This is a genomic window from Bacillus sp. 0909A (assembly GCF_036765115.1).
GTDB lineage: Bacteria > Bacillota > Bacilli > Bacillales > Bacillaceae > Bacillus > Bacillus mojavensis.
In genome coordinates, this window is record NZ_JBAIZU010000009.1 from 1 (window position 1) to 55,125 (window position 55,125).

Here is a 55,125-nt window from a genome sequence, read left to right on the forward strand (position 1 = left end):
TATAATAAAACTTGAATTAACAGGTACGTTTTGTCTTGTTTAGTTTTCAAAGATCATTTTGTCACTTCGTTTAAGCGACTTTATTATTATAACTCTTTGTCTTATTGAAGTCAATAACTTTTTTGAAGTTATTTTTTTGTCATCGCCTTGTTTAGCGGCAACGAATAATAATATACCACCTTGTAAATAATAGTGCAATAGTTTTTTTGAAGAAAAACCAAAGGAATTATAAAAGAGCGTCATCCTTCTATTAGAAAGGTTGACGCTCTTTAACATTAGCGCTGTCTCATTTGCGGGAATAACAGTACATCTCGGATCGAAGGTGCATTCGTAAGCAGCATGACGAGGCGATCGATTCCGATGCCTAAGCCTCCTGTTGGCGGCATGCCATACTCCAGGGCTTCAACGAAGTCTTCATCCATTAAATGAGCTTCATCATTACCCTCTTCTCGTTCTTTTAATTGGGCTTCAAAACGCTCTCTTTGATCTATAGGGTCATTTAGCTCTGTGAATGCATTTGCATGCTCACGGCCTACGATAAACAGTTCAAAACGGTCTGTGAAGCGCGAGTCCTCTGGATTTTTCTTAGCAAGAGGAGAAATTTCTACTGGATGCCCATATATAAACGTCGGCTGGATAAGCGTTTCCTCGATTTTTTGTTCGAAGAATTCGTTTATAATATGGCCCACTGTCATAGAGTCTTTAATCTCTACACCATGCTCTTTTGCATATTCACGGGCCTGCTCAACAGTTACCTCTTCCCAGAAGTCAACGCCTGTCGCTTCTTTGACTGCGTCAACCATATGGATTCTTTTCCACTCAGGTTTCAGTTCGATTTGCTCTTCTCCGTATTGGATTGTCGTCGTGCCAAGCACTTCTTGTGCGATATGCGCGACAAGGTTTTCAGTTAAGCTCATGATATCTTTATAGTCAGCATACGCTTCATATAATTCAATCATTGTGAATTCTGGGTTATGGCGTGTAGAGACGCCTTCATTACGGAAAACACGGCCGATTTCATATACTTTTTCTAAACCTCCGACAATCAAGCGTTTCAGATGCAGTTCAATCGCAATACGCATGTAGAGCGGAATATCTAAAGCATTATGATGGGTAATGAATGGACGCGCGGAGGCTCCCCCTGGAATGCTGTGCATAGTTGGTGTTTCTACTTCTAAGTATCCGTGATCATCAAGGTATCTTCTCATTGCTTGAATGATCTTGCTTCGTGTGATGAACGTATGTTTGCTGTCCGGATTTACGATAAGATCCAGGTAGCGTTGACGGTAGCGCTGCTCAACGTCTTTTAAACCATGATATTTATCCGGCAGCGGACGAAGCGCTTTTGTCAGCAAATCAAATGATGTTGCTTTTACAGACAGTTCGCCTACATTTGTTTTGAACACTTTTCCTGTTACGCCGATAAGGTCACCAAGGTCGGAAGATTTAAAGATTTCATATTGATCGTCACCGACACTGTCTTTTCTAACGTAGATTTGAATTTGACCTTCTAAATCCTGAAGGTGCGCGAAGCCGGCTTTTCCTTTACCGCGCTTTGTCATCATACGGCCTGCGATTGTGACTTCAATCGCTTTTTCTTCTAACTCTTCTTTCGTTAGATTTTGATATGCCGCAATAATTTGCTCAGATTGATGAGTTCTTTCAAAACGTGCGCCGAATGGATCGATGCCGTTTTCTCTCATCTGATTCATTTTGTCGCGTCTGACTTGCAGCTGGTCGTTTAATTCTTCATGATTATGCTCTTCTTGACTCATTGTTATCACTCCATTACAGATATTGTCTCATGAAAAAAGCAGAAAAACTGCCAGCATAAAACTGGCAGTGAGCAGCAAATAGAGGTGAGTATTATCCTACTTTTGCGTCTTGAAGCCCTTTTGCCTCAATTTCAACAGTAAATGCATCTAAAAGCTGTACAAACTCTTCTCTTGTCTCGCAATGATTGATTCCATTACGAACCTCCGCATTGCCTCTTACGCCTTTCAGATACCACGCAGCATGTTTTCTCATTTCTCTTACCGCTACATTTTCACCTTTTAAGTTAATCAAGCGGTCAAGATGCAGTTTGCATACCGCCATTTTCTCACGTACTTGCGGCTCTTCTTTTAATTCACCTGTTTCAAGGTATTGAACTGTACGGTAAATCATCCACGGATTGCCCAGTGCGGCGCGACCGATCATGACACCGTCCACTCCTGTCTCATCAAGCATACGCTTAGCATCCTGCGGCGTCTTGACATCGCCGTTTCCAATGACCGGAATCGATACAGACTGTTTTACTTCTTTGATAATATCCCAGTTTGCAGTTCCTTCGTACATCTGCACTCTCGTACGGCCATGAAGCGCAACTGCTTTTCCGCCCGCACGCTCAACAGCCTGTGCGTTTTTCACGGCGAAAATGTGGTCTTCATCCCAGCCCATTCTCATTTTCACTGTAACTGGTTTATCAACGGCATCTACTACTGCAGCAACCATTTCGTAAATCTTATCAGGATCCAGAAGCCATTTCGCTCCCGCATCGCATTTTGTAATCTTGGGTACCGGGCATCCCATGTTAATATCAATGATATCAGCAGTTGTGTTCTGGTCTACAAACTTCGCCGCTTCCACAAGGGTTTCCTTTTTTCCTCCGAAGATTTGAAGGCTGAGCGGTTTTTCACGTTCATCAATATAAAGCATACCCATTGTTTTGGCATTGTTGTAAAGGATCGCTTTGTCGCTGACCATTTCAGCGCATACCAATCCGGCTCCGAATTCCTTTACAGTCAATCTGAATGCTGAGTTGCAGACACCAGCCATAGGGGCCAGCACAACCGGATTTTTCAATTGAATATCACCGATTTTAAACATTTTTCCCCTCCTTTCATTTGTTATTATTTTCTGGCGGTGCTAATTCGTCCGCGCTTATATTTAAAACATCTGCTGCACTGTGAATGATGGCAGCTGACGGCAATCGGTTTCCGCGTTCAATTTCGCCGAGAATAGAAACTGATATACCTAATGCTTTTGCAAATCCTTCTTGAGTATAACCTTTCAGCTTTCTGAATGCACGAATTCGTCTACCCCAGATTTCTGCTTCCATACTCTTACACCTTCTTGGTCGGTTTCCGCGCTTTTTGCCTCTTTTTCAACCCGCTTGCATATTTCCGCAAGCGGCGCAAGGACAAATAAACGCTCATACATTCTCGGATGCGGAACAATTAGTTGCTCTGTTTCAATATTTTCACTATTAAACAGTAAAATGTCAAGGTCTGCCGTCCGCGGGCCCCATCTGACTTCTCTCGTCCTGCCCAATTCATTTTCTATATGCTGAGTTAGCTCAAGGAGCTGAAACGGATTCAGCGACGTCTCGATTTCAACTGCCATATTTAAAAATTCATCTTGAGCTTCGTATCCGACTGGGTCTGTTTCGTAAATAGAAGACACTTTTGTGACTGTTACTGCCTCATGGTGATGGAGCATCTCCACCGCTCGCCGTAAATACGTTTCTCTATCTCCAATATTAGATCCAAGTGCAATATAAGCGATATTGTTCATGATTTTTTTCTCGTGATTTCTATTGCTACTGATTTATAGTGGCCGGGAATGGGCGGATCTGGCTTAATCACTTTTACAGTACATTGCTGTACCTGATGAAATTTCTTCAGGACAGTGTCCGCAATACGTTCTGCCAGTGTTTCCACCAGTTTCACAGGCTCACCTTCGACGATATCTTTACATACATGGTAAAGCTCGGCATAGTTAATGGTTTGCTCAAGGTCGTCTGTTTGTCCCGCCTTGCTTAAATCCAATTCTGCAGTTAAATCGACTTTAAAACGCTGTCCGAGCTTGTTCTCCTCTTTAAACACACCGTGATAGCCATAAAACTCCATGCCTTCTACGTAGACTTTATCCATGATGCATCCCTCCCTTATTCAGCATTGCATCCATCATTTTTGCCATTCTTGCTATTTGTTTTACATCATGGACTCTCACAATGTCACAGCCCTTTTGAATGCCTAGACACACAGTTGCACCTGTGCCCTCAGTCCGCTCCTCAGGAGGAAGATCCAGCACGCGGCCGATAAATCTTTTTCGGGAGGTTGCAAGGAGAACCGGATAGCCAAGTCCGCTGAAAACCTCTAGCTTGTTCATGACTGCCAGATTATCGTGATAGTCCTTCGCAAAACCAATACCGGGATCGAGGATAATGTTCTTCTCCTCTACACCTGCTTCAACAGCAATCTTTACACTTTCCATTAAATCTGACAGCATATCCGGTATTAAGTCGTTGTAGTTTCTTTCTTTGCGGTTATGCATGAGAACGATTGGAACATTGTGTTCAGCTGCGACAGAAGCCATTTTGGGATCATACTTCGCTCCCCAAATATCATTGATAATCGAAGCGCCGGCTTTAACAGCTTCATCGGCGACAGAAGCCTTGTACGTATCTACAGAGATCGGCACTGCCAGCTCTTTTGTAATCCGCTCAATCACAGGAATTACTCTGGCCATTTCTTCGTCCTCGGACACATATTCGGCGCCGGGTCTTGTCGATTCGCCTCCGATATCAATGATATGCGCCCCGTTATCAATCATCTCTTTCGCGTGCAACAGGGCCTTGTCCAGGCTGTCATATTTTCCGCCATCCGAGAAAGAGTCAGGCGTTACGTTTAAAATACCCATCACCAGCGTCTTTTCTTGATATGATAATGCGCTGGGTTTGGTATGGATTACTTGTGTTTGGTCTATCGTTTGCTGCGCCATTCTCTTCCTCCCTGTCATGAATTCATGTTCTTTATTTCTTGGTGGTATAGCGTTTGTAAAGCGGAAGTTATTTCTCCGTTTCTGCCCGGATAGGTCACTTCTTCTATTTGAGAGAACGGAATAATCTCAAGAACCGAGTTGGTCATCCATGCTTCATCTGCCGTCAAAAGGGCTTCAAGCTGGTAGCGGCCGGTTTTGACATCCATTCCTATTCTCTTAGCGTTCTCCATGACAAAACGTCTCGTGACGCCGTCAAGAATTCCGGTATCAAGTGATGGTGTATAGATACAGCTGCCTTTTCTCCAGAAGACATTCGAAATGATGCCCTCTGCTACAGCGCAATCCTCCGTTAAAAAGATCCCTTCAAACCGCGGATCATTTCCGATCTCCCGTTTCGCATACATATTATTTAGATAGTGATGAGATTTTAACCGGAACGGCCCCTCCGGTGTGTTTCTCCGTATCGACAAAACCTTCCCTTCCTTTTGCAAAGGAAGACTTTCTGGTTTTAGCTGGTTAACAAAACATAAGACAGTCGGCTTATCGTAAGTTTGAGCAGCGAAGCCTTTATCACTGATGCCGGCTGATATGTTCAGCCTGACGCGGGCATTGCCGTCTTTGATATCATTCAGCCCGAGCAGCTTGTCCAGCATCTCAATAACCTCTTGTTTTGTCACAGTGTACTCGATCTGCAGATCCTTAAGTGCGCGTTCAAGCCGTTCTAAATGCCAATCAAGCAGGAACGGTCGCCCTTCATAAAGCCTGAAAGTCTCAAAAACACCGATCCCATATAAAAAACCATGGTCAAAAGGAGAAAGAACTGCATCTTTCTCCTCTATAAATCGGCCGTTTACATATATCATCACGCAATGACTTCCTTGCGGTACGTTTCAATAAAATTTCTGAGCATTTCTTTTCCAAAGGAAGTCATAATAGACTCTGGATGAAATTGAACGCCTTCTATCGGAAGGTCATTGTGCCGTATAGCCATGATTTCCCCCTCTTTCGTTTGTGCCGTTACTGTGAAACAGCTTGGCAGCGTTTCAGACTTTACGATCAGTGAGTGGTATCGTGTCGCTACAAGCGGGTTTTGCAAACCTTTAAAGATCGTCTTGCCGTCATGCTCGATTTCTGAGGTTTTTCCGTGCATCAGCCGCTCTGCTCTGACCACGTCTCCGCCAAACACCTGTGCGATAGACTGATGTCCGAGACATACGCCAAAAACGGGAATTTTGCCTGCGAAGTGTTTAATTGCTTCAAGGCTGATCCCAGCTTCATCAGGACTGCACGGTCCGGGTGAAATCATTAAGAAATCAGGTGAAAGCTCTTCAATTTGCTCGATTGTGATATCGTCATTGCGTTTTACAATCAGCTCTTCTCCAAGCTCGCCCAAATACTGCACTAAGTTGTACGTGAAAGAATCATAGTTATCAATCATTAAAATCATTTCTCTGCTCACCTCATCTAATTTTTGTCTCTACTTCGCTCAGCTCTAACGCCTTTTGCATCGCAAAAGCTTTTTTGAATGATTCTCTGTATTCATGCTTAGGGACAGAATCAATCACAACTCCTGCGCCGGATTGCATAAACGCCTGCCCTCCGGTTGCATAAATGGTTCGGATCACGATATTAAATTGAAGATCCTGATTATACCCAAACCACCCTATAGATCCAGTATAAAGCCCACGGCGTGTCGGCTCAAGTTCTTCTATAATTTCCATTGTCCTTACTTTAGGCGCACCTGTAATCGTCCCTCCAGGAAATACAGCATGAATAATATCGACAGCGTCGTATCCACCCTGAAGTTCACCTTGGACATTAGACACAATGTGCATGACGTGGGAGTATTTTTCAATTGCCATGAATTCATTGACCCGCACTGATCCGTAACGGGAAACTCTGCCCAGATCATTTCGTTCTAGATCAACCAGCATGACGTGCTCAGCGCGTTCTTTTTCATTATGGATCAATTCGTTTGCGAGCGCTTCATCTTCCTCATCCGTTTTCCCTCTGGAACGAGTGCCTGCAATCGGTCTTGTCTCTAACAGTTTGCCCTTTTTACTGACAAGAAGTTCAGGAGATCCGCAAATAATTTGGAAATCTGGTGTTTCTAAATATGCCATATACGGAGAAGGATTCACTTCTCTCAGCTTTTTGTAGATTTCATACGGGTGAGCAGACAGTGTCTGCGACTGCCTGATCGATAGGTTAACTTGAAAAACATCTCCGCTGGCAATGTATTGCTTGATTTTATCTACAGCTTGAGAAAAGCCTTCTTCAGTAAATGGCGCTGCAAAGGAACCGTCAGCTGTATATGTCATCTCTTGTAACGGCTCACCGGGATGCTCAGTCAGCCACATATGTTCGAGCTGGGACAGCTTTTCGTCCGCTGATTCGTTCTCGTCATTTACATGGGTGACCAGCCAAAGAGATTGTTCTTCATGGTCATAGACGGCTATATCATCAAAGACAAGAAAATAGATATCAGGTGTCTCCAGGTCATCTAATGAGAGCATTTTAAAGTTTTCAATGTAGCGGGCGTAATCATAGCTAAGAAACCCGATTGCCCCGCCTTGAAAATCTGGGAGCTCGTGATCTGTTTCTGTTTCCAGCGTTTTAAACCAGCTGTGGAAGGCGCGTAATGGATCACCTTCTTCAAACAGCATCTCATCCCCATGCTTAATGGTTGTAATTCCGTCTTTTCCCTTTACAGTCGCAATTGGATCAAGACCGGCTATACTGTATCTGCCGCCTCTCGCACTTTCAAGAAGCACGTGCTGTTTTCTGGATTGTGAAAGTTTCTCATATTGCTGCAAGAATGAATCTTTTTGAAAAGGTACTTTTCTGCCTGCCGGTCTGCGTTGTGCCATTTATATCATTCCTCTGTTTTCTTTTTCTGCTTTTTTTATTGTAAAGCAATATCATGAGTGAAAAAAGTGAATTTCTCTTCCAAGAATAAGATTCGTCGCGGACACGGCATATTTGATGCACAAATAAAAAAACTCCCGGGCACCGGGAGTTTGTCGGATTTTTTAATCGAATTGATACAGCGGCGTACTCAAATAACGTTCGCCGTTACTCGGAATGATAGCTAATACTTTTTTGCCCTTTCCGAGTTTTTTCGCTACTTGAATAGCAGCATAAATGGCCGCACCTGATGAGATGCCTCCGAGAATTCCTTCTTCACGTGCAGCTCTGCGCGCATATTCAAATGCTTCTTCATTCTTCACAGGGAAGATTTCATCGTATACTTCAGTGTTTAAGATGTCAGGCACAAAGCCAGCTCCGATTCCCTGAATCTTGTGGGGGCCTGGTTTTCCTCCTGAAAGCACTGGGGAATCTGACGGTTCAACAGCGTAGATTTTGACGGAAGGATATGCTTCCTTCAGGACTTCACCCGCTCCTGTAATCGTTCCGCCTGTTCCGATTCCTGCTACAAATGCATCAAGCTGGTCATCACCGAATTGCTCAACAATTTCTTTACCTGTTGTTTGGCGATGGATTTCAGGGTTTGATGGATTGTTAAACTGCTGCGGCACGAAGTATCCGTGTTTTTCTGCAAGCTCTTCCGCTTTCTTAATGGCACCTTTCATGCCTTCCGCACCCGGCGTCAGCACAAGCTCAGCACCATACGCGCGAAGAAGGTTGCGGCGCTCCATGCTCATTGTGTCAGGCATAACCAAAATCGCTTTTAAACCTTTAGCTGCAGCAACCATTGCCAGCCCAATTCCTGTATTACCGCTTGTCGGTTCAATGATTGTATCGCCAGCTTTTAAAGTCCCTTCTTTTTCAGCGGCTTCAATCATCGCTAAACCGATACGGTCTTTTACACTGCTTCCAGGGTTCATGTATTCAAGCTTCAAATATACATCCGCACTGTTTTCATCAACAAGGCGATTTAATTTAACGATTGGCGTATTCCCTATTAATTCAGTAATGGAGTTTGCTACACGTACCATTCTCGACACCTCAATTTCCGACTATTTGTATTGGTATTATGTATATAATCTATCAATTTCAAAATTTTTTGTCAATCATTTAGTTCTTTTTTCCCCATAGAACCAAGACACGTCAGCTTCTTTCCAAAGCGATTTTACAGTGGCTTTATCACCTAACTGATCCATGGCGATCTGCCGTTTAATCTGATTCTTCACTTCTTCGTATGAGAACGTTCTCGCATTTAACTTTTCTTTCAGTTGAATAATCGCATAGCCGTTGTTTACCTTGATCGGTTCGTCTGACCATTCATCTTGTTTTAGTGTCTTTGCTTCTTCAATGTATGATGACGGAATGTTGTCTGATGCTTCAGTGACAAACCCTAAATCTCCGCCGTATGGTGACGTATATCTGTCTGTGGATCGTTCCGCCGCAACAGCTTCAAAGCTTGAGCCGCCTTCAAGCTCTTTTAAAACTTGTCTGGCTTCCTCTTCATCCTTTACAACAATATGCCGAATACGATACGAATCATCAAACTGATACAGCTCTTTATTTTGATTATAAAATGATTTCATTTCTGTCTTTGAAATATCAATATCCCTTGTTAATAATTCTTCAAGAAGAATATTATAGCGAATTTGGTCTTTCCACTCTTTTTCAGTTGTATGCTCGTCTTCGTAAAATGAATTGTTTACCGCCTTAATCAGCAGAAATTCCCGATCAATTTCGTTCTTAGACACTTTGAGATCGTTCTTTTCTGCAAGCTGCTCAACCACGCGGACATTGATCATATCTTCAAGTGTTGATTTTCCGTATTCATCTTCCATTTCCTTCAGCCATTCTTCTCTTGTGACGCTTTTGCCTCCAATAGTAGCAATGGACTCGTTGGACGGGGAAGCGCTGGCTTGAGATTTCGTCAGTGTGTATGCTACCGCGATACAGCATACCAGCAGCGCGCCCCAAATGATTGTCCAGATTGTTCTTGATTTCAAATTTACTGTCAGCCCCTTTTCTTAAATTCAAAAAACCCGCTAAAGAGCTTAGCGGGTCGTTTGGTCTCGAAGCTCTTCCAGCTCTTCTTTTGTAAATAAGTACTTTTCATTACAAAAATGGCATACTGCTTCGGCTTGACCATCTTCTTCTATCATATCTTGAATTTCTTTTTTGCCTAGTCCTAAAACGGCTGTTTCAAAACGCTCTTTTGAACAAGGGCAATGGAATTTAACAGGCATGTTCTCCAAAATCTCAGGCTTTTCTCCTAAGACTTCTTCCAAAATTTCTTCCGGTGTAAGCCCTTTTTGAATCAGTTTAGAAATAGGTTCTACTACAGATAGACGCTGTTCAATTTTTGTGATGGTTTCATCATCTGTTCCCGGAAGAAGCTGAAGAATAAAACCTCCTGCCGCCAAAATGGTATTGTCAGGGTTAACAAGCACGCCGACACCTACAGATGAAGGAACCTGCTCCGATGATACTAGATAGTACGTGAAATCTTCTCCCAGTTCTCCGGAAACAATTTCTACTTGCCCTGTGAAGAATTCGCGCAGGCCTAAATCTTTTACAACACTTAATGTTCCATCTGTTCCGACAGCTCGTCTGACATCCAGCTTGCCGTGTTCATTCAAATCAAAATGAACATGCGGGTTTGAGACATATGCCCTGACTTCCCCTTTAGCATTCGCATCAGCAACAATCGCGCCGATTGGCCCGCCGCCTTCCACTTTCACTGTCAGCTTATCATCACCTTTCAGCATAGAACCAAGCATTAGTGAAGCTGTCATTGTACGGCCCAGTGCAGCGGATGCTGTCGGCCATGTATCATGCCGTCTCTGTCCTTCATTCACCATATCAGTTGTCCTTGCAGCATACGCGCGAACTTTTCCGTCATATGCCAGTGCTTTTACTAAATAATCCATTACAAAACCTCCTATACACTTCCCACGCGGTTTCGTTCATAAATCAATTCCAGCCCTTTTAGGGTTAAGAATGGGTCAACGATGTCTATACAATCTGATTCGTTTGCGATTAATGGAGCAAGGCCGCCTGTCGCAATGACTTTCGGTTCTTGTTTTGCCTGCCATTTCATTCGTTTTACGATTCCTTCCACTTGGCCGACATAGCCAAATAAAATTCCTGATTGCATCGCGCTTACAGTGCTTTTTCCGATAATATTGTCAGGCCGGGCGATTTCAATACGCGGAAGCTTTGCGGCACGTGAGTACAGCGCCTCTGTCGAAATTGTAATTCCTGGCGCAATCGCTCCGCCCATATATTGTTTGTTTTCATCGATATAACAGTACGTTGTGGCTGTACCAAAATCAACAACAATCAAAGGATTGCCGTATAAGTGAATTGCCGCAACAGCATTAACGATTCTGTCAGCTCCGACTTCTTTCGGATTGTCGTACTTTATATTTAAACCGGTTTTCATACCAGGACCGACAATTTGCGGTTCGATATGAAAGTATTTTGTGCACATTCTCTCTAACGAAAACATGATTGGCGGCACAACTGAAGAAATGATAATGCCTTCTATTTGTTCAAACATGAGACCGGAGTGATCAAATAAAGAGCGCAGAACCATCCCAAACTCATCTTCTGTTTTATGCCTGCTTGTTTCTATACGCCAGTGATATTCTAATTCACCATCATGATATACACCAAGTACAGTATTGGTGTTCCCCACATCAATAACAAGTAACAACCTCTATCACCACTTTTGAATAGTTTCTCTATCATTACTTTTACAAACATTCTACAATACCATACACGATCGGCGGCTCATTTGTAAACAAATCGGTACTATAATTGGCTGATTGAAAAGGGGCAGCAGAGGCGTGATTCACATAAAAAAACTGCCAGCATCAGCCGGCAGTTTTTATCAGAAAGCGTTACTCTTTTGTATCGTCTTTCTTTTCTTCTGTTTTTGACAGAATGTTTACTTTCACATCATCGTTCTTCTCATCATCTGAGAACTTACGCTCAGGCAATGTTCCGTGATCGACAAGGTGTTTGATTTGTTCGGCATCCAGTGTTTCAACTTCCAGAAGCGTCTGAGCAATCAATTCAAGCTTGTCACGATTTTCTGTCAGGATTGTTTTCGCACGCTCGTAACACTCTTTGATAATGCGCTGAATTTCCTGATCAATTTCGTATGCAATTTGATCACTGTAGTTTTGTTCGTTGTTGAAATCACGGCCTAGGAATACCTGGCCACCCTGAGACTGTCCAAATTGCAGCGGTCCCAGTTTTTCTGACATACCGAATTCTGTAACCATTCGTCTTGCAATATTCGTTGCACGCTGGAAGTCATTGTGTGCTCCTGTGCTGACTTCGCCAAAGATAATTTCTTCAGCAACACGTCCGCCCAAGAGACCGACAATTTTATCAAGCAGCTCCGGCTTTGTCTGGAAGTAACGGTCTTCTCTTGGAAGCATAACTGCATAACCGCCAGCCTGACCCCGAGGAACTATCGTTACTTTATGAACCATGTCAGCCTCATCTAAAACGAGTCCGATAACGGTGTGTCCGCCCTCGTGATATGCCACGATATTGCGTTCTTTCTTCGAAATGACGCGGCTTTTCTTAGCTGGTCCGGCAATAACACGGTCCGTAGCTTCATCAATGTCGCGAGCATCGATTTTTTTCTTGTTTTGACGAGCCGCCACAAGAGCAGCTTCATTCAATAGATTTTCTAAGTCAGCGCCTGAGAAACCAGGTGTTCTCATGGCAATCGATTTCAGGTTTACCGTTTCATCCAGCGGTTTGTTTCTCGCATGGACTTTCAATACAGCTTCACGTCCAATTACATCTGGGCGGTCCACTGTGATTTGACGGTCAAAACGTCCCGGACGGAGTAAGGCTGGGTCCAAGATGTCCGCACGGTTCGTTGCGGCAATGATGATAATTCCTTCATTGGCACTGAATCCGTCCATTTCTACAAGCAATTGGTTGAGCGTCTGTTCACGTTCATCGTGTCCGCCGCCGAGACCCGCTCCACGCTGGCGTCCGACTGCGTCAATTTCATCAATGAAGATCAAACAAGGCGCATTCTTTTTTGCGTTTTCGAACAAGTCACGCACACGGGAAGCACCGACACCTACAAACATTTCAACGAAATCAGATCCGCTGATGCTGAAGAATGGCACACCGGCTTCACCGGCTGATGCTCTTGCAAGAAGTGTTTTACCGGTACCCGGAGGTCCGACTAAAAGCACACCTTTAGGAATTCTTGCGCCAAGCTCGGCAAACTTGCGGGGATCTTTCAGAAATTCAACAACTTCCACGAGTTCTTGTTTCTCCTCGTCTGCCCCTGCAACGTCTTTAAATTTGACGCGTTTCTTTTCCTCTGTATATAGCTTCGCCTTACTCTTACCAAAGTTCATGACACGGCTGCCGCCGCCTTGAGCTTGATTGAGCAGGAAGAAGAACAGAATAAAGATAATGACAAATGGGATGATGGTCGTCAGGAACGTCACCCATCCGCTTGTTTCTTGAGCGGGATCAACCTTTACATCTGTCTTTTTTAAGGCATTAAAGATCTGGTCTGCTCCCTTTCCTTCAGGAACATGAGTCAAAAAGTATTGATCCTTGTCGTAATTTTTCAGCTGTCCTTTTACCTCATAAACACCTCTGACAGGCTGAACCGACACGCTATCAACTTTCCCGTCATCCAGGTTTTTGATGAACGTGCTGTACGACATATTTTCTGTTTTCGGATTTGAGGTCTGGAAGTAGCTCACAACCCCGATTACTACTAATAAAATAAGTAAATAAAAAATGGTATTACGGAAGACCCGATTCATTCCTTACCTCCTCCCACAGTAAGCACAACTATGTTCAATAGTACCATAGAAAATCATTCCAATACAACCAATAACCATCTCGGAAGCAGGCTGCCGATCAGCTTTCATAAACTGCCGGTTTTAACACTCCGATATAAGGCAGATTGCGATAGCGCTCAGCATAATCAAGTCCGTAACCCACTACAAACGCGTCTGGAACTTTAAAGCCGACGAAGTCTGCTTTAATGTCCGCTTTTCTTCCGCTCGGTTTATCCAAAAGGGTAACAATCTTAATTGATTTTGCTTTACGGTATCGGAAGAGCTCTACTAGATAACTTAAGGTTAACCCACTGTCGATAATATCTTCAATAATTAAGATGTCCCGGCCCTCTACAGATGTATCCAAATCTTTAATGATTTTTACTTCTCCAGATGAAACCGTGGAATTTCCGTAGCTTGATACATCCATGAAATCCATTTCCAAATATGTATCAATATGTTTCAGAAGATCCGCCATAAAAGGAAGAGCTCCTTTTAATACACCAATTGCCAACGGAAATTTATCTTGGTACTCGCTTGTTAAGTCTGCACCTAACTCTTTTACTTTCTCTTGTATCTCTTCCTCTGAGATCAGAACTGTTTCAATATCATGTTTCATCATGATTATGCTTGCCCCCTACACTTTTCATGCTGTCTATATTGTAATACAATGCGGTCACTGTTTGGAATCACAAGATCTTCAAAAATGGATTTTTTCAAGCCCGGTATCCAGATAATTTCACCGCTTGCATCCGTCACAACCGGCCAGTTGTCTCTTTCTTGCAGAGGCAATTTTTTATCAATAAATATATCCTTTACCTTTTTCGAGCCGTTCATCCCTTTTAGTTTTATCCGATCGCCGGCTTTTCTTGTCCGGATCGTTAAGGGAAATCTCACCTTATCTTGACTTGTAATAAAAACTGAATTCCCGTGTCCTTCAAGAGATTCCGCGTTACGCTTTGCCTCTATCAGAAATCCGTTTGGAAGCAATGCCGTCTCATCGGCAGCTCCGCTTATTTGATATTCAAAGGGAACATTTTTGCACTGCCATTGTTCAAATGTAAACAAACATGTCTGATATGATTTGACCACCTTCAGTCCTTTCGGAAAGTCCAGTACTCCCGAAGGACCGCCCTTATCCGCCCAATTCAAAAACTGCTGAATATGATGAGCTGAAAAGGATGATGGAACGTTTTCATAAAGATAGTTTAATATTAGTTGAACTCCTCTTCTTTGTAAAGGCATCGGGAGGGCAAGCAATTGAGAGGAATTGATTTCAACTGATATTTTAGACTGGCTTGTGATTACTTTATTCATTTCTTCTTTCGTTAATGACTGTAAGAATTGCTCATCTTCAGTCAGTGCTTCGCTTACTTTCTGAAACCTTTTATGCACATCCGGTGATTCCTGTTTCAAAAAAGGGAGCACTGCTTTTCTGAATCTGTTTCTAGTGTAATCATCTTTGGCGTTGCTTTCGTCCGTCCGGTAGCTCAAAGCGTTTTCATGGCAATAATGGAGGATCTCTTCTTTTGTAATAGCTAGAAATGGTCTGATAATCCGTCCCGTTCCAAACCGCCTTACGGGCTGCATGCCGGCTAGTCCAGCTCCGAGCGTGCCTTTGGCCAGTCTCATAAGCATTGTTTCAACCTGATCATCTCCATGATGAGCAAGTGCAAGATAATCCGCTTGATGCTTGGACATCACTTCCTTTAAAAACTGATATCGGCAATCACGGGCAGCTGCCTGCTTATTGAGACCGTTTTTCTCAGCATACGCAGTTACATTGATTTGAGCCGTTTCACATTTGATCTGTTCAGCCTCACAATACGCTTGGACAAAACGCATGTCTTCCTCAGATTGCGCCCCTCTGAACCGGTGGTCAACGTGAGCCGCAATCACATTGGCTGAACGGCCGTATAACGCATGAAGCACGTGAAGGAGAGCCATCGAATCCGGACCGCCGGAAACGCCTACAATAATTGTCGCCCCTTTTAACGTAAGATTGTGTTTGATAAAAAAATCTTTGACACTGTTCACAATGTCCTCCTCACAATGAGCAGGTATTTTAAAGATATTCATATCCTATCACTTTCAATCCTTCCAAGCAAAGAAGAAGCATGGGTATTGCAGATTGCGGCTATCAAATAAGGAAAAAGATAATGTAAGCGAAATAAAACGCCAAAACACTGATTACGATAAGAGCAGTTTCGAATAACCCTCCGGACTTCGAGCCCTTCTTTTTAGGTGCATATCTCGTCTGTGTAACTTTTCCCTGGCGCATATTTTGCTGTCTTTGTCTTGAGATAGATTGCGTCGGAGTTGGTTTTTTTCCGGCTTGTTTTCTTTGCACTGCCTTTTGCCCTGCTGCGAGCATCTCTCTTTTCATCTCGTCAGCGGAATCATAATGGCTATTCAGAGCAGCAACAAGCACTTTTTTATACTTTCGCAGCACCGGACTGTCTTCGATTAAAGATTGCAGCTGTTCCTTTGGCTGGCTTGTTTTTTTGAATTCCTTTTTATGTACACAGTTGATCATAATCATAGCAACCGCAAACAAGTCGTAAGAGGGTTCTGCTTTTCTTGTCCCATACCCCCAATATCCTCTGTCGTAAAACTCGGTATACTCTTTTATTGCCCGGCCCTCCTTGGTTGTTCCGCCTACATCTATGCAGCGGATTCTTGCCGGCGGGCCAGTAACAATCAGATTATCCGGCTTAAGGTCGCCGAATATCCATCCTTGCTGATGAAGCACGGATAAGCTGGTTAACAGCTGAATCATCAAAACCGGAATCCATTCTGCTCCTTTGTCACTGACGAATTGTAAAAGCAACGGGCCTTTTATGTATTCCATTGCATAAAACGAAACCTTTGTATTAGCGCTGGGAATATAGGCATCATCAGTGTCAAAAAAAGAAGGCCCCATCGTTATGGACTGGGCCTTTGAAAAAGATTTTAAGACATTCACTTCAGAAGTAATAGACAGGCTGTCATCACTTACCTTTAAGGCAACATGTCCATCTGATGCTTCTGCCAAATACACAATTCCATTGGCCCCTTTTCCAAGCTGTTTACGCAATGTGTAAGTATTTCCGTTCCACTTGCCTTTCACTCTCGTTCCCGGCTTGAGTCTACATGCCAAACTCGTCAAAGTGTCGTTCATCATCTGCCAGCATGCTCCTTCTTGAGCGGATTTTTTCGAATTGCTGTGTTGCTTCACGAATCGCCGGTCCTGTCGGCGTGATGCCGCCTGTCGATAGCTTCGCAAAGAGTGTGGAAAGAGATTGCAGCTTCGGTGTCCAATTTAGCACAAGCTCGACCTCTTGTTTTTTCCCGGGAAATATACACATCGCAAATTCGTTATTCCCTATTCGGGAGTTAAGACTCACGGACAAGTCAATCAGTGCTTCTTTCACTGTAGGGAGCTTTGGCGCCATACTAGCGCTTGTATCAACGAGAACCAAAACCTGAAGATGCACCGTTTCTCCCAGTTCATCTACCACTTCCATAACTTCGCCGCGTTTTTCCGGAGAAAGCTCCTCCATTTCCACATTCTTTCCCAGGATTTGCTTCAGTTCTTGATTTACCACCCCTTGCAGGGTTTGCGTCATTGCTTTTTTTGTTACCATTTGAACCGTTTGCGAAAGCTGTGATGCATAAACGACCTGATGCACGCCGCCCCCAGCAAGCGCAATTCCTTCGACTTCTTTCATTGCCTCTTGGTCAATTTTGTTTTCTTCCATTATACCTATGACATTTACTGTAATCCCTTGCTCTTTAGCAAACGCAGCCATAGCAAGCGGGTCTTCACCGTGATTTGAGCAGCCATCCGTTATCAGCAGAATTTGATTTAAACGTCCGTTGTTCACATTCATTCCTCCTGGAGAATACGATGATTCTCAGATTCATATAGTTCCATCATCGCCAGAAGAAAATTGATTTATACGAAAGCGTTATGAAATTTCTTGTTTGCTTTGAAAGATGGCCGGAACTGGAATAGACGCCCACTTTGGTGTATTGTGATCAATTCGGACGACAACAACTGTCATATCATCATCAATTTGGCCTGACCTTGTGCGAATCACTTCCTCCATAAGTAAGTCAGCAATTTCCTGCGGATCATCTGTTTTTAACCCTTTCATTTTGCGCTTCATCCATAAATCATGATTTTCCACATGTTTAGGGCCTTCGAAAATACCGTCACTCATCATGATCAGGAGGTCTCCCGCCTTCAGCTGTTCACTCACAACCTCAACATCGAACTCGTTAATAATGCCGATTGGCAGATTGCTCGCTTGGACTTTCATCACCTGCTCCCCCCGTTTAATAAAGCTCGGTGTTGATCCAACCTTTAAAAATTTACAGCTCGCATCCTGCAGATCGATAATAGAAAGATCGAGCGTGGAATATATCTCATCCGTTGTCCGCAGAGACAGTATGCTGTTGATTGTTTTGATTGCTATTTTTTCATCTATTCCTGATTCAAGGATCTTTTCAAGAAGTTTAATCGTTTCATTGCTTTCAAAGTGAGCCCTCGCGCCATTGCCCATCCCGTCACTGATAGCAGCTGCATATTTTCTTGCGCCCAGCTCCATCATGCTGTAGCTGTCGCCGGAGACAAGGCCGCCGCCCTTCGCTGCATGAGCCGCACCCGTAGACACTCTGTACGATTTGGTTGAGCCAAACGCGACATGGCTGTATCCATTTGGATGGGGAGAATGCTGCTCGGCTTTCACGAGAACCTGCTCTTCCAAAATGTCAGAAAGCATAGGCGCTATGATTTTTTCACTTTCTCCATGTCCGCTGAATGGGATTGTCATTTCTATATCAATGTTCCCCTGTTCAAGGCTGTAAATCTCCACCTGCTGAATCTCTATTCCAAAATGCTGAAGCGCCTCAATAATTTGTTCTTCTTGGATAAAGTGCTGCTCCCTCTCCCTTTTTATTTCCCGAGAAAAGTCTGCCATGACCTCTGAAACACCTAAGAGCTGTTCAGCCACAAGCCGCCTGCTGTCCTGCACTTTCTTCTTAAGGGTTAAATGCGCATGATGATAGGCAAGTTCATCCTCTATCAGCTCTTCAACCTGACGCGATTTAGAGCAATACTGGTGAAACTCTTTTTTCAGCCTTCGGTTTGAAGCATACTGTTTTTCCTCTGTTTCAAGCATAACTTGTTTCATTAAATCATATGTTTTATCAAAGTTCTGAACCCAGCACCTGTTTTTCTTGTAGCACGTTTGACAGGAATGCTCTGTAATTTTGCTTAAAAACAGATCGACCTCGCTGTCATCTGTTTGTTCGTCAGACGCTTGATAAAAGGTTGCAAAGCTTTCTGACAATGCATGAAATACATTGGAGAACTGGTCCACCTTTTGAGCAGTGACATCTCTGATTTTTCTCGCGTATTGCTGCTGCTCCTGAAGATGTTCCACAGTGCCCGGAATATACCTCGCCACTTTTCTTGTAATGGACTGAGGCGTAAGCAGGAACAGGCCGACTGCTATTAATGACTCATAGAGTGTTGTCATCAGACCGGCAGAGCCTTCCCCATATAGAGAAATAAGAAGCGATCCGATAATCAGCCCGATTGCCGCACCTGCTTTTTTTCCTTCTTTCAGCAAACCGCCCAATAAGCCCGAAAAAGCGAGCAGACTCATTTGATAGAGATTTCCGATATTGGCCAAGCCGAGAATTAGGCCTGTCACGACACCCACTGTACAGCCGATGCTTGCACCGCCGATGAAGGAAAAGCTTAATACAACATAACGGGCCAGTATATGTTCTGCCTGCATCCCTTGATAGGACAAGCCTGCTAGTCCAGTCAGCACCGATGCAATCAAAATCATAAAGCAAATGATTTCTTCTATTTTTAAGGATTGTTTTACTTTCTTCACTGTAAAAATCGGAAGGCTCTGGAGGAAAATCAGCGTTAAAATAAAGGAAAGCCCCGCTTCTACAACAGCCATCACATAATCATAGGTTGTAAACGCGCCATTCTGGGCGTAAACAAACCCGAATCTTGCCGCCGCCATGGAGAAGAACACGACAATCGGAAGTGCTTTCACACGATCATCTGCGATAAAGGATGCTACTTTAGAAAACACGAAGAATGCAAGCAACGCCGCTAATATCAGTAATGAGTGCTTCGGAGAAATTGTCATTGCACCTGCAAGCACAGCCAGCACTGCATACAGCGCTTTGTCTCTTCTGATCAGAAGCATTGCCCCAAAGAAAGGAAGGGCGAAAGGAAGGACCTCGGATAATATGAAAGCTCGTCCAAGCAAAAATCCGATGACGACATAAATGAATCCTTTATAGAAAAACAGTGAATGCAAATGATGAGTCACCAGCTTCGCTCCCCTGTTAAAAAACGATTGGAGTTTTTCAAAAGCTTGTCCCGCCATTGGCCCGTTCACTCTTCTTTCTGCTTTTTCCATTTCTCTCATCTCCCACCTGTTATATTCGTTGCCTGTCATTATAGCGAAAGCACAGATAGGATTTTGTCAAAAGAAGGTAAGTATACCAAAGAAGTCTTCGACGGTTTCTGCCCTGAAATTCGTTTATGCGGAGAATTTCCAGAAAGATGTCTAAAAATGAAAAAATCGGCTTCTGTAACAGAAACCGATTTTCAGTATGACCCGTACGGGATTCGAACCCGTGTTACCGCCGTGAAAGGGCGGTGTCTTAACCGCTTGACCAACGGGCCTAACAAATATGGTAGCGGCGGAGGGGATCGAACCCCCGACCTCACGGGTATGAACCGTACGCTCTAGCCAGCTGAGCTACACCGCCATAATGTTTGGTGCTTCTAAGCACAAGTTATATAATACAAAGGTTTGTCCTTTTCGTCAACAGAAACTTTAATGTTATAATTTTCTGACTCTTACCTTGAACGAGCATATAAAAAAAGCACCCGTTGGGAAGAACGGATGCTTCATTTATTTATAGAAAGCAGCAAGTTATCCTCTTCTTGCTCCGCGCCCTCCACGTTTTGATTCCGTATTGCGTTTTAAAGATGACAAGCGATCTTCGCTATCTTTTAAAAACTTGTTCATTTTCTGTTCAAAAGATTCTTTCGGACGGAAATCATTTCTAGGTCTGGCTTGCGGACGGTCTTTAGCTTTTTTAATAGATAAACCAATTTTCCCGTCTTTTTCAACGTTGATGACTTTCACTTCAACTTGATCGCCGACTTTTAAGTGATCATTAATGTCTTTAACATAATTATCGGCTACCTCACTGATATGAACGAGACCGGTTGAGCCTCCAGGCAATTCAACAAATGCTCCAAAATTTGTAATACCTGTAATTTTCCCTTGCAACTTGCTGCCCACTTCAATCGACATAAAAAAAGTGCTCCTCCTTAGGCTTATAAAAAGATCGTTTGCTTAATTATACCTAAATAAAAATTTAAGTGTCAACAAGGCTACTTGTTCTTCTTCTCCACATTAAAGATTATTTCACCGTCTCCAGACATGAATAAGTCCCTTCTGGCAAGCTCTGTGACGTAATCTTCATCTTTTAATTTGGATATTTCTTCTTTTAAATCTGTTTGCTTTGTCTTTAAATTCTTCAGTTCTTTTTCAAGCTGTTCTTTCTTTTCTTCTTTTGCGCTAAGGGAAGATGTTTGGCTCCATACTGAGCTTGCCAGTACAATTGCCGTCAGAAATACGAGGGCGCCGAATACAGTCAACCGTCTGTACAGCCCTTTTCTTCTTCTTTTCTTCAGCTGATTTTGCCGCTCTACTTTTTCTTTATAGTCGTTTTGTATTTCAGTTATCGTTCGTTCCCTGGAAAAATTCAAATCAGACGGTCCTCCTTTCATCTCCTCAAAAAACGTGTAATGGTCGTTCTTATGGTTACCAATAGTTTCTTCTTCTTTTTTAGAAATCCTGCACCTTTTTGAAAATATCGTCTGAGAGTTAGACGCAGTTTTTCAGGAAGAAGTTTCATACATTGTTTAACGATAAAGCGGATCGGAAAACACAGAACCATGACTATTTTATAAAGACATAACAAGAGAAACACGATCAGGCGGTATGTTCTCTGAAAGAGAAACGTGACCAGCCAGATGATGACTCCGCATGTCCACACAATAGGACGAAATAACACGTGCTGAATGAGCTGTTTTAAGAATTGATAAACAGAAACAACAAGATAAATGACGAATTTCAGTATTTTTATATAGATTCGTTTGCAAAGGCTTTGATACGTCGCAATGCCCAGCAGAACCGCCAAAAAAATGTACAGCCTGAATTCTCCCTCATTTACATGAAGCAAGACATAAAAGAAGAGCAGCCCCTGCACAATCCAGAAAAGAATATCATGAATAAATAAAAGCCATCTGGCCGTTCTGGCACGAATGACAAAGAGCCTGTACGTATCAAGCGACGCGCCAAGCCAGAGGCCCATACCGGACATCGCCAGCATTGTATAGAATTGTGTCGTCAGCGTCATTTAAACAACTTGCTAAAAAACCCTTTAGCTTTATCCCCTTGTTGCTCGTCTAAATACACTAAATCAAATACCCTGCCTTTGATCGAAACAATCCCTTTTTCTACATCTAGATTTTTCATTTGAAGGTTTTCGCCTCTGACTGAGAGCATTCCCATCACTGTTTCCAGTAGGAATTCTTCGTTATCAAAGCTTTCAACATGCTTAACCCCAGAAATATCTAAATGTTTCCGGCCTTTCATTGTCACATCATGCTGTTCCGGAACAGACGAAGAACCTTTTTGCTCATAATATGAATTCATCTATTCAGCCCCCATATCCTCGATACTTTTAGCATTATTACTGCATTGTATGAGGCGGGGGATTCTTTTAGAACAAGCCTATTCGCCGAGTTTTTCTTCCTTTAGCACTGTATACATGTTTGCGGCTTCTTCTTTTTTCGTCGTGTCTTTGAGCTCATTTATTTGAACCGTTACAAGCTTTTGGCCGAAGCGGACCGTTAATTCATCTCCAGGTTTTACGTCTGAACTTGCTTTAGCCTGATTTCCATTAATGGAAATTCTGCCTTGATCAGCTACTTCCTTCGCTAGTGTACGTCGTTTAATCAGCCGTGATACTTTTAAAAATTTATCTAATCTCATTTTATGATCCCCTCTCAGTTTCTTTTGCTTCATTCCACAGTTTGTCCATGTCCTCAAGAGACATATTTTCCAGCTCGATTCCCTTTTCCTTCGCTGTTTGCTCAATATAAGAGAAACGTCTCCTGAATTTATCGTTCGTCATCGCCAATGCTTCCTCTGGTTCTATCTTGTAGAAGCGGGCTACATTCACCAAGGCGAAGAGAACATCGCCAAATTCAGCCTTGAGATTGTGTTCATGAGGGTCTTCAGTAACCTCCGAAGAAAATTCCTTTATCTCCTCATTCACCTTTTCCCACATATCACTCACATCTTCCCAGTCAAAACCGACTTTTGCCGCTTTTTTCTGCAATTTAGCGGCTTTAGAAAGCGCGGGGAGGGTTTTCGGAACGGTGTCTAACAAGGATCCATCAGATGTATGTTTTTCGGCTTTTTTAATATCTTCCCAATTTGCTAAAACATCGTTTTCATCCTGAACCTTAACATCTTTAAACACATGGGGATGTCTTCGGACCATTTTTTCACTGATCCCTTTAATGACATCATCTATTGTGAAATAACCATCATCTTCACCAATTTGCGCGTGAAGCAGGACCTGAAGCAAAACATCGCCAAGCTCTTCGATCATATGGTCTGTGTCTTCTTCGTCAATTGCTTCGAGAAGTTCATAACACTCTTCAATCATGTATTGTTTTAATGACTGATGAGTCTGCTTTTTATCCCACGGACAGCCGTTGGGCCCGCGAAGCTCTCTGATGATGCGCCGAAACGCGGAGAACTCCTGGTACAGCAGCTTCTCTTCTTTAATCGGCGGAATATACACACTTGTTAAGTTATTCATGGCGACATTGCGGTCCAGTTCAAATAAGGGCACTCTCCGAATATCCTCATCACGGCTTCCGGCTGCTGTTACAATCACAACTTCATAATCATCCGGCAGCTTCTCCATTAATGTCAGCTTCACTTCAGATGCAGTCATTTGATCGTATACCTGACAAATGATCAGGTGATGTCTGAGCTCAAGCTCATCCGCGCTCAATGTGCCGGCATCCACAAATTGAAAGCCTTCAATGGGATCAATTTGCAAGGCATTAAAAGTGGCATCAAGAAAGCTTTGTCCACCCGCGACTTTCACCTGAATGTTTTTTTCTTCCTGCCGCTCCGTCAGCAGCTGTACTGTTTTTTCTGCTACAAATGGATGCCCCGGAACAGCATAAACAACGTCCTGATGCTTCGCTTCTTCAAAGAGAATATCAGTAATTTCCTCGTATACCGCATCAAACCGGTCGTGTTTCTCATATATATCATCAAAATAGCGAATGTTCTGCGTTTCGCTTTCTAGCTCTTGAATTAAAGGATGGTCTTTGGTTCTGACAAACAGAGTGTCCGCCTTTGTCAGCAGCTTATGTATGCCAATTGTCAACTGGTCCATGTCTCCGGCGCCAAGCCCGACGACTGTAATATTACCTGCCATTTTGTTCTCTCCTTCTGGTGAGTTTGCTTAACTTACTGCCAAAAGGCACACTGTTAAGCTCTTCATTCGTAAATATTCCCAACTTCATCATACAATAAATAAACACCGCGCCTCCAATGGCGACAGCCGAAACACTTTCAACTGCCGCATATCCTCTTCCTTCCGCATCAAACAGAAAGGACCAAAGGCGTAAATAAGCAAGCAAGACAGCTGACATTAATATAGCTGATCCAATAATCGGAAGCATAGTTCTCTTTAGCTTGTCCATCCATTCTTTTTGCCGCAAGCGATAGAGATTGAGGCCTGCGACAGCCGCAAAAGAAGCCGCTGTTGCAAATGCCGCCCCTTCAATTCCATAGTGCGGAACCAAAAAGGTATTTAACACCCATTTCACAGCCACACCTGCGCCTACTGCTATTGCAGGGAACACCGTGTTTCCCGCTCCCTGTAAGACAGCGGCAGCCGTGACCGCCAAAGACGCAAACAAAATGGAGCAGCTAAATATCTGCAACGCAGCTGTTCCTTCGCCATTTTGAAACAGCATAATGTTGACCGGCTTAAGGATGCAGATGAGACCAGCAGACGCCCCAACGCCTATCGCAAGACACAGCTTTAAGGAAGACGTCACTTTTTGTTTCATCACCTGCACCTGATTCTCCTTTACCGCCTTTGAAATCAACGGTACGAGTGAGGTCCCGATGCTCATTGCGAAAACAGAACCGAGCTGCAACAGAGGCTGCCCCCGGTCATAAATTCCTTTCAGCCGCTTTGCCTCTTCACTTACCTCACCGCCAGACAGCAAAGAATATAAATTCAGTGCATCGACAAGCTGGATAAACAGAAGCAGCAGGCTGCTTACACAGATCGTTACTGAATATAAAAGCAGTTTCTTAATTAATTGATATGTTGTAATGTGATTTTCTTTTTCTATTTCCGCTTTTTCAGGCTTTTTCGTTTTGAACCAAAAGAAAACGAGGATGATAAGTGCAATCAAACTTCCGGCAAGAGAACCAGAAGCAGCTGCCGCTCCCGCAGTATAAAGCGAGGCACCTTCTTTGATGAGCCAAAAAGATAACCCTAAGAGCACCGCCACCCGCAGAAACTGTTCCATGATTTGCGATAAAGCGGATGGGAGCATGTCGTGCCTCCCTTGAAAAACGCCTCTGAGCAACGCGACAAATGGAAACAGAAGAAACGCATATGCAGTTACTTGAATTAACTGGGCGAGATGAGAATCACCCATAAACAGGGCAATCGGAACAGCCCCCATATATAAACACAGAAATAAAAGACCGCCTATTACCGATAAAACCAGCGCTGACATTTTCATTATGGTGTTATGGCTTTTTTCACTATAATCATTCATCAGTTTAGAAATAATCACCGGAAATCCTGATGTTGAAAGCATGACAGCAATACCAAGAAAAGGGTATACCTGCTGATATATATAAAATCCAACATCGCCGACAATGTTTTGAAACGGGACTCTGTAAACGGCGCTCAATATTTTTGAAATAACGCCTGCCAGAATTAAAACAAAAGCCCCCTGCCACATCCAATGCCGTTTGACGCGTATTGAATCATCCATCCAAAAACTCCTTCCCAACGTCAGGGGCAATGCAAAGTTTGCAATGGCCTTGGTACACATAAAAACGTGGTTATTATACCATATCCCAACCCTTGGAATCCTTTTTCGGCCTGCACAAAAAAGAACAGCATCCCAAGGAGAGCTGTTCTTTCCATACCTATTTTGATAATTGTATAAGACCTACTGTTCCATTTGACGAGCCAAAAACCCAGCTGCTGTTTCAACGGCTTTATGCTCAACTTCGCCCATCGTCTGATCCTTTGAAAAAATCACGACAGCACCTATCGGGTCGCCATTCGCGACAATCGGGCCGACAGTATACGAACTCATATCTTCATCTATGCCATTTACAAGCTGCACGGATTTTGTATCACTCTCAAGCACAGAACTTCTCTGATCCATTGTTCTTTCCAGCATTTCGCTGATCGGCTTGTTTAAGTAGTCTTTTTTGGAACTTCCGGAGACGGCAATGTAGACATCTCTGTCACAGATAAGCACTGAATGGCCAAGACTGTCATAAAGCGCGTCTGCATACTCCTTTGCAAAGTCTCCAAGCTCACTTATCGGAGAGTATTTTTTCAAAATAACTTCTCCGTCACGATCTACAAAAATCTCAAGCGGATCCCCTTCCCTGATCCTCAGCGTTCTGCGAATTTCTTTAGGAATCACGACCCGTCCTAAGTCATCAATACGACGTACGATACCGGTTGCTTTCATCTCTGGTGCCTCTCTTTCATTTGATGGTATATACAATGTGGGAAAGACCTAAAGCAGTTACTTTATGTACCTTCCGCCTCGCTTGAAATTAGTATCCGTCACATCAAATGTAATATACACCAGAGAGTAACAAAAATTTACGTTGATGAAATGGTTTGTTTTTTCACATCTTTAAGGCCCTTCAGCATGCCCAGCACGGTTTCGAGCCATTCATCCGTACTCTTGCCTTTCGTTTGAATGGAAATTTTGAGCTTTTTCCCTTCCATTCCCAGTCCGATTTGTCTGCCGTATTTGTTGCCAAGCTCAAACAGTTTCTGGCCGTCAATATCTGCACTAGCCTCTTCAGAAATGGTCATCCTGACTGCATCTTTATCTTGCTTAATCAATTCGACCCGTTCATTTCTCGCATAGACTTTCATTTCAGCTACGGTAAACAAGTATTCAACTTCTTTTGGATAATTCCCAAACCTGTCAATCATCTCATCTTGAAGTTCATTTTTTTCGTCAATTGCAGCCACAGATCTGAAGCGTTTATACATATCAATTTTCTGTTTGCCGTCTTGAATGTAGGTTTCAGGAATGTACGCATCAAGCTCAAGATCAATTTCTGTTTCAAATTGCTCCGTTTTCGCTGTATCGCCTTTTCGCTCTTCAATGGCCTCCTTCAGCATTTGCGAGTAGAGGTCAAATCCGACCGAATCAATAAAGCCGTGCTGCTGAGCACCAAGAAGGTTTCCGGCTCCGCGAATCGTTAAGTCGCGCATGGCGATTTTAAAACCAGATCCCAGCTCTGTAAATTCTTTAATCGCCTGCAGCCTTTTTTCAGCTACTTCAGTAAGCACTTTATCCCTGCGATACGTGAAATACGCATACGCTACACGGTTAGAACGGCCGACACGTCCTCGCAGCTGATAAAGCTGAGAAAGACCCATCTTGTCGGCGTCAAATACGATCAGCGTATTCACGTTTGGAATATCTACACCCGTTTCAATAATTGTTGTGCTGACGAGAACGTCTGATTCCCCTTCCAGGAAACTCAGCATGACACCTTCTAATTCATTTTCTGTCATTTTTCCGTGTGCATACGCAACCTTCGCGTCAGGGACAAGCATTGAAATCTCATCTGCTTTCCGTTCGATATCCTCTACCCTGTTGTATAAGAAATAGACTTGGCCTCCGCGTGCAAGTTCGCGCTCAATTGCCTCTCTGACAAGGGCACCATTGTATTCCACAACATACGTCTGTACAGGGAAGCGGTTTTCCGGCGGAGTCTCGATCACCGAGAGATCCCTTACGCCAAGCATAGACATATGCAGCGTACGGGGAATCGGCGTTGCTGTTAATGTTAATACATCCACATTGGCTTTAATCTGTTTGATCTTTTCTTTATGGGTGACACCAAAACGTTGCTCCTCATCAATGATGAGCAGCCCTAAGTCTTTATAAACAACATCTTTTGATAACAATCGGTGCGTCCCGATGACGATATCAACCGTTCCGTTTTTCAATCCTTTGATCGTTTCGTTTGCTTCTTTTCTTGTTCTAAATCGGCTAAGCAGACCGATATTCATCGGGTAGTCCTGAAAGCGCTCTGTAATGGTCTCATAGTGCTGCTGAGCCAAAATGGTTGTTGGGACAAGCAGTGCGACCTGTTTTCCATCAGCAATTGCCTTAAACGCCGCACGGATGGCAACCTCTGTTTTACCGTAACCTACGTCTCCGCAAAGCAGGCGATCCATCGGCCGCTCTCTTTCCATGTCTTTTTTGATTTCGTGAATAGAGCGGAGCTGATCCTCCGTCTCTTGATAAGGGAACGCCGACTCAAATTCACGCTGCATTTCATGATCAGGAGAAAACGCGTAGCCCTTGCTCGCTTCCCTTTCGGCATACAGTTTAATTAAATCATCAGCGATGTCTTGAACCGATGTTTCTACTTTTTTCTTAACCCGCTTCCATTCGCTGCCGCCTAACTTATACAGCTTCGGTTCTTTTCCTTCAGAGCCGACATACTTCTGTACCTGGTCAATTTGTTCAACCGGCACATAAAGCTTGTCGCTTCCTTGATAGTGAATGTTTAAATAGTCTTTGTGAATTCCATTGATCTCAAGGGTTTCGATCCCTAAATACTTTCCGATCCCGTGATTAATATGAACGACATAATCACCGATTTGAAGCTCAGAATAGCTTTTGATGCGCTCTGCATTCGTAAGCTTCTGTTTTCGAGGCTTCTTTTTCACGCGGTTTTTGAATAATTCCTCTTCAGTAATGACAGCAAGCTTCATTAACGGCAGCTCAAATCCTGATTGAAGCTCGCCCTCCATGATATAAACCTGTCCCTGAACAAGCGCTTTTTTGCTGTCCGTCACGGCAGCTTCGATTTCATAATCAGCCAGAACAGATGATAATTTTTGTGTACGTTCCTTGTTTGCTCCTAAGAATACAACGGTGAAATTTGATTTTTTAAAGCGCTCCATTTCACCCGAAAGTACGTTCATTTGGCCATGAAAACTCTGCATTTGTCTGCTTGACACATTGACGATATTTTGCGGACTCGTATGCTGTACGTGCCGCAGAAACAAAGAATAGTACAACAGAGGCCGTTTTTGCTCAGCCACTATTTTTTGGAAGCTGAATGACAAACTGATGTCATGCAAAATCTTCCCTTCCTCGAGAAGGTTTGTTATAAACTCCGCTTCTTCTTTCTGCAGCTGATCTTCCATCTCATGAATCCGGCTGACCTCATCCAAAATCAGAAGTGTGTTATCAGGTGTATAATCTAGTAAACTAGCGGGCTTTTCATAGAAATATGAGAGATACTTCACCAGTTCTTGATCTGTCTGGCCTTCAGATAAACGCTCTTTATCATGAGAAATATTCATATGCAGGATTTCTTTTTGCTTGTCGAGCTTTAATTTTTTCAAGCTATCGGCAAGGCCTTTATCCATCTTCTCTATTGCACGTGCTTTTTCTTCAGCTCTGATAATCAGTTCCTTTGCCGGACCGATACGGATAGAGGTCAAGGTTTCAATGGACCGCTGATCATCGGAGTTAAAGCTGCGGATGGAATCAACCTCGGTGTCGAATAATTCGATTCTGACCGGATGCTCAGAGGTCAGCGGATAAATGTCGATAATTCCGCCGCGAATACTGAATTCACCGGGTGCAGAAACCATATCAGACCGCTCGTATCCCACCTCTACCAGTCGGGATGCCAGCTGATCCGGTTCGATATCATGACCCACCTGAATGAGCATTTGGCTGTTTTTCCACACCTCTACCGGCGGCAGCATTCTTCTGATAGCCGCCACCGGAGCAACAACGATAGGCGTTTCTCCGTTTGTTAATCTATTAATGACATCTAAGCGCTGCGCCCGCAGTTCAGGGCTAGCCACCGCGATTTCTGATGATATGAGTTCATTGACGGGGTACAGAAGGACAGACCGATCCTCAAGAAGTGAAGTCAGATCATCCGTTACTTTTTGAGCTTGGTATAAATTATGGGTGATTAGAAAGATAGGCTTATTCGTTTCATTAGCCAGAGCTGAAGTAAAAACAGAACGCGCGGAACCTGAAAGACCCGCGAGCAGCTGCTCCTTCAGCCCCTCGTTTAAACCGTTGACGATGGATTTGAAGTCATCGCTTTCTTTAATAAAGGTTTGAATGTTGTCCATATGGCCCCTCCTCTCTGTTTTCTGTAAGAACAGAAAAACGCTTTGGTCTAGTGTCTACACCAAAGCTTTTTATTGAATAAATGTGTGATGTTCGTGGTAATGCGGATTTCGTTCAAGTGCCTCTTGGCAATCTTCACATATTGTATGAACATGGACATCTCCATTGTCTTTATATGAAATCATATCGTTTCTTTCCTCGTTTGTTAAGTGCTGAAATCCAAGTGAATTTGTCGATACCATGGAAGATTCCAGACTTCCAACTTTTACTCCACAATGACGACAATAATAATGCAAAGCCATACAAGGGACCCTCCTGATGAAAAAGTCATTTTGGTGTAGTATGGACTCTGATTATGTATTTTATACCTTCGCGTTGAATTCGTTCATAACCTCTAAAAACGGTTTGCTGAGAGAAGCCTCACAAGCCTTAACGGACCTTTCAATGGCTTCTTCAATTGCTGGTGTTTCATCCTTTGAAAAAGCGCCTAAAACATAATCAACCACCTTCATCCCGTTCACAGGCCGCCCGATTCCGATGCGGATGCGATCAAACTCAGGCGTACCGAGATGCTGGATCAGTGATTTGATGCCATTATGTCCGCCCGCACTGCCTTTCGTTCTTAGACGGATCTTGCCAGTCGGCAAATCAAGGTCATCGTAAATAACTTTTAAATCTTCATTGTCTACATCATAATAATCCATTAAAGGCCGCAAACATTCTCCTGATAAATTCATATATGTAAGCGGTTTAACAAGTAGAACCTTTTTGCCGGAAACAAATCCGGTTCCATATAATCCGTTAAATTTGCTCTGGTTCAGCTCAATATTCCATTCCTTCGAAAGCTGGTCTATTGCCATAAATCCGACATTATGCCGTGTATTTTCATAGTTCTTTCCCGGGTTTCCGAGGCCGGCAATTACAAGCATGGAAAATCCTCCCTTAGTCACATAAGCTCCCGCTCTAATACGGGCTATAATTCTTCTCATTCTAGCACAAAAGACGTAACCGCGGGAGGGTTACGCCTTAAGCTATTATTGATCTTTGTTTTCACCTTCAGGCTGAGCATCAGCTGTTTCCTCAGCGTCTGTTTCTGCAGCATCCTGCTGCTGTGGAGGAAGAATGGAAGCCACAACCTCATCTGATTCGTGATTAAAGGAGTAGTCACCGCCAGCAGGCAAGTCCTCAATCGTGAGTACATCATTTACATCAAGACCAGAAATGTCTGCCTCGATTGATTGCGGAATTGCTTTTGGCTTAGACTTCACAGTAAGAGTGTAAAGCGGCTGCTGCAATACGCCTCCATTTTTCACTCCAATTGCTTCTCCAGTCAGATGAATCGGCACTTCCACTTCAATTTCCTCACTCATATTAACGACTTGGAAGTCAGCATGAGTGACCTCATTTTTCAGCGGGTCCGTTTGCAGCTCTGTTACCATGACAGCGTGCTTCTCTCCGTTGACGTCAAGAGTAAGGACTGTATTCTTACCTTCATCCCTCAGTGTTTTAATAAGTTCCACACTGTCTAAAGATACCGGTTTGTTTGCCGTATCTTTTCCATATATGATACCTGGAACATGTCCTGAAGTACGGATATCCCGAAGAGACGAACGGGTGAAACCTGTTCTTTCTTTTGCCGTTAACGTTGCCATATTCAGCACCATCCTATTATCGTTTTATTGTCTTATTAGAAACAATACCCAAAACGATAAAGGTTTAAACCTTTCAGAACATCGGTTTAGCTGAACAGGTAGCTGACAGATTGCTGCTCATGAACGCGAATAATCGCTTCAGCCAGAAGCGGTCCGACTGAAAGCTGCTTAAACCGTTCAATTTTCTTTTCTTCAGGGAGCTTGATGCTGTTTGTCACAACAAGCTCTTTAATTGTTGAGTTATTAATTCGTTCTACAGCAGGTCCTGATAGTACCGGATGTGTACAGCATGCATATACTTCTTTTGCTCCGTTTTCAACAAGCGCATTAGCTGCAAGTGTAATGGTGCCGGCAGTATCAATGATATCATCGATAAGAATAGCGATCTTTCCTTCGATATTACCTACAATATTCATGACTTCTGCCACATTCGGTCTCGGACGACGCTTATCAATGATCGCAATCGGCGCTTTTAGTCTGTCAGCCAGCTTGCGGGCGCGTGTCACACCGCCGTGGTCTGGTGAAACAATGACGATATCTTCAAGGTTTTTGCCTTCAAAATATTCTCCTAAAATCGGAACACCCATTAAGTGGTCAATCGGTATATCAAAGAATCCTTGAATTTGCGGTGCATGCAGATCAAGCGCGATGACACGAGTCGCACCGGCAGTCTCAAGCAGGTTTGCGAAAAGTTTTGCTGTGATTGGCTCACGGGATCTAGCTTTTCTGTCTTGACGCGCATAACCGTAATAAGGAATCACAATGTTAATGGTCTTTGCTGAAGCGCGTTTCAACGCATCTACCATAATCAACAGTTCCATAATATGCTCGTTAACGGGGTCACTTGTAGACTGGATGATGTAACAGTCACATCCGCGAATACTTTCTTCGATATTAATTTGGACTTCCCCGTCACTAAATCTTGTGACAGAACACTTCCCTAATTGAACTCCAACTATATCTGCGATTTCTTTTGCAAGCTCTGGATTAGAATTCAAAGAAAAAATCTTTAAATTCTTATCTCCGTATTGATTAGACATGGATAAACCTCCGAATTTAGGATTATTTTTTATGAATTTTTTTCACATAATCGTCTTTATTTACTTGTCTCGCTCTGGCGATAGCAAGTGCTTTTCCAGGTACATCTTCCGTAACAGTTGAGCCTGCCGCTACATAAGCGCCTTCTCCGACTGTGACTGGGGCAACCAAATTGGAGTTGCAGCCGATAAATGCGCCGTCTTCAATTTTCGTTAAATATTTATTCTTTCCATCATAATTAACAGTAATTGAACCGCAGCCCAAATTGACGTCTGTGCCTACTTCGGCATCCCCGACATAGCTTAAATGAGAAGCCTTGCTTCGGTCTCCGAATTGCGTCTTTTTGATTTCAACAAAATTCCCGATCTTCACTTCATTCCCGATGACAGAATCAGGTCTGATGTGAGCAAAAGGTCCTATGTTTACATCATTCCCCACTTTACTGTTGTTGACTACCGATTGTTTAATCACAGTACGGCTTCCAATTGAACTATTCATAATCTCAGTATGAGGGCCGATAATCGTATCTTCTCCGATTTGCACCTCACCTTTAATCACAGTTCCAGGATAAATCACAGTATCGCTTCCGATGACAGCTTCAGGAGAAATATACGTATTCATCGGGTCAATCAGCGTAACACCATTTTGCATATGCCGTTTATTAATCCGCTCTTTCATAAACAATTCAGCCTGAGAAAGAGCAACTCTATCATTAACTCCGAGCGTTTCTTGGAAGTTACCAGTCTGGTAAGCGGCAACAGTTTCGCCTTCATTTTTGAGGATCTCTATCACATCCGGTAAATAATACTCGCCTTGAACATTATCGTTCGATACAAGGTCAATGGCCCGGAATAGAGCTTCATTATCAAAACAATACGTTCCAGTATTAATTTCAGTCACAAGACGTTCTTCTTCTGAAGCGTCCTTGTGCTCCACGATTTTTTGAACCGCTCCGCTCTCACCGCGAATGATTCGGCCGTATCCAGTCGGATCTTCTGCAACAGCAGTCAAGATTGTAGCTTTTGCTTCTTTTTGTGTATGTTCTTTCAGCATCGCTTCCATTGTCTCCGCTGTTAAAAGCGGCGTATCTCCGCAAATGACAATCGTTACACCTTTTTCGTCAGCAAGAAATGGCTGTGCCTGTTTTACAGCATGAGCAGTGCCAAGCTGTTCTGCTTGAAGCGCATACTCGCTTTTATCCCCAAGCTGCTTTTTCACTTCTTCCGCACCATGTCCGACAATCGTGACAAGCTTCGTTAAAGAGAGCTTTAAAGCTTCGTCTACGACGTGCTCTACCATAGGCTTACCACAAACTGGATGAAGGACTTTGTAAAGCTTTGATTTCATTCTCGTTCCTTGTCCAGCCGCTAAAACAACTGCAAACCGCTTATCCATTTAATGGCCTCCAATATCCCTTTTATCCATAGAAAAATATATCCTAAATATCAGTTGATTTCAAGGAGACTTCATGAAGTGCAAGAATTTTCTATTGGTGCATTTTAGTTTGAAAAATCAGAATTAAAAAAGGACTGCCGGAAAAAGGCTTGTCTCAGCCCCATCAGCAGTCCTTGCTTTTTGGTTATTTTTTAAGAAGCTCCAGCTTCTTCGAATTCTAATGCTTCAGTGTCACCCAGACGATGATACTCATTTAACACGGCATCTTGAATCTTTCCACGCGTGCTTGAATTAATAGGATGAGCAATATCGCGGAACTCTCCATCAGGGGTGCGTTTACTCGGCATCGCAACGAAAAGACCATTGTTTCCATCAATCACACGAATATCATGTACGACAAATTCGTGATCCAGCGTGATGGATGCAATCGCTCTCATGCGACCATCGGTATTCACGCGGCGTAATCTTACGTCAGTAACTTCCACAGTAGTTCACCACCTTTTCCCTATATAAAAGCATTAGTGTATCAATTCCACGATTTTCTCTGAATTCCTGCTGTTTTTTAAAATATTTTTTGAAAAAATAGGATATAAATACACAATTAGGTCATAACGCTTTTATTTCAGGCATAAGGTAAATAAAAAAGTGATTCCGAGCTTACCCAGAATCACTTTTCTTATTATTTTACTAACGCAATAACTTCAATTTCGACTAATGCATCCTTTGGAAGTCTCGCAACTTCAACGCAAGATCTCGCCGGTTTGTGCGTGTCAAAATATTGTCCGTACACTTCGTTTACTTCCGCAAACTGTTCCATGTCCGCGATAAATACAGTTGCCTTTACGACTGTTTCAAAAGAAGCACCTGCTTCTTCCAACACCGCTTTTAAGTTGCTGAATACTTGATGCGTCTGCTCCTTAATATCACCGTTCACCATTTCACCTGAAGGCGTCAAAGGAATTTGGCCTGAGCTGTAAAACATATTATTGACGATGATCCCTTGTGAGTAAGGTCCAATTGCCGCTGGGGCATGTTTTGTGTGGACTGCTTTTGTCATGATTCTGTCTCTCCATTCTTCAAAAGATTGTCTTTAAAAAAACGCAGAAAATTGCCATTCTGGATTTCAATGGACTTATCTTTCATGTTGATCGTTGAAAGAGTTAGAAGTGACATATATTCATCAACAAGACGTTCATTTACTCCTTCGGCTTCGACCAAGACGCCGATCCCCGCTACATTCGCATTAAACTCATCCAACAGGTTAATCATACCATTAATTGTGCCGCCTGCTTTCATAAAGTCATCAATAATGAGTACGTTTGAACCCGTTTTCATGCTTCTTTTTGCAAGTGACATCGTTTGAATGCGGTTTGAGGAGCCTGACACGTAATTAATGCTGACCGTGGAGCCCTCAGTTACCTTGTTATCCTTGCGCACAATGACGACAGGCACATTCAGATAACTCGCAGCTGCATACGCGAGAGGGATGCCTTTCGTGGCAACGGTCATGACAACGTCAATTTTGCGGTCTGCAAATACAGAAGCAAACAGCTTTCCAACCTTGGAGAGAACAGATGGCTTTCCTAAGATATCCGTTAAATACACATAACCGCCCGGAAGGATACGCTCAGGATTTGCCAATGACTGTCCAAGTGTCTGAACGAATTCTTCAGCTTCAGCCTGCTTCATTTTCGGAATATATTTGACACCTCCGGCAGCACCGGGAACAGTAAGCAAAGTACCGATCCCTTGCTGCTCAAAGGTTTGCTTTATAATTGTTAAATCTTCACTGATCGATGATTTTGCAGATTCATACCGCTCAGAAAAAAAGGTTAACGGTATTAACTCGTGCGGATGGGTTAACAAATAATTTGTTAAGTCCACCAATCTGCCGCTGCGACGAAACTTCATGAACTTACCCCCAAAATCCGAATATTTTAAGAACAATATAACTTAACATACGGATTTAATCAAGAGCGTTCTGTTCGCCGATCATTCTCACCGCATATACCTGATCGCAGAAGCCTCTTAACCCGTTATAAATCCTCTGTACCTTAGACTCATATTGAACCAGTCCAAACACAGTCGGACCGCTTCCGCTCATTAACACGGCATCTGCGCCAAAGCGTTTCATCTGGTTTTTAATCATCGCGACTTCTGGATGCATATCAAGCGTTACAGACTCAAGCACATTCCCCAAACGGCTGCACATGTTTTGAAAGCTCTTTTCCTCAATCGCGTCAATCATACCGTTTACATCCGGGTGTTCCACCTCATCAAGCTTCAGCTGTCTGTAGACCTCGGCCGTAGAAACTCCGATTGTTGGCTTCGCCAAAATGACCCAGCAATGCGGAGGCGGGCTGATGTGTTTGATCTTTTCACCGCGTCCGGTGGCAAGCGCAGTTCCGCCATAGACGCAAAACGAGACGTCTGAGCCAATTTCCGCTCCCAGCTCCGCCAGCGTTTCTGCAGAAAGATTTAAATTCCACAGTCTGTTCAGTCCTCTGAGCGTTGCGGCCGCATCACTGCTTCCGCCAGCAAGGCCGGCAGCCACGGGAATCACCTTCGTGATCATGATGGAAACTCCCTTTTTCACGTTGTATCTGTCTTTGACGAGCTTGGCAGCCTGATAAGCTAAGTTTCTCTGATCATCGGGCACAAAGCGGTTGTGGGATGAAACCCTTACTACATCTTCTGCCAGCTCCGTCAATTCAATCCGATCCGCTAAATCAATTGTCGTCATAATCATTTCGACTTCATGATAACCATCCGGGCGTTTTCGGGTAACGTCGAGTGACAGATTGATCTTGGCTGGCGCTTTTTCTAAAATACGCATAGCTTTCACCTACTTCTCCATCTAAACATAAGTATGAACATTGTATCACATTTGAAGTGCGGGATGAACATATCCATATTGGAGCTATTATGTATTTACAACCAAAATCAAAAACCGGGGAACCATACGTCCCCCGGGTCACATTCCTTATCGGTTATTCTGATTCTGAGCCATCTGCTGTTCGGCGATTTCAATTGCCCGTTTTACCATGTTACCGGCATCGCGGGCACGAATGCCTCCCCAACCTTCATTTTTTACAGTGTCGTAAAAACCAAGGTCCTTAGCCAGCTCATATTTAAACTCATCTGACATAACTCCACGACGTCTGCCCAAACGAAACAACCCCTTTTTTAGAGATGATAACGATTCGTGCACGTCACGATAAAATGTGACCGTTTTTATCTTTTGTTTAATGACAGTGAAAATATCGAGAGAATTAATGGAAATCAAAAAAAGACAAAACAAAAAGCAGTAAACAAAAAGTTCACTGCCCGTTAAAATGCTACTGAGCTTGCTGCGTCATCATTAAATGTCAGTTCAACAGTCTCAGTCAAAATATCAGCATAACTGTATGAAACTCTTTCAAACGAGTTCTCGTCTTGATCTAGTTGTATCACAAAAACAGCAGGGTACGTCTCAGCTAAAATGCCCGAACGCTCAATCGTTTTTCGGCGGCCACCGTTTGCTTTTAACGTCAGCCTTCTACCTAAATTCCCATCAAGCGACCTTTTAATATCGGACAACGTCTTCGCCATTGCATCCACCTCACTACATTTATTGTACAACACGAGCCTATTTTTGTCAAATAAAATTTAAATTATATCAACGTTAATAAGACGTTGTCAACAAAATTATTTTGACAAAATTCTATGATTCCTCAAATATTTTCCGCAAGTTTCGGTAAATTATGTATCATTATGTAAAATAAAAACCCCGAATAAATCATCTATCCGGGGCTAATTGGACTTATAAGGCATTCCGACCCTCAATACTCCTCTTGTTTCAATGCCTCCAAGCCCTTTCTCTCTTGTCAGTGTATTCCGGAGCACTTCCCATACGTTGACTCTTTCCATAAAAGGCGTAAAGCTGATTTTCGCCACGATATATACAGGATCAAGAGCATGAATGTTTACTCTTGAAGGAGAACTGGCGAAATTGGCTCCCGCTCTTATAAGTGATTCAAAATGGGATTGGCAAGCCCCCGCAAAAATAACAAGCTGATCTAAGTGAGGGATTTTTTTTCGGGCATTCTGAACTGTTTCGACAAAGTGTTTCGAATGTCTGTATGCGCTCAAATCATCAATGCCGCCCTTTTGCTTGGAGTATGCATCATGGCCGGTAATCACCAGGATGTCAGGTCGATATTTGTCGAGCAATTCTTCTATAGAAGCAGACATTTTCTTTTCGTGGCAATGGATGCCGTAAACCGGCACACCGATCTTTTTATAGACACTCAGGCATTTTTTCAAATACGCCTCATCACCGTCCATATGAAGCACCTTGCCCGGCATATGAAAATAATGCTCCTGATGCTGGTACTGGCTTGTTGCATAGTACTCCTGTTTCTCTCTCAGCAGCTTATAATCCTGACGGAGCAGCTCAAGTGATTCATTCATTCTGCTCTCATCTTTCTTTTTTCGCATCAGCTGCTCATCTTTTTGCACAGCCACCAAATCAGAAAAATCCGCATCAGCAATCAGCCTGACTTCGTCACCATGCAAAATGGCGATTGAATTCCCTGTACTTGTTTGTTCTATCGCTAATATGCGAAACAAAACATCCATTTGATAGGATTTTCTGGCTACCATATCCCCTATTTTAAATTGCACGTTCCTCACTCCACACATAGACTAAGCCTCATCATGAAAGAAAGAGCCTTGAGAAAAGCGCCTTTTTTCGCTGAGTGCAAGTTTTTCTTATTATTGAATTTAAGGTCCTTCTCTAGCCTATGTAGCGGCAGTCCATGTGGTGCGAAAACAAAAAGCCCTTTTAGAAAAGGGCTTTGTACAATCCGTTAGACAGCGCAGCGAATTCCTCAATAGACAAGGATTCACCTCGGCGCTTGCCGTCAATATTCGTTTCTTCAAGCACTTGCTCAATCGTTGGTTTTTTTGCTTTACCATCAGGCAGATTGTTCACTAAGTTATTAAGCAACGTTTTGCGTCGCTGAGCAAAGCTCGCCTTAATTAACTGAAAGAAAAAGGCTTCGTTTTCTACATCCACTGCCGGGCCGTCGCGACGAATCAGCCGAATGACTGCTGAATCTACATTAGGCTGAGGAACAAATACCGTTTTCGGAACGATCATCACCGTTTTGGCTTCTGTATAAAATTGCACAGCAATAGAAAGTGAACCGTACTCCTTAGATGAAGGATCCGCTGCCATACGTTCAGCCACTTCCTTTTGCAGCATAACGACAATCCCTTTCAGCGGGAGGTTTTCTTCAAGCAGCTTCATGATAATCGGCGTTGTCACATAATAAGGAAGGTTGGCTACAACCATTACCTCATCACAGTCTTTAAATTGCTCTTCAATGACCGATTTCACGTCTGCCTTAAGTACGTCTTGATGAATGACAGTGACATTGTCATAAGGGGAGAGCGTGTCTTTAAGGATCGGCAATAAACGCTGATCAATTTCAAATGCCACGACCTTTTTCGCCCGCTTGGCAAGCTGTTCAGTCAAAGCCCCGATCCCCGGGCCGATTTCAATGACACCGGTTTTCTCCGTCACTTCGGCGTGGTCGACTATTCTGTCTAAAATGTTCGTATCAATTAAGAAATTCTGCCCCAAACTCTTTTTAAAAGAAAAACCGTATTTTTTTAGTATCTCTTTCGTTCTTATCGGTGTCGCAATATCTTTATTCATCCTGTTCCTCCCGCATGACGGTATCGAGCGCACTCATAAAATCACTTTTTTTAATTTGAAACATTTGCAGCCGTTTTTGAAGCTGTTTGCCATTTGTATATCCGATTTTCAGCAGATCACCAAGACGTTCACGGCGGCGTTTTGCTTCAGATCCGCCAATCAGCCCGGCGTGAATTAGGTCTTCAGCAGAAATTTCACTCGGCTGAGCTTCCATTTCTTCATGCACGTTTTCTAAACATGCCCTGATGCTTTCAATTGATGCGTGTTCTACGCCAATTCCCCGTTTGTTTTTAGGTTTCGCAAGGTGCTTTGGCAAAAATGCATGCTTACAGCCGGGTACAGCCTCGGAAATGGTTTTGCGTATTTTTTCTCCCGGGAAATCCGGGTCCGTTAAGATGATAACGCCTCTGGTTTCCTGAGCCAAACGGATTTGTTCAATCACATGATCACCGATGGCTGAACCATTTGTTTCAATTGTGTCTGCATCAACAGCCAATTTGATGCGGGCCGTATCGTCACGCCCCTCGACCACAATAATCTCTTTAATTTTCATTATTTCCTCCAAGACAAAAATAAAAACTTTTGTATATTGATGAAACTTTTTCATATGTCGAGCGTCTAATAAGCAGAAAATACACTTCGTCTATTATAACGAAAAAAACAGAGGGCGCAAAACCCTCTGTATAGATAAGTATATATTAATTCAAGATTTTAATTTTGACTGTTTTATTTCCCCATCGGTAAGCCGATGATTTCTCAGGGAAAAAGACGTCTATTTTATTCCCTTTAATCGCTGAGCCCGTATCAGCAGCAACGGCGTACCCATATCCTTCAACGTGGACTTTTGAGCCTAGTGGAATGACATTGGGATCTACTGCGATGACTTTTGCATTAGGATTATTTTTCAGGTTAACGCCTGTAGCCGTATGTCCTGAACATCCGCTGCAGCTTGCCGTATAAGCTGTAGATGATACTGTCATGACTTTACCTGTTGATTCATTGCTCCGAGACACAACTGGTTTTGAATCGCCGGAAGCACTGACCTTTTCAATCTTTGGACTGCTTTGCTTTGTGCCGATCGCAACCACTTTATCTTTGCTTTGCTCGGCTGTTTCTTCTTTTACAAGCTCTCTGGAAACTTCTTCGCCGTTTTCCTTTACGACTTCATAATGTTTTTTGAGCTTGCCTTCTTTTCCTTTTTGGACGACCTTTTCTTGCCCTTTTTCAAGAGAAGCGTCTTCTTGTTTTTTCACATCAAACGCTATTTTCTCTTCAACTACATCGGTGACCTTTTCGATACGAGTTATTGTAATATCAGCCTTTCCTATCGTTAGCTTTTCGTCTAACGCAGGCTTGATTTTATCTTCGTCTTTTATGTTCATCTTTTGCTGTTTTAAAAAGTCAGCGACCGTAGTCGAAGTCGTCCAGATCTTCTTTTCTTTTCCTGCATCATTCACAGTGACTTGGAACGCAGGTTCTATGTTAATTTTCATGTCTTTCGAAACTTCTGTATCTATTGCGGGATCAATCTGATCGTGTTCTTTTACATCAACATCTTGTTCGTCCAGTAATGCACCGACCGTTTTTGCTGTTGACCATAATGTCTTCTCTTTCCCGTTTAAAGTAAGCTTCACAGGTTTTGCAGCCTCATACACAACATTCATATCTGCTGTTATCTGTGTCTGTTTAGCAGGTGTGATCTTGTCTTCATCTCTTGTCTTTATATCAAGTGCTTCTAAAAGATCACCGACTGTTTTTGCATGTGTGCGTATATTTTTCTTTTTGCCGTTGATAGAAACTGAGACTGATTGTTTCGTCAGCTCATGAGCTGCGTACGCAGTCCCGCCTCCCGCCAGCAGCAAACAAGCAGCAACCAGAATGACTTTGCTTTTGCTAAGCTTTACGGAAAACAGCTTTTTCATTTTTTGTGTGATGAAAAACGCCTCCTTCTCCTCGGAGAGATTATATAGAGTATCTAAAAGGCTGTCAACCCTCCCTTCTCCTTCTCCTAAAAGCTCAGTGTCTTCTTCATTATCCTGAAACACACCGAGAAACGGAAGAAAGACTTGTCGACAAACCTATCCTATGAGGAGAAGAAAGCATGTAGAACATTTATGGAAAAACACCGGAACGGACAAGCTCTTACAAAACCCGCTAGCGTTTTTTGTCAGTTTATACGGAAAAGTCTTTTTGCATTTTCAGTCGTAATTGATGCAATTTCTTCAAAGGTTGTTCCTCTTAATTCAGCAATCTGTTCTGCCACATATTTCACATAGCTTGGCTCATTTCTTTTCCCTCGAAAAGGAGTTGGGGTAAGAAACGGACAGTCAGTTTCAATCAGCAGCCTATCATTCGGAATTTCCTTTACAACTTCCTTTGGTTTCTTCGCATTTTTGAAGGTGACAGGACCGCCAAATGACAAATAAAAATTCATCTTCATACATTCTCTTGCCACTTCAATACTGCCTGTAAAGCAATGCATGATGCCGCCGACTTCGTCTGCGCCTTCCTCTTTCAAAATGGTAACGACATCCTCTGTTGCATCACGGTTGTGGATAATAATAGGGAGATTGACCTCTTTTGCGAGGGCAATTTGTTTTCTAAATACTTCTTTTTGAACATCTTTAGGAGATTTATCCCAATGATAATCGAGACCCATTTCACCTATCGCTACCACTTTTTCATGAGCAGACAGCTCTTTAATCCAAGCCAAATCTTCCTCTGTCATGTCAATGGCGTCAACTGGGTGCCAGCCGATGGCAGCATATATAAAATCATATTCCTCAATCATTTCCATCGCCCGGGTAATGGTCGGCCGGTCAAAACCGACGACTACAATCCGGTCCACTTTTTCAGCTTTCGCCCGCTCAATAACCTCTTCTAGATCTGTATTGTATTGTTCTGCATTTAAATGCGCATGTGTGTCAAATAACATAAATGAAAAACTCCTTTCTTGTCGAAACACAAAAGGTGTTCGACGAATTGTTACACGTGAAACACCTTTTGTTTATCATTATTTAATTCTTGTGCCCTTCGGTAAGGACTGATCGATGGATACGACTTTTAAAACGCCGTCTGCTTCTCCTGCAAGGATCATTCCTTGAGAGAGCTCTCCTCTCAGCTTAACCGGTTTTAGATTTGTTACACATACGAGTTTTGTTCCAATAAGCTGTTCAGGTTTATAATGTTTTGCAATACCGGAAACGACTTGGCGTTTCTCAAAGCCAAGGTCAAGCTGGAGTTTCAGCAAACGATCTGCTTTTTTCACCGGCTCTGCTTCTATAACCTCTGCCACACGAAGTTCTACATTCATGAACTGATCAATCGTAATTTCAGGTAAATGTTCGACCTCTTGCGGCTCTTCTTCTTTTTTCTCTTCTTTAGCTTGGGCTGAGCCCTGCATTTTCCCTTTAATGTACGCAATTTCTTCTTCTGCCTCTAAACGCGGGAATAACGGCTCGCCTTTTTGTACTTTTGTGTCTTTAAGCTGACCGAAAGCTGTAATGCTGTCCCAAGCTTTTAAAGCATCATCTGTGATGCCCAGCTGCTCAAACATTTTTACCGGTGTTTTTGTCAGGAACGGCTGAAGCAGTACGGCTGAAATACGCAATGATTCAGCAAGGTGATACATAACCGATTGCAGTTCTTTTTCTTTTTCTGGATCTTTGGCAAGAACCCATGGAGCCGTTTCGTCAATGTATTTATTAGTTCGGCTGATCAACTGCCATAATGTTGAAAGAGCGACCGAGAATTCCATCTTTTCCATTGCTTTTTCATAGGATTTCACTGTTTCCTCAGCCACAGAAGAAAGCGTCTGGTCAAATTCCGTTACGGCACCTTTATAAGAACCGATTTGCCCGTCAAAGTATTTATTGATCATGGCAACAGTACGATTCAAAAGGTTACCTAAATCATTCGCTAAGTCATAGTTAATTCGTTCAACAAAACCTTCCGGCGTGAAAACACCGTCAGATCCAAATGGCACTTCGCGAAGCAGGTAATAACGAAGCTCGTCTAAACCGTAGCGTTCGATGAGTGTGACTGGATCAACAACATTCCCTTTGGATTTCGACATTTTTCCATCTTTCATCAAAAGCCAGCCATGCGCAAATACTTGCTTCGGCAGCGGAAGGTCCAGAGCCATTAACATGATCGGCCAATAAATGGTATGGAACCGTACAATTTCCTTACCAACTAAATGAACATCGGCTGGCCAATATTTTTGATAAAGCTCATCATTTTCTGTATCATAACCGAGTGCTGTTAAATAGTTGAATAGTGCATCGATCCAAACGTATACAACATGTTTTGGATTTTCCGGCACCTTCACACCCCAGTCAAATGTGGTCCGTGAAACAGCTAAATCCTCAAGGCCGGGTTTGATGAAGTTGTTAATCATTTCGTTTTTACGTGACTCCGGCTGAATGAAGGTTGGATTTTTTTCATAGAATTTTAAAAGACGGTCAGCATATTTCCCCATACGGAAGAAATAGGATTCCTCTTTGATCAATTCGACAGGGTGCCCGCTGTCAGGGCTTTTCCCGCCAATCACCTCACCCTTTTCATTTCGTTCAATATCTACTAGCTGAGTTTCCGTGTAGAATGTTTCATCAGGAATACTGTACCAGCCCTCGTATTCATCAAGATAGATGTCCCCGTTTTCAAGAAGCTTTTGGAACACCTTTTCTATGACAACTTTATGCCGTTTTTCAGTTGTGCGGATAAAGTCATCGTTTGAGATTTCAAGCTGTTTCCACAGTTTCTGAATATCTGCCGCTGCGCGATCCACATACTCTTGAGGCGTAATGTTTTCCTGTTCAGCTTTTTGCTGGATCTTCTGCCCATGCTCATCCGTTCCCGTTAAATAGCGCACATCAAAGCCTTTTAATCGTTTGTAGCGAGCCATTGCGTCGCCAGCGACTGTTGTATACGCATGGCCGATATGTAATTTTCCGCTCGGATAATAAATCGGTGTTGTAATGTAAAATGTATTGTTTTCTTGCGGCATCTTGAAACCTCCCAATCAGAATGTCAAAAAGCTCCCGCCCAAAGGACGAGAGCGGCGAAAAGTGCAAATCATATATGATTACCTATTTTATATTTATCCTTTATCTATGATACCATCTTAGCCTTTAAGATCAAGGATATATACGTATGCCCCTAAAAAGAATAATTAAAATTAAAAACCTTTAATAAAAATAAAAAAAGTCTGTTCATGTCGAATTTTGTCGTATATAATCATACGGTATAAAAAACCTTGGTTCGAAAGTCTTGATTTAAAAGGATTTTTCATAGGATAATAGCTTTATTAGAAAATTATAAAATGCTGTTAATCCGGTAGTTTCAAAGCCATTACTGACTATAAGAACTAAATCTTACAATCAATAGTAAACAAAAGGATTGACGATTATTGGAAACCTTGTTATGCTATGAAGGTAAGGATTTTGTCGAATAATGACGAAGAAAAATATAACTTAAACAATAATTATCTCTTGGGAGGAGAATGTTTATGAAATCTACTGGTATTGTACGTAAAGTTGATGAATTAGGACGTGTAGTGATTCCTATCGAATTGCGTCGTACTCTTGGAATCGCAGAAAAAGATGCTCTTGAAATTTATGTTGATGATGAAAAAATCATCCTTAAAAAATATAAACCAAACATGACTTGCCAAGTAACTGGTGAAGTTTCTGACGATAACCTTAAACTTGCCGGCGGCAAATTGGTACTAAGCAAAGAAGGCGCTGAGCAAATCATCAGCGAAATCCAAAACCAGCTTCAAAACCTTAAATAATCATTTTTTACACAAAAAACGTTCTTGTTATGACACAAGAACGTTTTTTTTATTGCTGAATATGGTATGCATCATACATTTCACGTTTTGGGACGTTACGATCTACGGCCGCTTTTTTAATGGCTTCTTTTGAGGTTGCTCCCTTTGAAATGTAATGCTCGACATGTTCTTTTGCAGAGAGGTTCTCCCACCAATGTGTTTCTTCATCTTGTTCCTCAGAGTTATTGCCCTCGACCACAAGACAAAACTCTCCGCGGATCTGATCCTCATTTGCCCAGTCTATCACTTCTGATATCGTTCCTCTTATAAATTCTTCATATTTCTTAGTAAGTTCACGCGTCACCGCAATGTCCCGATCTCCTAATATTTCTAACATCACAGACAGGGTTTCCTTCAATCGGTGAGGTGCTTCATAAAAAATAATCGTTTCTTGTCGTTTTTTGAGGACATCGAGTTCTTTCTTCTTTTCTTTTTTCTGCCTGTTGAGAAATCCGTAGAAAAAGAAAGGCTGCGGTACAATTCCTGAAGCGATAAGCGCTGTTAATGCGGCATTGGCCCCCGGCAGAGGAACAACATAACCACCCATTTCTGTAAAGTCCTTGACGATTTCCGCTCCCGGATCAGAAATTGTTGGCAGCCCGGCGTCACTGACCAGCGCTATGTTCTTCCCGGACTTCAGCCATTCAATGATTTTGTGGCCGCTGCTTTCTTTATTGTGTTCGTGATAACTGACAAGCGGTGTTTCAATTTCATATACATGGCATAGCTTTTTTGTTTGCCTCGTATCCTCTGCAGCAATCGCATCCACTGATTTCAGCGTTTCGATCGCTCGAAACGTCATATCCTCTAAATTTCCGATAGGTGTCGGAACCAAATAAAGAATCCCCATATCCGACTTACCATTAAAGCTCATCTGGCGCCTTAACATATACAGCCTCCTTGCTGTTCCGTTTTTCTTCTATATAAAGCTCTTTTTTTCTGCGGGTCAGTTTTTTAAAGTAATATTCCGCCTGCATGGCTTCCCGCTTCGTTGCAAATGCCTCAGCAAAAATTAAATCAACCGGGCGTCTCGCTTTTGTATACTTTGCGCCCTTTCCATCGTTGTGAGTTTTCAGCCGTTTCTGCAGATCGTTGGTATACCCTGCATACCAGGTGTTGTCTTTGCACTGTACAACATAAAAGAAATGGTTATTTGTCTCCATATAAAATGGTCCTGATTTCTTTTGTGTATTCATTTTGTTCGTTATACACGAACAGCGGAGGAAGTATTTTCAAATCTGGCCGCCCGCATTTTATGCCTTCAACCAAAATGGTATTGGCTTCCTTCCCTTGTTTCGGATAGACAAACTGAACACGCTTCGGCTCAATTTGGTGAGCCTTCATCAATTCAAAAATTTCGAGAAGCCGGCCCGGCCGGTGAACGAGCGCTGCCTTTCCGCCTTGCTTTAGCAATTTACTGCTGACTGAAATGACATCTTCCAATGTACAGTGAATTTCATGTCTTGCGATACGGAGATGTTCATTCAGATTTTGTTCGGCCTGTTTCGGTGTTTTAAAATAAGGCGGGTTGCAGGTAACAACATCATATCTATTATGCCCCAGCTTTTCAGGCATGTTTTTCAGATCATCATGTATGATCTGAATTTGATCCTGCAGCTCATTATACGCCACACTGCGGACAGCCATATCATGGAGTCTTTCCTGAATTTCAACTCCGAGAATTTCGGCTTTTGACCTTGTACTCAGCAGCAGCGGCACAATGCCGTTGCCGGTGCACAAATCAACAATTTTTCCTTTTTGAATCGGAACATAAGCAAATTTGGAGAGAAGCACAGCGTCCAATGAGAAAGCAAATACCGTTGGACTTTGTATGATCTTCATGTCCTCTGCCAACAAATAGTCTAATCTTTCATCGTCATGTAATGAAACCATTTTCTTATCCTTTCCAGCACCTTTGAAAAAGGCTTCCGTCTGATGCGGAAGCCTTTTTCCTTATTTTTTATTTAAGAATGACAGACAGAAAAGACAATCTTCTTTTCTGACGCTTCCATAGTGGACGTTACAGATATGGAACCCTTCCTGATACAGACGTGCCAGATTATCATATCCTTCCCCTATATCAGCTTGCTCTGTCTTCTGTGTTTTTGATTCTTTTTTATCAGCTTTAAACTTTTCAATCTGTTGCGTCGTATCGTCCAGCCGTTTACGCAAATGCTTATTTTCAAGCTGTAGATGATGATTTTCTTCAATCATCTCACCGATATGCTGCTTTAAATCCCCCAGCTGCCGGTAAAGCGAGCCGATTTGTTCTTCTAAGTTAATGACGGTATCAAATAACTCTTTTTTATCCAAGGTTCCACACCTCGTTAATCTGTGGTTTGTGCGGATACGACGCCCTCTTCCAAGAGCTCTTCCCAAGTATATTCTATCACTTTTTCACGGTTCATCAGTTCCACCTGAAGCACCCGTTCCAGAATATTCAGCCCGACGACTTTCGCAGGCCCGTTTGCTGTCGTAATCATTTCCCCTATATCCGGTAGCTGTTCCTTTGCAGTCTCATACTCATCGTTTTCGTATTTCAGACAGCACATCAGACGTCCGCAAAGACCAGAAATCTTTGTTGGATTTAAGGATAGGTTCTGATCCTTCGCCATCTTAATAGACACAGGTTCAAAATCCCCGAGGAATGTTGAACAGCAAAGCATTCTGCCGCAAGGGCCGATCCCTCCAAGCATTTTTGCCTCATCTCTCACTCCAATCTGGCGAAGCTCAATCCTTGTTTTGAAGATGGAGGCTAAATCCTTTACAAGTTCTCTAAAGTCTACTCGGCCGTCAGCAGTGAAGTAAAAAATCACTTTATTGCGGTCGAACGTAAACTCCACATCGACCAGCTTCATATCCAAGCCGTGATCTATTACTTTCTTTTGGCATATTTCAAATGCTGATAAAGCTTCTTGTTTATTTTCTTCTACAATGAGAAGATCGCGCTCGTCAGCCACGCGTATCACTTTACGGAGCGGAAGCACAACATCATGCTCATCCACCTGTTTATTCGCAACAACAACCTGGCCGTACTCAACGCCTCTGACAGTTTCTACAATGACGCAGCTGTCTTGTTCTATATGAAATCCATTCGGATCGAAATAATATATTTTTCCCGCTTTCTTAAAGCGGACACCAATTACATTGTACAAGCTTATCCCTCCTGCAACATTAACACCAAGTGCTCCATTAATCCCTGCACATTCACATTGGAATGAAGCCGTTTCTTTGCTTCTAAAACAGCAAGTATCTGGTTCGTAACGCTTTGTTGTGTTGATTGTAGCGCATGCTGTTTTATTGATTGGAATAAGTCTTGATAGATCAATTTATCTTCATTTCCTATTTGGATGGACAACACATCGCGATATATCAATAAGAGCATATCAAGACCCATTTCTTGATGGGTTTTTTCTTTGAAAAAGGGCATCCATTGATCTTGAATAAAGAAAAAGGCATGTCCTTTCCGCTGGTTTAAGACTTCATACAATTTTATCACTTTCGCTCTAGACTCTGCAAACTCATCATTTCGACTTAATTCGACTGCTTCTGCCACATTGTTGGTTATGTTCGCCAGGAGCCTCGCCATATAAGGCGAGACGTCCTGTTCTATCAGTCGGTCTTCAATTGCTTTAGGCTGCAAAGGCTGAAAAGGAAGGGTTTGGCATCTTGAAATGATGGTATCCAATAACCTTTGAGGCTGCTCAGTGATAAGGATGGCCATTGTGTCTCTGTTCGGTTCCTCTAAAAACTTCAGCAGGCTGTTTGCCGCATTAGCCGTCATTTGATCTGCATGTGATATGATGTACAGCTTTTTATGCGATTCAAGCCCTGTTTTAGAAAACTCTTCTTGCAGCGCTTGAATTTGCGCCTTTTTAATCGATAACCCATCAGGCTGGACCAGATGGAGATCAGGGTGGTTCCCCGACTCAATCCGCTTACAATTTCTGCAGTTCTCACAAGGCTCTGCTCCAGTTTCCAGACAAAAAAAGCTTTTCGCAAGAAGCATTGCGGCCTCCAGCTTGCCTGTTCCTTTTTTGCCCTCAAATAAATAAGCGTGTGATAGTCTGTCCTTCTCAATACTATTATATAAAAGCTTCATTACTCTGGGCTGAAGCTCGGTCATTTCCTTCCAGGATATTGCCATTGTATCACTCTCTATGTGTAAAGGTTAATCAATAAACCTTTTATTTCGCCAATACGCTCCAGCAAATCAATTGCCGGTTTTTCCAAATCCATCATCTCTTCTGTAAGCTTTATCAATTTCTCGTCTATTTCTTTCACAAGTCCCAGCGTTTTGCTGTTTCCGTAAAGATCAAAGCTTTTCGACGTTTCATGTGAAAGACCGCTGTCAACAGCTTCTTTGACAAAACGTTTCACAAGCCCTTTAAATCTTGCCAAGTCTTTAAAATTCCGTGATTTCGTCAGTCTTTTCCCAAATGCTTCTATGTCTGTTAACAGCCTGGTCAGTTGATCAAACTTTAATTTGCTGCTTTGGTTCTCCATTGATGTTTTAAAAGATGCTGAAATCTCAGCTGTTTTCATAGAAGGAAGCTGCTTATTATCTATAAATGTGCGTATATCTTTATTGATTTTCACAGTTTCAAATCCTTAAAATTGATGAAATTCATCGACTGGAAGGACAAATACTGTCGCTCCGCCAACTTCAACTTCGACTGGATAAGGGACATATGAATCAGCATTTCCGCCCATTGGAGATACAGGAGCAATCATCTGATCACGTTTCTGTCCGTTTTCTTTAATAAGACTCAATGCTTTATCGACGCGTATATCCTCGACACCAATCATAAACGTTGTATTGCCTGATTTAAGAAATCCTCCTGTCGTCGCAAGCTTTGTGACTCTAAAGTTGTGATCTGTTAAAGTTTTCAAAAGTCTGTTGCTGTCCTGATCTTGTACCACTGCCACTATTAATTTCATCTGTAAAGGCCTCCTTTAGATTGGAAACAACAATGATCTCGTTTACATTATTATATCAACTAATGAGAAACAGGTCACAATTGAATTTTTTTCAACGCTTCATTGATAACCTTTAGAACGTCCTGAACAACGAGGTCTTTCGATTGAGCGGCATCAACTGAATGGAATCTTTCTGGAAAACGCTTCATCAGCTCCCGATAACCTTCCTGAACTTTTGTATGAAAGCTCAACTTTTCCAGATCGAGCCGGTTTTTCTCCCGAGAGCCGTTCGCATCAATACGCTTCAGGCCCTCTTCCGGATCAATTGAAAAATATATTGTGACATGAGGCATCATATCCCCAATGGCGAATTGGTTAATTGAAAGAACCTCATCAATCCCAAGACCTCTTGCATATCCTTGGTATGCGAGTGAACTGTCAATGAATCTGTCACAAAGTACAATATTCCCCTGCTCTAAAGCAGGTTTTACTTTTTCAACTAAATGTTGACGTCTTGCAGCTGCATATAAGAGAGCTTCTGTTTTCGCATCCATTAAGGTGTTGTTCTCATTTAGAATAACTTCTCGAATTTGTTCTGCGATATCTATGCCGCCTGGTTCCCGAGTTGCCGTAACCTGAAGGCCTTCTGCTGTCAGTATCTTTTTCATTTCCTGTAATACAGTTGTTTTTCCCGCGCCTTCAGGACCTTCAAATGTAATAAATAAACCGCTCATGATTTCTCCTCTTCTATATAAACAAGTAATTGCTTCTCATTGATTTTCATATTCCCTTGAACATGCGTTTTCATGCTGATCAAGCGGCTGAGCTTTTGCACGCTTTCTCTTGTGATTCTTTCGCCTGCCATAATCATCGGAATTCCCGGCGGATAAGGTATAACATCCTCTGCGTTCAGCCGCCCTGCCGCTTCATTAAAATTCATGTATTCTTTCTGTAACGTGTTTAAAACCTTTTTTTGATAAGGCAAAACAGTAATAGGCTGTGCTACCCATTCTGCTGAAACATTTATCTGATCAGATGGAGTCTTTTCGATCTCATGATCAATTTTCTTAATTGTTTCCGCATCGATTCTCCGTTTTCCTCCCAAAGGGAGAACAAGCAAAACCTGATTTTCATCAGCAAGCTCTGTGAAAATGTTGACACGCTCTAATATTTTTTGCAGTGTAAAACCTGAATGTCCGCATTTGGAACGAATGGTGAGCTTCAGCGGATCAGTGGAAAGCCGTTGATTGGCCGGTTCAACCGTTTCAGCATATGCAAGTGAATCAAACGTTTGTTTAATCGACTGAATATGCTGCAGAACGTCAGAAAGCTTATGTTCCTCTATCATATGCTGCACATAAGCGCGGGCAAGATCCAATGAAGCCATTATCGGATAAGACGGACTGCTGCTTTGTAAACGATTCAAGTAATCCGTTACCCTGTTTCGTTTAATCCTGTTGCTATTGAGGTGCAAATAAGATCCCATCGTCATGGCAGGCAGCGTTTTGTGCGCCGACTGAACAACAATATCTGCTCCCATTTGCAACGCTGAAGCCGGAAAAGGCTCCCCTAAAACAAAGTGCGCGCCATGCGCTTCATCCACCAGCACAGGAATCCCGTATTGATGGGCCTCTGAAATGATTTCAGTCAAATCCACGCTATGTCCATAATAAGTCGGATTGGTCAGCACCAGTCCCTTCGCATCTGGATATGCCTTTAGAGCTTCTTTTATCGTATTAAGCGGGACATGCGTAGGCACATGCATGAATTCATCAATGTCAGGTGCGAGATAAACTGGCTCAGCTCCAGCCAAATCAACAGCATGAAAGACAGATTTATGGCAGTTTCTTTGGATCAGGATCGTATCTCCAGGATCACAAACTGATAAAATCATGGCTAAGTTGCCGACAGTCGTGCCGTTTACAAGAAAAAAACTTTCTGCCGCTCCATACAATTGGCTGACAAGATCTTGGGCTTCCTTAATTACTCCTGAAGGATGATGCAAATCATCAAGCCCCGATAGCTCAGTCAGATCAATTGTAAGAAGCGGGTTGTATATGGTCTTAGCCTCATCAAAAAAGACATCTCCATTGTGATGTCCCGGAACGTGAAATGAATGAGAATTCCTTCTCGCATGTTGAATCAGTGCATGATATAAAGGTGTGTTCATTAAAACAATCCTTTTGAATGTGTATTCTTACTCTTATTATATCGTTCCTATGACAGAACTTAAAGCTAAGTCTTACTGGTAAACTACCTTTCCTTTATCGCGAGCAGCTTTTGCTTCAAATCGCCTTCCATTATCATGAGCTCTTCTTCAGCCTGTCGGCGTTTGATCCGCCCTTCTTCTTGAATCGTCAGCGTTTCTTCAAGCGTACTGATTAAGCTTTCCTGTACCTTCTTTAAGGTATCAATATCAACAAGCCCTCGTTCATTTGCTTTCACTGTTTCAATCGTATTGGTTTTTAAAAGCTCCGCGTTTTTTACCAAAAGTTCATTGGTTGTATCGGATACTTTTTGCTGTGCATCCACAGCGTTTCGCTGCCGTAAAAGTGTCAATGCAATCGCTACTTGGTTTTTCCAGAGCGGGATTGCGGTTACAATGGATGACTGGATTTTTTCAGCTAATGCCTGATTGGTATTTTGAATTAACCTGATTTGTGGAGCGCTTTGTATAGTAATTTGCCTGCTCAATAGCAAGTCGTGCACCCTTTTATCCAATCGGTCAGCAAACTGGATCAAATCGTTTACTTCTTGAACAGCCATTTGATTATGATCGCTTGATTCGGCCTGTCGTTTCAGTTCAGGAATTGTTTTCGTTCTTAATTCATCCAGCTTCAATTCACCAGCAGCAATATAAACATTCAGTGCAGAAAAATATTCTTTGTTTTTATCATATAACTGCTCTAACAGCTTATTATCACTGATTAATGCATGTTTTGAATGCTCGAGTTTTAAACTGATTCTGTCTATCTGCACACTGGTCTTTTGATACTTTGACAGAACCTCCTGAAGAGAATGAGACACTTTCCCAAACATGCGTGCCAAGAAACCTTTTTTCTTAGTCTGCAGTTCATCTGGGTTTACTTGTTCCAGCTTTTTCATCAGTTCACCAAGGATTTCACCGATTTCGCCGACGTCCTTCTTTTGAACATGATCAATCATCGTATGAGAAAAATTCAGCAGCTTAGACTGGGCTTGTGAGCCGTACAAGACAATACTGTTCATGTTGTTATGATCAATTTGTTGAGCCAACTGGTATGCTTTTTCTTTGTTTTCTTCGGGCAGAACATCGACAAGACGCACTGGCTGCTTCTCTGATTCAACAGCCTCCCCCTTTGGTATTTTGATATCTCCAAATGGGTCTGCCAACACTCCGTCTATTTGAAGGTCACTTCGATCTTTATTCACCGTCCTTGCTCCCTTCCATTATTTTTTCAAAGAATGCTTCGCTGCATCTAATTCAAATTGCAGTTCACCAATTTCGTCGCCCATTAATTGAGTTAAATCTTCTTCTAAACGCTTCGTCAATTCAGCAAGTGTGATACGTGCTTCACTCAACGACATCGAAAGTTCTTTGTTTTTTTTCGGATGAGAAGAAAGAACGGCATATTTCTCCGTCAGTTCCACAACAGAATCTAGAGTCTGATAAAAGAAACGCTCAGCCCGATAAAACCGTTTTGGCTCTTTTTTGGTTAACATATAGATCCTTCTCACAAGTCTAAGCATCTCTGCATTCTGCTTAAACATCTGGATATTTTTTGCTTGAAATAAGGCTTTTCTTAGACGGATTATTTTTTGTCTTGCTTCCTCAAGATTTTTCTTAATGTACGCATATTCTCTACCCGTCAGTTCATGTCTTTTAAGAAATAACCGCCTAGAATTCCACAAACCCGCTGTGTATACGAGAGCTGCTGATGAGACGCCATATACAAAAGATAAAAAAAGTGATTGGTTAAAACCAAAAAAACTCAATAATCCTATAAAAACAAAAGTCGCACTGCTTGTAAAACTCCATATCAAAAATTGAAGAAATCTATGCATCAACACCATCGACTCCTGTAAGTATTTCATATTTAACATTATTATCTACTACGTTCAGTCCCTAAACAAGTTTCATGTTCTTTTATCGTATCCATTGCCTTTATATAAAGTGAAAAATGGTACAAAAAAAGACCTTCTCAGGTCTAAGAGTATAATGGCGGTGTATGAATGCTCTTTAGTTTCTTGACATAAAAGGCATAGTCAGGATCGGAAGTTGCAGTAGAAATTACTTTTCTCTCACAATCTAAGCATATGAATTTTGTATAAAGATGAATCCCTCTGCTTTTCTCTTGTTCGCATATAATACATGTTTGATGCTGTTTAACCGTTTCGTCCATCGTCCCCACCTCCGTACAATTAGCCTTTCCTGAAACCTGATATTGTATACATTATTTAGATCTTTTGGAATCTTGAGATCAGTATATGGGCTATATAAGCTGTCGGTGTTTGTATAGTTTCGATTTCACTTGTATATGGAC

The 55,125-nt window shown here is 42.6% G+C and carries 59 protein-coding genes and 2 tRNA genes; 1 reads left to right on the forward strand and 60 read right to left on the reverse strand.

What is annotated here, in order from left to right:
* Positions 1-275 precede the first annotated feature (275 nt).
* From lysS to metG, 47 genes are all read right to left on the reverse strand, one after another.
* Positions 276-1,775 (reverse strand): lysine--tRNA ligase, encoded by a 1,500-nt coding sequence (lysS, locus tag V6D42_RS19735; RefSeq protein ID WP_333514334.1) that lies wholly within the window; start codon positions 1,773-1,775, stop codon positions 276-278.
* 91 nt (positions 1,776-1,866) lie between these two features.
* On the reverse strand, positions 1,867-2,868 hold the full coding sequence (gene dusB, locus V6D42_RS19740; protein ID WP_333514335.1) for a tRNA dihydrouridine synthase DusB: 1,002 nt from the start codon (positions 2,866-2,868) through the stop codon (positions 1,867-1,869).
* 13 nt (positions 2,869-2,881) lie between these two features.
* A complete protein-coding gene (locus V6D42_RS19745) occupies positions 2,882-3,100 on the reverse strand; it encodes a helix-turn-helix domain-containing protein (RefSeq protein ID WP_010332728.1) in 219 nt (72 codons plus the stop codon).
* Positions 3,052-3,555, reverse strand: coding sequence for a 2-amino-4-hydroxy-6-hydroxymethyldihydropteridine diphosphokinase (folK, locus tag V6D42_RS19750; RefSeq protein WP_333514336.1), 504 nt, complete (start codon positions 3,553-3,555; stop codon positions 3,052-3,054). The genes V6D42_RS19745 and folK overlap by 49 nt, the downstream gene beginning before the upstream one ends.
* Positions 3,552-3,914 (reverse strand): dihydroneopterin aldolase, encoded by a 363-nt coding sequence (gene folB, locus V6D42_RS19755; protein ID WP_326227639.1) that lies wholly within the window; start codon positions 3,912-3,914, stop codon positions 3,552-3,554. Before folB ends, folK begins: the two co-directional genes overlap by 4 nt.
* Complete coding sequence (folP, locus tag V6D42_RS19760; protein ID WP_333514337.1) at positions 3,907-4,764, reverse strand: dihydropteroate synthase; 858 nt, start codon at positions 4,762-4,764, stop codon at positions 3,907-3,909. The genes folB and folP overlap by 8 nt, the downstream gene beginning before the upstream one ends.
* Before the next feature lie 14 nt (positions 4,765-4,778).
* Positions 4,779-5,627: an aminodeoxychorismate lyase gene (gene pabC, locus V6D42_RS19765; protein WP_010332724.1), complete on the reverse strand. Its 849-nt coding sequence runs from the start codon at positions 5,625-5,627 to the stop codon at positions 4,779-4,781.
* Positions 5,627-6,211 carry an aminodeoxychorismate/anthranilate synthase component II gene (pabA, locus tag V6D42_RS19770; protein WP_168746768.1) on the reverse strand — a complete coding sequence of 195 codons (585 nt, stop codon included), beginning with the start codon at positions 6,209-6,211 and terminating at the stop codon, positions 5,627-5,629. Before pabA ends, pabC begins: the two co-directional genes overlap by 1 nt.
* Positions 6,212-6,224: 13 nt before the next feature.
* On the reverse strand, positions 6,225-7,634 hold the full coding sequence (locus V6D42_RS19775; RefSeq protein ID WP_333514338.1) for an anthranilate synthase component I family protein: 1,410 nt from the start codon (positions 7,632-7,634) through the stop codon (positions 6,225-6,227).
* A 162-nt stretch (positions 7,635-7,796) separates the two neighbouring features.
* Positions 7,797-8,723, reverse strand: a complete 927-nt coding sequence (cysK, locus tag V6D42_RS19780; RefSeq protein ID WP_333514339.1) for a cysteine synthase A — start codon at positions 8,721-8,723, stop codon at positions 7,797-7,799.
* Positions 8,724-8,798: 75 nt separating this feature from the next.
* Positions 8,799-9,692, reverse strand: a complete 894-nt coding sequence (locus tag V6D42_RS19785) for a peptidyl-prolyl cis-trans isomerase (protein WP_333514340.1) — start codon at positions 9,690-9,692, stop codon at positions 8,799-8,801.
* A gap of 48 nt (positions 9,693-9,740) precedes the next feature.
* Positions 9,741-10,616, reverse strand: coding sequence for a redox-regulated molecular chaperone HslO (gene hslO, locus V6D42_RS19790; protein WP_010332719.1), 876 nt, complete (start codon positions 10,614-10,616; stop codon positions 9,741-9,743).
* Positions 10,617-10,627: 11 nt separating this feature from the next.
* Positions 10,628-11,404 (reverse strand): type III pantothenate kinase, encoded by a 777-nt coding sequence (locus tag V6D42_RS19795; RefSeq protein ID WP_010332718.1) that lies wholly within the window; start codon positions 11,402-11,404, stop codon positions 10,628-10,630.
* 187 nt (positions 11,405-11,591) lie between these two features.
* Positions 11,592-13,505, reverse strand: coding sequence for an ATP-dependent zinc metalloprotease FtsH (gene ftsH, locus V6D42_RS19800; RefSeq protein WP_010332717.1), 1,914 nt, complete (start codon positions 13,503-13,505; stop codon positions 11,592-11,594).
* A 97-nt stretch (positions 13,506-13,602) separates the two neighbouring features.
* Positions 13,603-14,145, reverse strand: a complete 543-nt coding sequence (hpt, locus tag V6D42_RS19805; protein WP_010332716.1) for a hypoxanthine phosphoribosyltransferase — start codon at positions 14,143-14,145, stop codon at positions 13,603-13,605.
* Positions 14,146-14,147: 2 nt separating this feature from the next.
* Positions 14,148-15,560: a tRNA lysidine(34) synthetase TilS gene (gene tilS / locus V6D42_RS19810; protein WP_333514341.1), complete on the reverse strand. Its 1,413-nt coding sequence runs from the start codon at positions 15,558-15,560 to the stop codon at positions 14,148-14,150.
* 103 nt (positions 15,561-15,663) lie between these two features.
* The gene (locus V6D42_RS19815) at positions 15,664-16,686 is read right to left on the reverse strand and encodes a protein kinase domain-containing protein (RefSeq protein WP_333514342.1); all 1,023 of its coding nucleotides are present in this window, start codon (positions 16,684-16,686) and stop codon (positions 15,664-15,666) included.
* A complete protein-coding gene (locus V6D42_RS19820) occupies positions 16,652-17,389 on the reverse strand; it encodes a VWA domain-containing protein (RefSeq protein WP_010332713.1) in 738 nt (245 codons plus the stop codon). The genes V6D42_RS19815 and V6D42_RS19820 overlap by 35 nt, the downstream gene beginning before the upstream one ends.
* Before the next feature lie 84 nt (positions 17,390-17,473).
* On the reverse strand, positions 17,474-19,957 hold the full coding sequence (gene spoIIE / locus V6D42_RS19825) for a stage II sporulation protein E (RefSeq protein ID WP_333514343.1): 2,484 nt from the start codon (positions 19,955-19,957) through the stop codon (positions 17,474-17,476).
* A 197-nt stretch (positions 19,958-20,154) separates the two neighbouring features.
* Positions 20,155-20,226: transfer RNA gene (locus V6D42_RS19830), tRNA-Glu, on the reverse strand.
* A 9-nt stretch (positions 20,227-20,235) separates the two neighbouring features.
* Positions 20,236-20,312: transfer RNA gene (locus tag V6D42_RS19835), tRNA-Met, on the reverse strand.
* A 167-nt stretch (positions 20,313-20,479) separates the two neighbouring features.
* Complete coding sequence (locus tag V6D42_RS19840) at positions 20,480-20,866, reverse strand: S1 domain-containing RNA-binding protein (RefSeq protein ID WP_003218379.1); 387 nt, start codon at positions 20,864-20,866, stop codon at positions 20,480-20,482.
* Positions 20,867-20,946: 80 nt separating this feature from the next.
* Positions 20,947-21,324, reverse strand: a complete 378-nt coding sequence (divIC, locus tag V6D42_RS19845; RefSeq protein WP_010332711.1) for a cell division protein DivIC — start codon at positions 21,322-21,324, stop codon at positions 20,947-20,949.
* Positions 21,325-21,341: 17 nt separating this feature from the next.
* Complete coding sequence (yabQ, locus tag V6D42_RS19850; RefSeq protein WP_333514344.1) at positions 21,342-21,977, reverse strand: spore cortex biosynthesis protein YabQ; 636 nt, start codon at positions 21,975-21,977, stop codon at positions 21,342-21,344.
* Positions 21,974-22,276, reverse strand: coding sequence for a sporulation protein YabP (yabP, locus tag V6D42_RS19855; RefSeq protein ID WP_004264638.1), 303 nt, complete (start codon positions 22,274-22,276; stop codon positions 21,974-21,976). Before yabP ends, yabQ begins: the two co-directional genes overlap by 4 nt.
* Before the next feature lie 78 nt (positions 22,277-22,354).
* Positions 22,355-22,615 carry an RNA-binding S4 domain-containing protein gene (locus tag V6D42_RS19860; RefSeq protein WP_010332709.1) on the reverse strand — a complete coding sequence of 87 codons (261 nt, stop codon included), beginning with the start codon at positions 22,613-22,615 and terminating at the stop codon, positions 22,355-22,357.
* 1 nt (position 22,616) lies between these two features.
* Positions 22,617-24,086 (reverse strand): nucleoside triphosphate pyrophosphohydrolase, encoded by a 1,470-nt coding sequence (gene mazG / locus V6D42_RS19865; protein ID WP_333514345.1) that lies wholly within the window; start codon positions 24,084-24,086, stop codon positions 22,617-22,619.
* A complete protein-coding gene (locus V6D42_RS19870; protein ID WP_333514346.1) occupies positions 24,076-25,674 on the reverse strand; it encodes a putative polysaccharide biosynthesis protein in 1,599 nt (532 codons plus the stop codon). The genes mazG and V6D42_RS19870 overlap by 11 nt, the downstream gene beginning before the upstream one ends.
* 180 nt (positions 25,675-25,854) lie before the next feature.
* Positions 25,855-26,391 (reverse strand): stage V sporulation protein T, encoded by a 537-nt coding sequence (gene spoVT, locus V6D42_RS19875; RefSeq protein ID WP_010332706.1) that lies wholly within the window; start codon positions 26,389-26,391, stop codon positions 25,855-25,857.
* A 137-nt stretch (positions 26,392-26,528) separates the two neighbouring features.
* Positions 26,529-30,062: a transcription-repair coupling factor gene (mfd, locus tag V6D42_RS19880; protein ID WP_333514347.1), complete on the reverse strand. Its 3,534-nt coding sequence runs from the start codon at positions 30,060-30,062 to the stop codon at positions 26,529-26,531.
* Positions 30,063-30,131: 69 nt separating this feature from the next.
* Positions 30,132-30,362, reverse strand: a complete 231-nt coding sequence (locus V6D42_RS19885; RefSeq protein ID WP_333514348.1) for an anti-sigma-F factor Fin family protein — start codon at positions 30,360-30,362, stop codon at positions 30,132-30,134.
* Between the two features lie 60 nt (positions 30,363-30,422).
* Complete coding sequence (pth, locus tag V6D42_RS19890) at positions 30,423-30,989, reverse strand: aminoacyl-tRNA hydrolase (protein WP_229150221.1); 567 nt, start codon at positions 30,987-30,989, stop codon at positions 30,423-30,425.
* A gap of 105 nt (positions 30,990-31,094) precedes the next feature.
* Positions 31,095-31,712, reverse strand: a complete 618-nt coding sequence (locus V6D42_RS19895; RefSeq protein WP_333514349.1) for a 50S ribosomal protein L25/general stress protein Ctc — start codon at positions 31,710-31,712, stop codon at positions 31,095-31,097.
* Positions 31,713-31,798: 86 nt separating this feature from the next.
* On the reverse strand, positions 31,799-32,752 hold the full coding sequence (locus V6D42_RS19900; RefSeq protein WP_010332701.1) for a ribose-phosphate diphosphokinase: 954 nt from the start codon (positions 32,750-32,752) through the stop codon (positions 31,799-31,801).
* 22 nt (positions 32,753-32,774) lie between these two features.
* Positions 32,775-34,145 carry a bifunctional UDP-N-acetylglucosamine diphosphorylase/glucosamine-1-phosphate N-acetyltransferase GlmU gene (gene glmU, locus V6D42_RS19905; RefSeq protein WP_229150220.1) on the reverse strand — a complete coding sequence of 457 codons (1,371 nt, stop codon included), beginning with the start codon at positions 34,143-34,145 and terminating at the stop codon, positions 32,775-32,777.
* Positions 34,146-34,336: 191 nt separating this feature from the next.
* Complete coding sequence (spoVG, locus tag V6D42_RS19910) at positions 34,337-34,630, reverse strand: septation regulator SpoVG (RefSeq protein ID WP_003218346.1); 294 nt, start codon at positions 34,628-34,630, stop codon at positions 34,337-34,339.
* 194 nt (positions 34,631-34,824) lie between these two features.
* A complete protein-coding gene (ridA, locus tag V6D42_RS19915; RefSeq protein WP_003226738.1) occupies positions 34,825-35,202 on the reverse strand; it encodes a 2-iminobutanoate/2-iminopropanoate deaminase in 378 nt (125 codons plus the stop codon).
* Positions 35,199-36,056: a pur operon repressor gene (gene purR, locus V6D42_RS19920; protein WP_333514350.1), complete on the reverse strand. Its 858-nt coding sequence runs from the start codon at positions 36,054-36,056 to the stop codon at positions 35,199-35,201. The genes ridA and purR overlap by 4 nt, the downstream gene beginning before the upstream one ends.
* A 55-nt stretch (positions 36,057-36,111) precedes the next feature.
* Positions 36,112-36,981, reverse strand: a complete 870-nt coding sequence (ispE, locus tag V6D42_RS19925; RefSeq protein WP_268445226.1) for a 4-(cytidine 5'-diphospho)-2-C-methyl-D-erythritol kinase — start codon at positions 36,979-36,981, stop codon at positions 36,112-36,114.
* 147 nt (positions 36,982-37,128) lie between these two features.
* Positions 37,129-37,314 (reverse strand): small, acid-soluble spore protein, alpha/beta type, encoded by a 186-nt coding sequence (locus V6D42_RS19930; RefSeq protein ID WP_010332697.1) that lies wholly within the window; start codon positions 37,312-37,314, stop codon positions 37,129-37,131.
* A 161-nt stretch (positions 37,315-37,475) separates the two neighbouring features.
* Complete coding sequence (gene veg, locus V6D42_RS19935) at positions 37,476-37,736, reverse strand: biofilm formation stimulator Veg (protein ID WP_010332696.1); 261 nt, start codon at positions 37,734-37,736, stop codon at positions 37,476-37,478.
* 201 nt (positions 37,737-37,937) lie between these two features.
* On the reverse strand, positions 37,938-38,810 hold the full coding sequence (gene prtG, locus V6D42_RS19940) for a sporulation-specific protease PrtG (protein ID WP_333514351.1): 873 nt from the start codon (positions 38,808-38,810) through the stop codon (positions 37,938-37,940).
* Between the two features lie 160 nt (positions 38,811-38,970).
* A complete protein-coding gene (rsmA, locus tag V6D42_RS19945; protein WP_024123614.1) occupies positions 38,971-39,849 on the reverse strand; it encodes a 16S rRNA (adenine(1518)-N(6)/adenine(1519)-N(6))-dimethyltransferase RsmA in 879 nt (292 codons plus the stop codon).
* Entirely contained in the window at positions 39,842-40,402 is a 561-nt protein-coding gene (rnmV, locus tag V6D42_RS19950; RefSeq protein ID WP_229150217.1) for a ribonuclease M5, read from the reverse strand. Before rnmV ends, rsmA begins: the two co-directional genes overlap by 8 nt.
* Before the next feature lie 145 nt (positions 40,403-40,547).
* On the reverse strand, positions 40,548-41,771 hold the full coding sequence (locus V6D42_RS19955; protein WP_333514361.1) for a ubiquitin-like domain-containing protein: 1,224 nt from the start codon (positions 41,769-41,771) through the stop codon (positions 40,548-40,550).
* A 245-nt stretch (positions 41,772-42,016) separates the two neighbouring features.
* Positions 42,017-42,784, reverse strand: a complete 768-nt coding sequence (locus tag V6D42_RS19960; protein ID WP_199398715.1) for a TatD family hydrolase — start codon at positions 42,782-42,784, stop codon at positions 42,017-42,019.
* A 78-nt stretch (positions 42,785-42,862) separates the two neighbouring features.
* Positions 42,863-44,857, reverse strand: a complete 1,995-nt coding sequence (gene metG / locus V6D42_RS19965) for a methionine--tRNA ligase (RefSeq protein WP_333514352.1) — start codon at positions 44,855-44,857, stop codon at positions 42,863-42,865.
* A gap of 495 nt (positions 44,858-45,352) precedes the next feature.
* On the opposite strand from metG, the gene abrB reads away from it, so the two are divergent.
* Positions 45,353-45,643 (forward strand): transition state genes transcriptional regulator AbrB, encoded by a 291-nt coding sequence (gene abrB, locus V6D42_RS19970; RefSeq protein WP_003226760.1) that lies wholly within the window; start codon positions 45,353-45,355, stop codon positions 45,641-45,643.
* A 49-nt stretch (positions 45,644-45,692) separates the two neighbouring features.
* Here the strand turns inward: abrB and rsmI are convergent, their stop codons facing one another.
* The 13 genes from rsmI to V6D42_RS20035 form a co-directional block, all read right to left on the reverse strand.
* Complete coding sequence (gene rsmI / locus V6D42_RS19975) at positions 45,693-46,571, reverse strand: 16S rRNA (cytidine(1402)-2'-O)-methyltransferase (RefSeq protein ID WP_026014644.1); 879 nt, start codon at positions 46,569-46,571, stop codon at positions 45,693-45,695.
* A complete protein-coding gene (locus V6D42_RS19980; protein WP_333514353.1) occupies positions 46,546-46,845 on the reverse strand; it encodes a GIY-YIG nuclease family protein in 300 nt (99 codons plus the stop codon). The genes rsmI and V6D42_RS19980 overlap by 26 nt, the downstream gene beginning before the upstream one ends.
* Positions 46,832-47,575, reverse strand: a complete 744-nt coding sequence (locus V6D42_RS19985; protein ID WP_333514354.1) for a tRNA1(Val) (adenine(37)-N6)-methyltransferase — start codon at positions 47,573-47,575, stop codon at positions 46,832-46,834. Before V6D42_RS19985 ends, V6D42_RS19980 begins: the two co-directional genes overlap by 14 nt.
* A 60-nt stretch (positions 47,576-47,635) precedes the next feature.
* Positions 47,636-47,995, reverse strand: coding sequence for a replication initiation-control protein YabA (yabA, locus tag V6D42_RS19990; RefSeq protein WP_010332687.1), 360 nt, complete (start codon positions 47,993-47,995; stop codon positions 47,636-47,638).
* A 14-nt stretch (positions 47,996-48,009) separates the two neighbouring features.
* The gene (gene ricT, locus V6D42_RS19995) at positions 48,010-48,837 is read right to left on the reverse strand and encodes a competence/sporulation regulator complex protein RicT (protein WP_010332686.1); all 828 of its coding nucleotides are present in this window, start codon (positions 48,835-48,837) and stop codon (positions 48,010-48,012) included.
* Positions 48,838-48,839: 2 nt separating this feature from the next.
* A complete protein-coding gene (gene holB, locus V6D42_RS20000; protein WP_333514355.1) occupies positions 48,840-49,829 on the reverse strand; it encodes a DNA polymerase III subunit delta' in 990 nt (329 codons plus the stop codon).
* A gap of 11 nt (positions 49,830-49,840) precedes the next feature.
* Entirely contained in the window at positions 49,841-50,281 is a 441-nt protein-coding gene (locus V6D42_RS20005) for a YaaR family protein (protein ID WP_333514356.1), read from the reverse strand.
* A gap of 12 nt (positions 50,282-50,293) precedes the next feature.
* Positions 50,294-50,623: a cyclic di-AMP receptor DarA gene (darA, locus tag V6D42_RS20010; RefSeq protein WP_003218295.1), complete on the reverse strand. Its 330-nt coding sequence runs from the start codon at positions 50,621-50,623 to the stop codon at positions 50,294-50,296.
* Between the two features lie 74 nt (positions 50,624-50,697).
* Positions 50,698-51,336, reverse strand: a complete 639-nt coding sequence (tmk, locus tag V6D42_RS20015; protein ID WP_333514357.1) for a dTMP kinase — start codon at positions 51,334-51,336, stop codon at positions 50,698-50,700.
* Positions 51,333-52,772 carry an aminotransferase class I/II-fold pyridoxal phosphate-dependent enzyme gene (locus V6D42_RS20020; RefSeq protein ID WP_333514358.1) on the reverse strand — a complete coding sequence of 480 codons (1,440 nt, stop codon included), beginning with the start codon at positions 52,770-52,772 and terminating at the stop codon, positions 51,333-51,335. Before V6D42_RS20020 ends, tmk begins: the two co-directional genes overlap by 4 nt.
* An 83-nt stretch (positions 52,773-52,855) precedes the next feature.
* A complete protein-coding gene (locus V6D42_RS20025; protein ID WP_333514359.1) occupies positions 52,856-54,013 on the reverse strand; it encodes a toxic anion resistance protein in 1,158 nt (385 codons plus the stop codon).
* An 18-nt stretch (positions 54,014-54,031) separates the two neighbouring features.
* Positions 54,032-54,646, reverse strand: coding sequence for a 5-bromo-4-chloroindolyl phosphate hydrolysis family protein (locus V6D42_RS20030; RefSeq protein WP_333514362.1), 615 nt, complete (start codon positions 54,644-54,646; stop codon positions 54,032-54,034).
* Positions 54,647-54,789: 143 nt separating this feature from the next.
* Positions 54,790-54,984 (reverse strand): sigma factor G inhibitor Gin, encoded by a 195-nt coding sequence (locus tag V6D42_RS20035; protein ID WP_333514360.1) that lies wholly within the window; start codon positions 54,982-54,984, stop codon positions 54,790-54,792.
* Between the last annotated feature and the right edge of the window lie 141 nt (positions 54,985-55,125).

Excerpts from the sequence above, each read along its gene's own strand:
- mazG (WP_333514345.1), bottom strand. The coding sequence starts at position 24,086 with ATGGCAGGTAATATTACAGTCGTCGGGCTTGGCGCCGGAGACATGGAC.
- V6D42_RS19860 (WP_010332709.1), bottom strand. The coding sequence starts at position 22,615 with ATGAGATTAGATAAATTTTTAAAAGTATCACGGCTGATTAAACGACGT.
- veg (WP_010332696.1), bottom strand. The coding sequence starts at position 37,736 with ATGGCGAAGACGTTGTCCGATATTAAAAGGTCGCTTGATGGGAATTTA.
- abrB (WP_003226760.1), top strand. The coding sequence starts at position 45,353 with ATGTTTATGAAATCTACTGGTATTGTACGTAAAGTTGATGAATTAGGA.
- V6D42_RS20020 (WP_333514358.1), bottom strand. The coding sequence starts at position 52,772 with ATGAACACACCTTTATATCATGCACTGATTCAACATGCGAGAAGGAAT.
- ridA (WP_003226738.1), bottom strand. The coding sequence starts at position 35,202 with ATGACAAAAGCAGTCCACACAAAACATGCCCCAGCGGCAATTGGACCT.
- lysS (WP_333514334.1), bottom strand. The coding sequence starts at position 1,775 with ATGAGTCAAGAAGAGCATAATCATGAAGAATTAAACGACCAGCTGCAA.
- V6D42_RS19870 (WP_333514346.1), bottom strand. The coding sequence starts at position 25,674 with ATGGATGATTCAATACGCGTCAAACGGCATTGGATGTGGCAGGGGGCT.
- V6D42_RS19980 (WP_333514353.1), bottom strand. The coding sequence starts at position 46,845 with ATGGAGACAAATAACCATTTCTTTTATGTTGTACAGTGCAAAGACAAC.
- V6D42_RS19960 (WP_199398715.1), bottom strand. The coding sequence starts at position 42,784 with ATGTTATTTGACACACATGCGCATTTAAATGCAGAACAATACAATACA.
- tmk (WP_333514357.1), bottom strand. The coding sequence starts at position 51,336 with ATGAGCGGTTTATTTATTACATTTGAAGGTCCTGAAGGCGCGGGAAAA.
- metG (WP_333514352.1), bottom strand. The coding sequence starts at position 44,857 with ATGCCGCAAGAAAACAATACATTTTACATTACAACACCGATTTATTAT.
- V6D42_RS19745 (WP_010332728.1), bottom strand. The coding sequence starts at position 3,100 with ATGGAAGCAGAAATCTGGGGTAGACGAATTCGTGCATTCAGAAAGCTG.
- yabP (WP_004264638.1), bottom strand. The coding sequence starts at position 22,276 with ATGAATTCATATTATGAGCAAAAAGGTTCTTCGTCTGTTCCGGAACAG.
- ispE (WP_268445226.1), bottom strand. The coding sequence starts at position 36,981 with ATGCGTATTTTAGAAAAAGCGCCAGCCAAGATCAATCTGTCACTCGAC.
- hslO (WP_010332719.1), bottom strand. The coding sequence starts at position 10,616 with ATGGATTATTTAGTAAAAGCACTGGCATATGACGGAAAAGTTCGCGCG.
- rnmV (WP_229150217.1), bottom strand. The coding sequence starts at position 40,402 with ATGAAAATTAAAGAGATTATTGTGGTCGAGGGGCGTGACGATACGGCC.
- yabQ (WP_333514344.1), bottom strand. The coding sequence starts at position 21,977 with ATGACGCTGACGACACAATTCTATACAATGCTGGCGATGTCCGGTATG.
- folP (WP_333514337.1), bottom strand. The coding sequence starts at position 4,764 with ATGGCGCAGCAAACGATAGACCAAACACAAGTAATCCATACCAAACCC.
- cysK (WP_333514339.1), bottom strand. The coding sequence starts at position 8,723 with ATGGTACGTGTAGCAAACTCCATTACTGAATTAATAGGGAATACGCCA.
- V6D42_RS19900 (WP_010332701.1), bottom strand. The coding sequence starts at position 32,752 with ATGTCTAATCAATACGGAGATAAGAATTTAAAGATTTTTTCTTTGAAT.
- V6D42_RS20035 (WP_333514360.1), bottom strand. The coding sequence starts at position 54,984 with ATGGACGAAACGGTTAAACAGCATCAAACATGTATTATATGCGAACAA.
- V6D42_RS19985 (WP_333514354.1), bottom strand. The coding sequence starts at position 47,575 with ATGGTTTCATTACATGACGATGAAAGATTAGACTATTTGTTGGCAGAG.
- V6D42_RS19885 (WP_333514348.1), bottom strand. The coding sequence starts at position 30,362 with ATGGCTTTGCATTATTATTGTCGTCATTGTGGAGTAAAAGTTGGAAGT.
- ftsH (WP_010332717.1), bottom strand. The coding sequence starts at position 13,505 with ATGAATCGGGTCTTCCGTAATACCATTTTTTATTTACTTATTTTATTA.
- dusB (WP_333514335.1), bottom strand. The coding sequence starts at position 2,868 with ATGTTTAAAATCGGTGATATTCAATTGAAAAATCCGGTTGTGCTGGCC.
- spoIIE (WP_333514343.1), bottom strand. The coding sequence starts at position 19,957 with ATGGAAAAAGCAGAAAGAAGAGTGAACGGGCCAATGGCGGGACAAGCT.
- rsmI (WP_026014644.1), bottom strand. The coding sequence starts at position 46,571 with ATGTTAAGGCGCCAGATGAGCTTTAATGGTAAGTCGGATATGGGGATT.
- rsmA (WP_024123614.1), bottom strand. The coding sequence starts at position 39,849 with ATGAATAAAGATATTGCGACACCGATAAGAACGAAAGAGATACTAAAA.
- purR (WP_333514350.1), bottom strand. The coding sequence starts at position 36,056 with ATGAAGTTTCGTCGCAGCGGCAGATTGGTGGACTTAACAAATTATTTG.
- V6D42_RS19895 (WP_333514349.1), bottom strand. The coding sequence starts at position 31,712 with ATGGCAACGTTAACGGCAAAAGAAAGAACAGGTTTCACCCGTTCGTCT.
- V6D42_RS20030 (WP_333514362.1), bottom strand. The coding sequence starts at position 54,646 with ATGCATAGATTTCTTCAATTTTTGATATGGAGTTTTACAAGCAGTGCG.
- V6D42_RS19775 (WP_333514338.1), bottom strand. The coding sequence starts at position 7,634 with ATGGCACAACGCAGACCGGCAGGCAGAAAAGTACCTTTTCAAAAAGAT.
- V6D42_RS19840 (WP_003218379.1), bottom strand. The coding sequence starts at position 20,866 with ATGTCGATTGAAGTGGGCAGCAAGTTGCAAGGGAAAATTACAGGTATT.
- V6D42_RS19815 (WP_333514342.1), bottom strand. The coding sequence starts at position 16,686 with ATGATGAACGACACTTTGACGAGTTTGGCATGTAGACTCAAGCCGGGA.
- pth (WP_229150221.1), bottom strand. The coding sequence starts at position 30,989 with ATGCTTGTAATTGCCGGCCTCGGAAACCCGGGAAAGAACTATGAAAAT.
- holB (WP_333514355.1), bottom strand. The coding sequence starts at position 49,829 with ATGGCAATATCCTGGAAGGAAATGACCGAGCTTCAGCCCAGAGTAATG.
- folK (WP_333514336.1), bottom strand. The coding sequence starts at position 3,555 with ATGAACAATATCGCTTATATTGCACTTGGATCTAATATTGGAGATAGA.
- pabA (WP_168746768.1), bottom strand. The coding sequence starts at position 6,211 with ATGATTTTAATGATTGATAACTATGATTCTTTCACGTACAACTTAGTG.
- glmU (WP_229150220.1), bottom strand. The coding sequence starts at position 34,145 with ATGGATAAGCGGTTTGCAGTTGTTTTAGCGGCTGGACAAGGAACGAGA.
- V6D42_RS19955 (WP_333514361.1), bottom strand. The coding sequence starts at position 41,771 with ATGAAAAAGCTGTTTTCCGTAAAGCTTAGCAAAAGCAAAGTCATTCTG.
- darA (WP_003218295.1), bottom strand. The coding sequence starts at position 50,623 with ATGAAATTAATAGTGGCAGTGGTACAAGATCAGGACAGCAACAGACTT.
- hpt (WP_010332716.1), bottom strand. The coding sequence starts at position 14,145 with ATGATGAAACATGATATTGAAACAGTTCTGATCTCAGAGGAAGAGATA.
- mfd (WP_333514347.1), bottom strand. The coding sequence starts at position 30,062 with ATGGACAACATTCAAACCTTTATTAAAGAAAGCGATGACTTCAAATCC.
- folB (WP_326227639.1), bottom strand. The coding sequence starts at position 3,914 with ATGGATAAAGTCTACGTAGAAGGCATGGAGTTTTATGGCTATCACGGT.
- spoVT (WP_010332706.1), bottom strand. The coding sequence starts at position 26,391 with ATGAAAGCAACCGGTATCGTACGTCGTATTGATGACTTAGGACGGGTC.
- pabC (WP_010332724.1), bottom strand. The coding sequence starts at position 5,627 with ATGATATATGTAAACGGCCGATTTATAGAGGAGAAAGATGCAGTTCTT.